Source organism: Acidovorax sp. LjRoot38, from assembly GCF_964252975.1.
In the GTDB taxonomy this organism is placed as follows: Bacteria; Pseudomonadota; Gammaproteobacteria; order Burkholderiales; family Burkholderiaceae_C; genus Acidovorax; species Acidovorax facilis.
This window is the reverse complement of the sequence record NZ_CAXUPT020000022.1, coordinates 1-50,996: the sequence shown is the minus strand read 5'-3', so window position 1 is coordinate 50,996 and position 50,996 is coordinate 1. Positions and strand designations below refer to the sequence as shown.

47 protein-coding genes and 1 pseudogene are annotated in these 50,996 nt (G+C 64.3%); 20 read left to right on the top strand and 28 right to left on the bottom strand.

The window, feature by feature from the left end; translation table 11 throughout:
* Positions 1 to 33 precede the first annotated feature (33 nt).
* Together aceA and ACSQ22_RS24865 are read right to left on the bottom strand one after the other, a co-directional pair.
* A complete protein-coding gene (aceA, locus tag ACSQ22_RS24870) occupies positions 34 to 1,365 on the bottom strand; it encodes an isocitrate lyase (RefSeq protein WP_055402695.1) in 1,332 nt (443 codons plus the stop codon).
* Positions 1,366 to 1,630: 265 nt separating this feature from the next.
* Positions 1,631 to 2,053, bottom strand: a complete 423-nt coding sequence (locus ACSQ22_RS24865; protein WP_436131828.1) for a gamma-glutamylcyclotransferase family protein — start codon at positions 2,051 to 2,053, stop codon at positions 1,631 to 1,633.
* A gap of 38 nt (positions 2,054 to 2,091) precedes the next feature.
* On the opposite strand from ACSQ22_RS24865, the gene ACSQ22_RS24860 reads away from it, so the two are divergent.
* Positions 2,092 to 3,054 (top strand): DMT family transporter, encoded by a 963-nt coding sequence (locus tag ACSQ22_RS24860; protein ID WP_436131827.1) that lies wholly within the window; start codon positions 2,092 to 2,094, stop codon positions 3,052 to 3,054.
* 20 nt (positions 3,055 to 3,074) lie between these two features.
* Here the strand turns inward: ACSQ22_RS24860 and rraA are convergent, their stop codons facing one another.
* Complete coding sequence (gene rraA / locus ACSQ22_RS24855; protein WP_436131826.1) at positions 3,075 to 3,590, bottom strand: ribonuclease E activity regulator RraA; 516 nt, start codon at positions 3,588 to 3,590, stop codon at positions 3,075 to 3,077.
* Between the two features lie 402 nt (positions 3,591 to 3,992).
* On the opposite strand from rraA, the gene ACSQ22_RS24850 reads away from it, so the two are divergent.
* The 9 genes from ACSQ22_RS24850 to hemP all read left to right on the top strand — a co-directional run bounded on the left by ACSQ22_RS24850 (position 3,993) and on the right by hemP (position 11,715).
* A complete protein-coding gene (locus tag ACSQ22_RS24850) occupies positions 3,993 to 4,313 on the top strand; it encodes an SWIB/MDM2 domain-containing protein (RefSeq protein WP_055402700.1) in 321 nt (106 codons plus the stop codon).
* Between the two features lie 348 nt (positions 4,314 to 4,661).
* The gene (locus ACSQ22_RS24845; RefSeq protein ID WP_436131830.1) at positions 4,662 to 6,785 is read left to right on the top strand and encodes a TonB-dependent receptor; all 2,124 of its coding nucleotides are present in this window, start codon (positions 4,662 to 4,664) and stop codon (positions 6,783 to 6,785) included.
* A 78-nt stretch (positions 6,786 to 6,863) separates the two neighbouring features.
* Positions 6,864 to 7,556, top strand: a complete 693-nt coding sequence (locus ACSQ22_RS24840; RefSeq protein WP_436131825.1) for a Fe2+-dependent dioxygenase — start codon at positions 6,864 to 6,866, stop codon at positions 7,554 to 7,556.
* 127 nt (positions 7,557 to 7,683) lie between these two features.
* Positions 7,684 to 8,829, top strand: a complete 1,146-nt coding sequence (locus tag ACSQ22_RS24835) for an alpha-hydroxy acid oxidase (RefSeq protein ID WP_436131824.1) — start codon at positions 7,684 to 7,686, stop codon at positions 8,827 to 8,829.
* A gap of 162 nt (positions 8,830 to 8,991) precedes the next feature.
* Positions 8,992 to 9,264, top strand: coding sequence for a (2Fe-2S)-binding protein (locus ACSQ22_RS24830; protein WP_055402706.1), 273 nt, complete (start codon positions 8,992 to 8,994; stop codon positions 9,262 to 9,264).
* Positions 9,265 to 9,362: 98 nt separating this feature from the next.
* On the top strand, positions 9,363 to 10,052 hold the full coding sequence (locus ACSQ22_RS24825; RefSeq protein ID WP_436131823.1) for an energy transducer TonB: 690 nt from the start codon (positions 9,363 to 9,365) through the stop codon (positions 10,050 to 10,052).
* A gap of 39 nt (positions 10,053 to 10,091) precedes the next feature.
* Positions 10,092 to 10,811 (top strand): MotA/TolQ/ExbB proton channel family protein, encoded by a 720-nt coding sequence (locus ACSQ22_RS24820; protein WP_055398135.1) that lies wholly within the window; start codon positions 10,092 to 10,094, stop codon positions 10,809 to 10,811.
* Positions 10,812 to 10,814: 3 nt separating this feature from the next.
* The gene (locus ACSQ22_RS24815; RefSeq protein ID WP_055398136.1) at positions 10,815 to 11,225 is read left to right on the top strand and encodes an ExbD/TolR family protein; all 411 of its coding nucleotides are present in this window, start codon (positions 10,815 to 10,817) and stop codon (positions 11,223 to 11,225) included.
* A 268-nt stretch (positions 11,226 to 11,493) separates the two neighbouring features.
* Complete coding sequence (gene hemP / locus ACSQ22_RS24810) at positions 11,494 to 11,715, top strand: hemin uptake protein HemP (RefSeq protein ID WP_055398137.1); 222 nt, start codon at positions 11,494 to 11,496, stop codon at positions 11,713 to 11,715.
* A 290-nt stretch (positions 11,716 to 12,005) separates the two neighbouring features.
* Here hemP and ACSQ22_RS24805 read toward each other — a convergent pair whose 3' ends face one another.
* Positions 12,006 to 12,413, bottom strand: a complete 408-nt coding sequence (locus tag ACSQ22_RS24805) for a GlcG/HbpS family heme-binding protein (protein ID WP_121420472.1) — start codon at positions 12,411 to 12,413, stop codon at positions 12,006 to 12,008.
* Between the two features lie 251 nt (positions 12,414 to 12,664).
* Between ACSQ22_RS24805 and ACSQ22_RS24800 the strand changes: the two genes are divergently transcribed.
* Complete coding sequence (locus tag ACSQ22_RS24800) at positions 12,665 to 13,360, top strand: Bax inhibitor-1/YccA family protein (RefSeq protein WP_055398139.1); 696 nt, start codon at positions 12,665 to 12,667, stop codon at positions 13,358 to 13,360.
* Positions 13,361 to 13,477: 117 nt separating this feature from the next.
* Positions 13,478 to 13,852 (top strand): hypothetical protein, encoded by a 375-nt coding sequence (locus ACSQ22_RS24795; protein ID WP_055398140.1) that lies wholly within the window; start codon positions 13,478 to 13,480, stop codon positions 13,850 to 13,852.
* 61 nt (positions 13,853 to 13,913) lie between these two features.
* Here the strand turns inward: ACSQ22_RS24795 and rlmD are convergent, their stop codons facing one another.
* From rlmD to ACSQ22_RS24780, 3 genes are all read right to left on the bottom strand, one after another.
* The gene (rlmD, locus tag ACSQ22_RS24790; RefSeq protein WP_121420473.1) at positions 13,914 to 15,377 is read right to left on the bottom strand and encodes a 23S rRNA (uracil(1939)-C(5))-methyltransferase RlmD; all 1,464 of its coding nucleotides are present in this window, start codon (positions 15,375 to 15,377) and stop codon (positions 13,914 to 13,916) included.
* Between the two features lie 55 nt (positions 15,378 to 15,432).
* On the bottom strand, positions 15,433 to 15,744 hold the full coding sequence (locus tag ACSQ22_RS24785; protein WP_228897911.1) for a hypothetical protein: 312 nt from the start codon (positions 15,742 to 15,744) through the stop codon (positions 15,433 to 15,435).
* Positions 15,745 to 15,853: 109 nt separating this feature from the next.
* On the bottom strand, positions 15,854 to 16,327 hold the full coding sequence (locus tag ACSQ22_RS24780; RefSeq protein ID WP_436131822.1) for an Lrp/AsnC ligand binding domain-containing protein: 474 nt from the start codon (positions 16,325 to 16,327) through the stop codon (positions 15,854 to 15,856).
* Positions 16,328 to 16,465: 138 nt separating this feature from the next.
* Here ACSQ22_RS24780 and putA point away from each other — a divergent pair, with 138 nt between their 5' ends.
* Positions 16,466 to 20,212 carry a trifunctional transcriptional regulator/proline dehydrogenase/L-glutamate gamma-semialdehyde dehydrogenase gene (putA, locus tag ACSQ22_RS24775; RefSeq protein WP_436131821.1) on the top strand — a complete coding sequence of 1,249 codons (3,747 nt, stop codon included), beginning with the start codon at positions 16,466 to 16,468 and terminating at the stop codon, positions 20,210 to 20,212.
* Between the two features lie 100 nt (positions 20,213 to 20,312).
* Here the strand turns inward: putA and ACSQ22_RS24770 are convergent, their stop codons facing one another.
* The gene (locus ACSQ22_RS24770; RefSeq protein WP_436131820.1) at positions 20,313 to 21,383 is read right to left on the bottom strand and encodes a DUF6352 family protein; all 1,071 of its coding nucleotides are present in this window, start codon (positions 21,381 to 21,383) and stop codon (positions 20,313 to 20,315) included.
* A 401-nt stretch (positions 21,384 to 21,784) separates the two neighbouring features.
* On the opposite strand from ACSQ22_RS24770, the gene ACSQ22_RS24765 reads away from it, so the two are divergent.
* Positions 21,785 to 22,687, top strand: a complete 903-nt coding sequence (locus tag ACSQ22_RS24765; RefSeq protein ID WP_436131819.1) for a hypothetical protein — start codon at positions 21,785 to 21,787, stop codon at positions 22,685 to 22,687.
* Positions 22,688 to 22,752: 65 nt separating this feature from the next.
* Here ACSQ22_RS24765 and ACSQ22_RS24760 read toward each other — a convergent pair whose 3' ends face one another.
* The 5 genes from ACSQ22_RS24760 to guaB form a co-directional block, all read right to left on the bottom strand.
* A complete protein-coding gene (locus ACSQ22_RS24760) occupies positions 22,753 to 23,754 on the bottom strand; it encodes an acyltransferase (protein ID WP_436131818.1) in 1,002 nt (333 codons plus the stop codon).
* 32 nt (positions 23,755 to 23,786) lie between these two features.
* On the bottom strand, positions 23,787 to 25,406 hold the full coding sequence (gene guaA / locus ACSQ22_RS24755; protein ID WP_436131817.1) for a glutamine-hydrolyzing GMP synthase: 1,620 nt from the start codon (positions 25,404 to 25,406) through the stop codon (positions 23,787 to 23,789).
* Between the two features lie 12 nt (positions 25,407 to 25,418).
* Positions 25,419 to 25,853: a type II toxin-antitoxin system VapC family toxin gene (locus ACSQ22_RS24750; protein ID WP_055398149.1), complete on the bottom strand. Its 435-nt coding sequence runs from the start codon at positions 25,851 to 25,853 to the stop codon at positions 25,419 to 25,421.
* Positions 25,850 to 26,107: a type II toxin-antitoxin system Phd/YefM family antitoxin gene (locus tag ACSQ22_RS24745; RefSeq protein WP_142145376.1), complete on the bottom strand. Its 258-nt coding sequence runs from the start codon at positions 26,105 to 26,107 to the stop codon at positions 25,850 to 25,852. Before ACSQ22_RS24745 ends, ACSQ22_RS24750 begins: the two co-directional genes overlap by 4 nt.
* Positions 26,108 to 26,376: 269 nt before the next feature.
* Positions 26,377 to 27,852, bottom strand: coding sequence for an IMP dehydrogenase (gene guaB, locus ACSQ22_RS24740; RefSeq protein WP_055398151.1), 1,476 nt, complete (start codon positions 27,850 to 27,852; stop codon positions 26,377 to 26,379).
* 108 nt (positions 27,853 to 27,960) lie between these two features.
* Between guaB and ACSQ22_RS24735 the strand changes: the two genes are divergently transcribed.
* On the top strand, positions 27,961 to 28,500 hold the full coding sequence (locus ACSQ22_RS24735) for a DUF4124 domain-containing protein (RefSeq protein WP_306553589.1): 540 nt from the start codon (positions 27,961 to 27,963) through the stop codon (positions 28,498 to 28,500).
* A 21-nt stretch (positions 28,501 to 28,521) separates the two neighbouring features.
* Here the strand turns inward: ACSQ22_RS24735 and ACSQ22_RS24730 are convergent, their stop codons facing one another.
* Positions 28,522 to 28,881, bottom strand: a complete 360-nt coding sequence (locus ACSQ22_RS24730) for an RnfH family protein (protein ID WP_055398152.1) — start codon at positions 28,879 to 28,881, stop codon at positions 28,522 to 28,524.
* The gene (locus ACSQ22_RS24725) at positions 28,874 to 29,314 is read right to left on the bottom strand and encodes a type II toxin-antitoxin system RatA family toxin (RefSeq protein ID WP_121420481.1); all 441 of its coding nucleotides are present in this window, start codon (positions 29,312 to 29,314) and stop codon (positions 28,874 to 28,876) included. Before ACSQ22_RS24725 ends, ACSQ22_RS24730 begins: the two co-directional genes overlap by 8 nt.
* Positions 29,315 to 29,432: 118 nt before the next feature.
* On the opposite strand from ACSQ22_RS24725, the gene smpB reads away from it, so the two are divergent.
* The 4 genes from smpB (at position 29,433) to ACSQ22_RS24705 (ending at position 31,929) form a co-directional block, all read left to right on the top strand.
* Complete coding sequence (gene smpB / locus ACSQ22_RS24720; RefSeq protein WP_055398252.1) at positions 29,433 to 29,906, top strand: SsrA-binding protein SmpB; 474 nt, start codon at positions 29,433 to 29,435, stop codon at positions 29,904 to 29,906.
* 145 nt (positions 29,907 to 30,051) lie between these two features.
* On the top strand, positions 30,052 to 30,423 hold the full coding sequence (locus tag ACSQ22_RS24715) for a COG4315 family predicted lipoprotein (protein ID WP_436131816.1): 372 nt from the start codon (positions 30,052 to 30,054) through the stop codon (positions 30,421 to 30,423).
* Between the two features lie 33 nt (positions 30,424 to 30,456).
* Positions 30,457 to 31,002, top strand: a complete 546-nt coding sequence (locus ACSQ22_RS24710; RefSeq protein ID WP_055398154.1) for an RNA polymerase sigma factor — start codon at positions 30,457 to 30,459, stop codon at positions 31,000 to 31,002.
* 9 nt (positions 31,003 to 31,011) lie between these two features.
* Positions 31,012 to 31,929 (top strand): anti-sigma factor family protein, encoded by a 918-nt coding sequence (locus ACSQ22_RS24705; protein WP_436131815.1) that lies wholly within the window; start codon positions 31,012 to 31,014, stop codon positions 31,927 to 31,929.
* A 51-nt stretch (positions 31,930 to 31,980) separates the two neighbouring features.
* Here ACSQ22_RS24705 and ACSQ22_RS24700 read toward each other — a convergent pair whose 3' ends face one another.
* The 12 genes from ACSQ22_RS24700 to ACSQ22_RS24645 all read right to left on the bottom strand — a co-directional run bounded on the left by ACSQ22_RS24700 (position 31,981) and on the right by ACSQ22_RS24645 (position 48,673).
* Entirely contained in the window at positions 31,981 to 33,075 is a 1,095-nt protein-coding gene (locus tag ACSQ22_RS24700) for an enoyl-CoA hydratase/isomerase family protein (protein ID WP_436131814.1), read from the bottom strand.
* Positions 33,072 to 33,947 carry a DMT family transporter gene (locus ACSQ22_RS24695; RefSeq protein ID WP_121506028.1) on the bottom strand — a complete coding sequence of 292 codons (876 nt, stop codon included), beginning with the start codon at positions 33,945 to 33,947 and terminating at the stop codon, positions 33,072 to 33,074. The genes ACSQ22_RS24700 and ACSQ22_RS24695 overlap by 4 nt, the downstream gene beginning before the upstream one ends.
* A gap of 91 nt (positions 33,948 to 34,038) precedes the next feature.
* Positions 34,039 to 35,865 (bottom strand): translational GTPase TypA, encoded by a 1,827-nt coding sequence (gene typA, locus ACSQ22_RS24690; RefSeq protein WP_055398157.1) that lies wholly within the window; start codon positions 35,863 to 35,865, stop codon positions 34,039 to 34,041.
* Positions 35,862 to 36,854, bottom strand: a complete 993-nt coding sequence (truB, locus tag ACSQ22_RS24685) for a tRNA pseudouridine(55) synthase TruB (RefSeq protein ID WP_218300145.1) — start codon at positions 36,852 to 36,854, stop codon at positions 35,862 to 35,864. The genes typA and truB overlap by 4 nt, the downstream gene beginning before the upstream one ends.
* Before the next feature lie 3 nt (positions 36,855 to 36,857).
* On the bottom strand, positions 36,858 to 37,229 hold the full coding sequence (gene rbfA, locus ACSQ22_RS24680; protein WP_010458038.1) for a 30S ribosome-binding factor RbfA: 372 nt from the start codon (positions 37,227 to 37,229) through the stop codon (positions 36,858 to 36,860).
* An 18-nt stretch (positions 37,230 to 37,247) separates the two neighbouring features.
* Positions 37,248 to 40,121, bottom strand: a complete 2,874-nt coding sequence (gene infB / locus ACSQ22_RS24675) for a translation initiation factor IF-2 (RefSeq protein ID WP_121506026.1) — start codon at positions 40,119 to 40,121, stop codon at positions 37,248 to 37,250.
* Positions 40,122 to 40,145: 24 nt separating this feature from the next.
* On the bottom strand, positions 40,146 to 41,630 hold the full coding sequence (nusA, locus tag ACSQ22_RS24670; RefSeq protein WP_436131813.1) for a transcription termination factor NusA: 1,485 nt from the start codon (positions 41,628 to 41,630) through the stop codon (positions 40,146 to 40,148).
* 79 nt (positions 41,631 to 41,709) lie between these two features.
* On the bottom strand, positions 41,710 to 42,306 hold the full coding sequence (gene rimP, locus ACSQ22_RS24665) for a ribosome maturation factor RimP (protein WP_436131812.1): 597 nt from the start codon (positions 42,304 to 42,306) through the stop codon (positions 41,710 to 41,712).
* Between the two features lie 276 nt (positions 42,307 to 42,582).
* A complete protein-coding gene (locus ACSQ22_RS24660) occupies positions 42,583 to 45,957 on the bottom strand; it encodes an SNF2-related protein (RefSeq protein ID WP_436131829.1) in 3,375 nt (1,124 codons plus the stop codon).
* A 170-nt stretch (positions 45,958 to 46,127) separates the two neighbouring features.
* Complete coding sequence (locus tag ACSQ22_RS24655; protein ID WP_436131811.1) at positions 46,128 to 46,526, bottom strand: thioredoxin family protein; 399 nt, start codon at positions 46,524 to 46,526, stop codon at positions 46,128 to 46,130.
* A 57-nt stretch (positions 46,527 to 46,583) separates the two neighbouring features.
* On the bottom strand, positions 46,584 to 47,864 hold the full coding sequence (locus tag ACSQ22_RS24650; protein WP_436131810.1) for a c-type cytochrome: 1,281 nt from the start codon (positions 47,862 to 47,864) through the stop codon (positions 46,584 to 46,586).
* 14 nt (positions 47,865 to 47,878) lie between these two features.
* Complete coding sequence (locus ACSQ22_RS24645) at positions 47,879 to 48,673, bottom strand: c-type cytochrome (RefSeq protein WP_436131809.1); 795 nt, start codon at positions 48,671 to 48,673, stop codon at positions 47,879 to 47,881.
* A 166-nt stretch (positions 48,674 to 48,839) separates the two neighbouring features.
* On the opposite strand from ACSQ22_RS24645, the gene ACSQ22_RS24640 reads away from it, so the two are divergent.
* Positions 48,840 to 50,327 carry a PLP-dependent aminotransferase family protein gene (locus ACSQ22_RS24640; protein WP_436131808.1) on the top strand — a complete coding sequence of 496 codons (1,488 nt, stop codon included), beginning with the start codon at positions 48,840 to 48,842 and terminating at the stop codon, positions 50,325 to 50,327.
* Between the two features lie 189 nt (positions 50,328 to 50,516).
* On the opposite strand, the pseudogene ACSQ22_RS24635 reads toward ACSQ22_RS24640, so the two are convergent.
* Positions 50,517 to 50,996 (bottom strand): annotated as a pseudogene (locus ACSQ22_RS24635) (methyl-accepting chemotaxis protein); the annotation flags it as partial.

Here is a 50,996-nt window from a genome sequence, read left to right as displayed (position 1 = left end):
TGTATCCCCATCCCCCGTACGGGGGATTTCAGATCAGTGGAACTGCTCTTCTTCGGTCGAACCCGTCAGGGCTTTCACGCTGGACGAGCCGCCCTGGATCACCGTGGTCACGTCGTCGAAGTAGCCTGCGCCCACTTCCTGCTGGTGCGACACGAAGGTGTAGCCCTTTTCGCGTGCCGCGAATTCAGGTTCCTGCACCATCTCGGTGTAGTGCTTCATGCCTTCGCCCTGGGCGTATGCATGGGCGAACTGGAAGGTGTTGAACCAGTTGATGTGGATGCCGGCCAACGTGATGAACTGGTACTTGTAGCCCAGAGCCGACAGGTCTTCCTGGAACGAAGCGATCTGCTTGTCGTTGAGGTTCTTCTTCCAGTTGAAGGATGGCGAGCAGTTGTACGACAGCAGCTTGCCAGGGCAGGCAGCGTGCACGGCTTGCGCGAATTCACGTGCGAAGCCGATGTCTGGCACGCCGGTTTCGCACCACACCAGATCGGCGTAGGGGGCGTAGGCCACGCCGCGGCTGATGGCTTGTTCCAGGCCGTTCTTGACGCGGTAGAAGCCCTCTTGCGTACGCTCGCCGGTCAGGAAGGGCTTGTCGTTGGCGTCGTGGTCGGACGTGATCAGGTTGGCTGCTTCAGCGTCGGTGCGGGCCAGAACGATGGTGGACACGCCCATCACGTCGGCCGCGAAACGTGCGGAGATCAGCTTTTCGCAGGCTTCTTGCGTAGGCACCAGCACCTTGCCACCCATGTGGCCGCACTTCTTCACGGCAGCCAGTTGGTCTTCGAAGTGAACGCCAGCAGCGCCGCTTTGAATCATGTTCTTCATCAGTTCGAAAGCGTTCAGCACGCCGCCGAAACCGGCTTCTGCATCGGCCACGATAGGCAGGAAGTAGTCGATGAATTCCTTGTCGCCGGGGTTGATGCCACGGCCCCACTGGATTTCGTCAGCACGCTTGAAGGTGTTGTTGATGCGGCGAACCATGGTGGGCACCGAGTCGTAGGCATACAGCGACTGGTCGGGGTACATGGTTTCGCTGGTGTTGCCATCAGCGGCCACTTGCCAACCCGACAGGTACACGGCTTCGAGGCCTGCCTTGGCTTGCTGCATAGCCTGGCCGGCAGAGATGGCGCCGAAGGCGTTCACGTAGCCCTTCTTGGCGCCGCCGTTGATCTTGTCCCACAGCTTTTCAGCGCCGCGCTTGGCCAGCGTGTGCTCAATGGGCAACGAGCCGCGCAGACGCACCACGTCGGCAGCGCTGTAACCGCGCTTCACACCCTTCCAGCGGGGGTTGGTCGCCCAGTCTTTTTCCAGGGCGGCAATTTGCTGTTCGCGGCTCAGTTGTTCGTTGAGGGATTGGGGCATGAGATCACTCCAGAGGTTGGTTGAAAACGCCGGGCTGCTTGTGCCGCCCTTGGAGACAACTTTAAGTCTTCTATAAGACTTGCGCAAGCTCTTATGTCTTATAGAAGAGATAAATTTTCTCTTTGAAAAACAACAACTTAACCACAGCATTTCTCAATACAGAAATTGATTTCTCATATCGAGAAAAAATGCGGCAATGCAACATCTATCGCATTCCACATTGAGGAATCAAAATTCCGCATTGCAAAAAAACATAGACCAGTATTCACAACGCGGCCAAAGGCGGCGCTTGCAGCCAGTCCCCCCCGGCAATCCGGGGTGCAGAGACCACATACCGGGGATTGATCTCATAGACCAGGCAAGGCACGCCCTGCCCGCCCACATCAACCACGATCTCGCGCTTCACGTACTCGTCACTGGGGGTGGCCCCCAGGTCCTCAATCTCGTCCAGAATGGCCTCCAGCGCTGGCTCGATGGCATACACCTCGCCGTGCACCACCCCCAGGGGCCCGCCCAACGCCATGCCGGGATAGGCCCCCAGGTGGTAGAGCACCCCAGGCACCTGGGCGGCCCCCATGAATCTTGGCGCCGGGCGAAGGCGGGTGATGTCATTGGATCCGCCGCGCCGCAAGGTGCCATAGACAAAGACGTGGCGTGCAGGGCTGGCGGGCGCGGTTTCGTCGGGCATGATGCGCACCTCCTTTTCGTTGAGCGATCACCAGTCTAGTGAACACCACTCCCAGCCGCCCCTTCGCCTACCTGTGCCTGGCCCTCAGCATGGCGCTGGTGGGCAGCTACGTGGCGCTGTCCAAACCGCTGGCCGCCGTGCTGCCGGTTTTTCTGCTCGCATGGATGCGTTTTGGCATTGGTGGCGTAGCCATGTTGCATTGGCTCCGCAAACCTGTGGATGAGCCGCCCCTCGCCCCACAAACCCGGCGGCTGTTGTTTCTACAGTCGTTTCTGGGCAATTTCCTGTTCACCATCTGCATGATCTATGGCGTGAGCCTCACCGATGCGGTCACGGCCGGAGTGACCCTGGCCGCGATTCCCGCCGCGGTGGCGGTGATGGGCTGGCTCTTTTTGCGCGAACGCGTGGCGCCACGCACCTGGGCCGCCGTGGTTTGTGCCGTGGCGGGTATTGCCTTGTTTTCGCTATCAAAACAAGAGCATTCAGCGCATATTGGACAAGCGCCAGGCACCCAAAATACTCAAAACCTTGCATGGTTGGGGCCCTTGCTGCTGCTGGGCGCGGTGGTGTGCGAAGCTGCTTACACGGTGATCGGCAAGAAGCTCACCAGCAGTCTGGGCCCCAAGCGCATCACCTCGCTCATCAACCTGTGGGGCTTTGTGCTGTCCACGCCGTTCGGGCTGTACGCCGCCTGGCATTTTGACTTTGCCGCCGTAGGCTGGGGCACCTGGACGCTGCTGGTGTTCTACGCGCTGGCCGCCTGCGTGTGGACGGTGTGGCTCTGGATGACCGGGCTCAAGGCCGTGCCGGCTGCTCAGGGCGGCGTCTTTTCGGTCATGTTGCCAGTGAGCGCGGCCCTGGTCGGCGTGCTGGTGCTGGGCGAATCACTGACCGGCTGGCAATGGGCGGCATTTGCCATCGCGCTGGCCAGCATGCTGCTGGCCACCCTGCCCTCACGCACAGCGCTGCGTGTCGGCCGACGCGACAATCAAGCAGGCTGACGGCAGCCCGACCGCGATCGCTACGCAGCCAAGGGCTGTGTGCTGACCACGATGCCATCCGCATCGGCATACAGCCAGTCGCCCGGCCACACCCAGACCCCCTGGATCTGCACGGCCACATCGCGCTGCCCCTCGCCACGGCGCTCGGTGGGCAATGGCATCAACCCCAGCGCACGAAGGCCGACGGCTGCCGCGTTCAGTTCGGCCACGTCACGCACGCAGCCATCCACCACCAGGCCGGCCCAGCCATTGCGCGCAGCGGCAGCCGCCAGATTGCCACCCACCAGAGCGCGGCGCAGCGATCCACCCCCATCCACCACCAGCACGCGGCCCTCACCCGGTGACTCCACAGCAGCCTTGACCTGCGTGTTGTCCTCATGGCACTTGACGGTGCTTACGGGGCCCGCAAACGCGGCCACACCGCCAAAACTCTGGAAAACGGGGGGCAAAACGCGGAAAGACCCGCTCATATCACCCTTGTGCTCGTCGCAAAAATCACAGGTGCTGAAGGGGGTGGAGGAAGGTGCAGCAGTCATGTTTCGAAAGCCTTTCAGGCGGAATGAACAACAGGGAAAGCGGCTAGGAGGCTGCGCGGCAGAAGGAACATCGGCTGCAACGTGCGATAAACCGGTCTCGCGCGTTTCGCTTCGATACCTTCTGCCGCGAAGCCTCCTGGCGCCGGGCCACGCAGGTTGCCCCGCATTGTCATACAGCCCCAGGGGCAGGCCCTCAAACGCGGCCCGCGCAGGCCGCTTTGTCAAGGCAGGAGCGCAGCGTGGGCAACTTATTGGCCTGCACGCGGCACCACGGCTACAAATCGAGGCAAAAAAAGCCGTTTCTCCCTTGGAAACGCGTTTTTTTCCCAGTAGCATCAGCCTGCCAGTGGGAAAGCCTAGTTTTCGCTGGTGAAAATTTACTTCCAACAAGGAAAACCCAACATGGCAACTGCAAAAAAAGCTCCGGCAAAAACAGCCCCCGCAGCCAAGACGGCTGCTGCCCCCGCCAAGAAGCGCACCCCCAACGCTGCTTTCATGAAAGCGCTCACGCCCAGCCCCGCGCTGGCCGCCGTGGTGGGCTCGGCACCGCTGCCACGCACGGAGATCATCAGCAAGCTGTGGGTCTACATCAAGGCCAACAACCTGCAGGACGCCACCAACAAGCGCAACATCAACGCCGATGCCAAGCTCAAGGAGCTGTTCGGCAAGCCCCAGGTCTCGATGTTTGAGCTGGCTGGCCTGATTGGCAAGCACGTCAAATAATCCCCGTACCTGGTGCACCAAAGAAGCCGGCTCAGCCGGCTTTTTTTCGCCTGTACTCCGGCAGACTGTGGTGCATTAACATCAATGCAAATGAGAATGACCCGCATTTGATGTAACATAATGAAGCAAGTCGAAGCACAGCCATGTTGACCTAGCCACTGCCTCTCGCCTGCGCCTGGCGCCCCGCGCGCCATCAGCACATCCCCACCGACGGAGGCCATCTTGGCAAAACCACGCGCTCAGCGCCGCAGCTCCGTGCTGCGCCCACAACAATCTTCTCCTTCCTTCGTGTCCACCACACCGCGCGGCCTGTCGTCCGACAAGGCCCTGCTCCCGCTGGGCGCACTCATGTTGGCTGCCTCTGTGGGCGCCATGGCACAGACCGGCACCCAGGAAACCACCCTGTCCACCGTGACGGTGAAAGAAGCCGCCGAAGTGCAAGGCAAAGACACCTTGCTGCTCAAGAAGACCACGGTCGGCAAGGGCAAGCAGGACATCAAGGACATTCCGCAGTCGGTGACGGTGTTCACCGAAAAGCAGATGAACGACCGCAACATGGACGACTTCCGCGAGGTGCTGCGCAACACTGCGGGCGTGACCTTCCAGTCGGGCGAGACGGGTGAAGAAGACGTGCGCCTGCGCGGTTTCTCCCTGGGCCAAGCGGGCGACATCTATGTGGACGGCATGAAGGATGCGCCGCTGATCGAACGCGACACCTTCAACCTCGACCGCGTCGAAGTGCTCAAGGGCTCGGCATCCATGCTGTTTGGCAAGGGCTCGACTGGCGGCGTGGTCAACCAGGTCAACAAGGCCCCGTTGCTGATCGACCAGCACGAAGCCTCGTACACCTACGGCACCGGCCAATACCACCGTGCCACGGGCGACTTCAACTTCAAGACCGGCGAGAACGCGGCCCTCCGCCTGAACGCCATGGTGCAGGAGTTCGACAACTACGGCGCCAAACAGGACAAGCGCGGCATTGCGCCCACGTTCGCCTGGGGCATCGGCACGCGCGATGAGTTCTCCATCGGCCTGTACTACCTCGAATCCAAGGGCCGCCCGCTGTACAACCACCCTTGGCGCGTGGTGGACGGCAAGATCAACACGCCGCTGGAAGCCCGCAACTACTATGGCCTGGCCAGCGACCACAACAACACCTCGGCACAGCATGTCACGCTGGGCCATATCCACCGCTTTGACAACAACGGCGAGCTGAACACGCGCCTGCGCTACGGCACCTACGAGCGCGACCTGCTGGCCAGCACCATCGGCTTCCAGAACAGCGCCATCACGCTCGACCAGATCAACGGCAACACCGTGCTGACCCGTGGCTCCAAGGGCCGCCTGGGCGAGAGCGACGTGCTGCAGGTGCAAAGCGACTACAGCAACACCTTCAACTGGGGCGGCAAGAAGCACGCCGTGCTGGCGGGCGTCGATTACTTCGACGACGATGCCAAGCGCAACCAGAACTACCCCAACACCACCACCCGCCCCACCACCACCGTCGGCTCGCCCAACGATGGCGCCTGGGTGGCCGATGGCCGCGCGCCCGTGCAGTGGAACACCTTCAAGTCGCGCAACCTGGGCCTGTACTTCCAGGACACGATGGCGCTGAACGACACCCTGAAGCTGGTGGGTGGCCTGCGTTATGACAACTTCAAGGCCTCCTACAAGAACGCCACCGGCGCACTGAGCAACTCGCGCTCCGACAGCCTGGTCAGCCCCCGCGTGGGCCTGCTGTTCCAGCCCAGCGAGCTGGTCTCGTACTACGCGTCGTTCGGCACTTCGTACAACACCTCGGGCGACACCTACCAGTTCGGCAACCCCGGCGCCAACACGGCCCGCACCGCCAACACCGACCCCGAAAAGAGCCGCAATTTCGAGATCGGCAGCAAGTTCGAGCTGTTCGAGCGCCGCGCGCTGCTGGGTGTGGCCGTGTTCCGCAGCGAGAAGTACAACGAGCGCAACACCGACCCCGACACCGCTGCCCAGCAAGAGCTGCTGTCCGGCAAGCGCCACGCCACCGGCATGGAATTCAACCTGGCTGGCCGTCTTACGCCCCAGTGGGAAGTGTTCGCCAACCACACCTGGATTCCTTCGGCCAAGATCGACCGCAGCAACGTGGCACTGGCCGCCAACGGTGGTGGCGCGCAGGTGCAGGGCGACCGCCCCGGCCTCACGCCCAAGCACAGCGGCAGCGTGTGGAGCACCTACGCCGTCACTTCCAAGCTGCGCGTGGGCGCAGGCCTGACCTACCGCAGCAAGCAGAACCCCGAGGGTTCGCGTGCGGTGTACGCCAGCGGCTTTGCCGTGATGGACGCCATGGCCGAGTACGCGTTTGACGACAAGACCACGCTCAAGCTGAACGTGAGCAACCTGTTCGACCGCACCTACGCCGACGGCCTGTACCGTGGCTTCTACACGCCGGGCGCACCCCGCGCCGTGCAGGTGTCCATCAAGACGCGCTTCTGACATTCGATGCGCTGATGCGCTGATGTTCTGACGAAACGACGCCGCCCCTTCACTGGGGCGGCGTCACAATCGGCCTCCATGTTTCTGCACATCCCCCACGTTCTCACCGCCGAAGAAGTCGCCTTCTTCCGGCAACAGCTCTGGGCCCCCGACACCCCCTGGGTGGATGGTGCCCGCAGCGCAGGCGGCCAGGCCGTGCACCAGAAGAACAACCGGCAACTGGCCCAGGGCAGCGAGCTGTCGGCCCAGCTGCAGGGCCTGGTCAAGGCAGCGCTGCACCGCAACGCACTGTTTTTCTCGGCCGCCCTGCCACGCCGCATCTACAACCCGCTGTTCAACCACTACGGCGGTGGCGCCAACGCCTACGGCAACCATGTCGATAGCGCCGTCATGCACTCCAAGGCTGACAACGGCTGGGTGCGCAGCGACCTGTCGTGCACGCTGTTCCTCACCCCGCCCGACGAATACGACGGCGGCGAACTCGTGGCCACCGAAGCCTGGGGCGAAAAACGCATCAAGCTCCCAGCGGGCGACATGGTTTTGTACCCCAGCAGCACCGTGCACCAGGTGTCGCCCGTCACACACGGGCAGCGCATCAGCAGCTTCTTCTGGGTCGAAAGCATGGTGCGCGGGCTGGAGCAGCGGCAGCTGCTGTTCGACATGGACATGTCGCTGCTGCGGCTGCGCCAGAGCGTGGGCGAGACGGACCCGGCGGTCATTGCGCTCTCGGGCACGTACCACAACCTGCTGCGCATGTGGGCCGACGTGTGACCCGCCTCTCCTGGCATCCAGGCTCCACGCCCCCTTCGCGCCGTGGCCCCTGCCTTGCCAGATTTACTCCTATTTCAATAGCACCTCGCGCATACTGAACGCGCGCAAGGTGCTTTTTTTTATTGGTATGACTGACACCCCCGCCCGCCACAGACTGCCGCCCGAGATCGCCAACCTGGCCGACCATGAACTGCTGGCGCGCCAGCAGCTGGACGACAACGCCTGGGCCTACTTCAGCGGGGGTGCGGGCGACGAGATCACGCTGCGCGCCAACCGCAGCGCCTGGGACACTCTGCCCCTGTGGCCCCGCGTGCTGCGGCCGCTGGCGAGCGGCCATACCCGGGTGCAGCTGCTGGGGCGCACGCTGGCCCACCCCATCCTGCTGGCACCGGTCGCCTTCCAGCGCCTGGCCCACCCCGATGGCGAACTGGCCATGGCCTACGCAGCGGCCGCACTGGGCGCGGGTGTGGTGCTCAGCACCCAGGCCAGCGTGTCGCTCGAAGCCGTTGCCGGCGCGGTGCAGCCCGACCCGGGGCGCGGCCCGCTGTGGTTCCAGCTCTACCTGCAGCACGACCGGGGCTTTACGCAGGCGCTGGTGCAGCGGGCCGAGGCGGCGGGCTACGAAGCCCTGGTGCTCACGGTGGATGCCCCCACCAGCGGCGTGCGCGACCGCGAGCGGCGCGCAGGCTTCCGGCTGCCACCCGGCGTGGGCCCGGTCAACCTGGCGGGCCTGCCCCCGCCACCACAACCCGACCTGCGCCCCGGCCAGAGCGCGCTGTTTGACGGGCTGCTGTACCAGGCGCCCACCTGGGACGACGTGGCCTGGCTGCAGTCCATCACCCGCCTGCCCGTGCTGCTCAAGGGCGTGCTGCACCCAGCCGACGCACGCCAGGCCGTGGCAGCGGGTGCGGCGGGCCTGATCGTCTCCAACCACGGTGGCCGCACGCTGGACACCGCGCCCGCCACCGCCACCGCCCTGCCCCGCGTGGTGCAGGCCGTGGCCGACGCAGTGCCGGTGCTGGTGGACGGCGGCATCCGGCGCGGCACCGATGTGCTCAAGGCCATGGCGCTGGGCGCATCTGCCGTGCTGGTGGGGCGCCCCGCCGTGTGGGGCCTGGCCAATGCGGGGGCCACAGGCGTAGCCCATGTGCTGCGCCTGCTGCGCGACGAGTTGGAAGTTGCCATGGCGCTCACCGGCTGCGCCACGCTGACCGACGCCACGCCTGCGCTGCTGGATGTCGGAGAAGACGCAGCCCTTCGCCCCAACCGGTGAGGGCCGCCGCCGTGGCCGCTGGCGAATAGCCTTGGGCCGGTGAGAAGTGTTGATGGCGATCAACGCCCTTCCCCCTGACGGCAGGAATGATTTATTGCAAATGCGATAGATTCGTATTTATAATAAGATCACCTTCAACAGCCAGCCACACTGCCTGCCGCCATGATCGTCTGTGTTTGCCGCCGGATTTCCGACCGTGAGATTGCCCGCCACGCACGTGCAGGCATGAGCTTTGACGAAATCCAGTTCGAACTGGGCGTGGCCACCCAATGCGGGTGCTGCGAAAGCTGCGCCCGGGATGTGGTGGCGCAGTGCAGTGCATCGAGTCCGGTGGCCGCCCTGCACAATGAGGCAGCGCCGAAAACGATCCAGCTTGCCAGCTCCATCCTGGAAAGCAAGTCATGGAACTCCTCTCTACACTCGCAGGCAGCCTGATCCTCGTCGCAGGCTCGGCCTGGTGGATCTTTCGCAAATAATCGAGGTCTTTTAGGGCGCTAGCGCTTGATTTACAAGCGCTAGCTGCTATCATTTTTATGTCTCACCCAGATCGATTTGCCACCCCCGGGGGCCTCAGCCGCAATACCGTGATCGTGGGCTCCGTCGTCGCACTGCATGTTGCGGGCCTCTGGGCCCTGCAATCGGGCCTGCTGCGCAAGGCAGCCGAAGTCATCGTGCCAGCAGAACTGCTGACCGAGTTCATCGCGCCCCCCGCTCCGCCCAAGGTCACCCCCCAGCCGCCAGCGCCACCCCCACCGCCCAAGCCCGCCCCCAAGGTGGCTCCGCGCCCCGCACCCATGCCGGTGGCCATTGCCGACCCCACCCCGGCGCCCAACGCCCCCACGGGCATCACCACACCCCAGCCACCTGCGCCGCCCATTGAGGCGCCCGTGGCCCCGCCAGCGCCTGCGCCAGCCCCCCCGGCTCCGCCCGCACCGCCCAAGATCGAGCTGCCGTCGAGCGACGCCGCTTACCTGAACAACCCCAAGCCCAGCTACCCCGCCATCAGCAAACGCATGGGCGAACAGGGCAAGGTGGTGCTGCGCGTACTGATCGGCATCGACGGCACCCCGCAGAAGGTGGAAATCAACAAGTCCAGCGGCTTCGACCGCCTGGACCGGCAGGCCCAGGAGGCCGTCATGCGCTGGCGCTTCGTGCCCGGCAAACGCAACGGCGTGCCCGAGACCATGTGGAACCTGGTCCCTGTCAATTTCGTTCTCGAATAACCGCATTCACCACCAATCATCGCTTTAGGGAGTTTTCTCATGGAATCGCAATTCGGCATCGCCAACGTCTGGATCCAGGGTGACTTTGTCACCCGCGCCGTCGCCATCCTGCTGCTGGCCATGTCGCTGGCCTCGTGGATCGTCATCCTCATCAAGGCGCTGGACATCATCAAGTTCAAGAAACACGCCCGCGCCGCACAGGATTTCTGGCACAGCGAAGACTTTGCCGCCGGCCTGACCAAGCTGGGCGCCGACCCCACCAACCCCTTCCGCCACCTGGCGCTGGAAGGCCGCGAAGCCACCGCCCACCACCGCAACACCAAGGCCCACCTGCACGACAGCCTGGACGTGAGCGACTGGGTCACCCGCTGCCTGCGCAACTGCATTGACGAGTTCACTGCACGCCTGCAATCGGGCCTGGCCATCCTGGCCTCGGTGGGTTCCACCGCCCCGTTCATCGGCCTGTTCGGCACCGTCTGGGGCATCTACCACGCGCTGCTGGCCATTGGCACCTCGGGCCAGTCCACCATCGACAAGGTGGCCGGCCCCATCGGCGAGGCGCTGATCATGACCGCCCTGGGCCTGGCCGTGGCCATCCCCGCCGTGCTGGGCTATAACGCGCTGGTGCGTGGCAACAAGTCCATCCTGGGCGGCCTCAACAGCTTTGCGCACGACCTGCATGCCTACTTTGTGACCGGCGCCCGCGTGAATGCGCCCGGCGAGCAAGGCAAGGTCCTGCCCATGAAGAAAGGTGGCTAAGCCATGGCCTTCGGAACCCAAGACGATGCCGATGACGTGATGAACGAGATCAACATGACGCCCCTCGTGGACGTCATGCTGGTGCTGCTCATCATCTTCATCATCACCGTGCCGGTGATGAAACACTCGGTGAACGTGGACCTGCCCCGCGCTACCAACCAGCCCGAGAACATCAAGCCCGAGACCGTGCGCCTGTCGGTGTCGGCCGATGGCAAGTACTTCTGGAACGAGTTCGAGGTCACGGAGGAAGAACTCTTCCCCCGCCTGCAGACCGAGGCCGCCAAGGAACCCCAGCCCGACCTGCACATCCGGGGCGACAAGAACGTGCGCTACGAGTTCGTGGCCCAGGCCATGGCCGCAGCGCAGCGGGCCGGCGTGCGCAAGATTGGGTTCGTGACCGAGCCCCAGTCCTGAGTGGGTCGGGCTTTACAGGCGCAGTGAATCCATTTCGCCCGAATCAGCACCGCCTGCAGGTCACCTTCAAGAACGTTTTTACGCCTGTGCCCGGTGCAGCGACGCTGCCCGGGCACAGGCGTTGAAGGCCCTCAGAACCTGTTCAAAGTCTTTTCAGGGTCGCACAGGCCATAAAAAACAACAAAAAGAAACACCAAACCCGCTTGACTCGTAATTGCGAATCGTTATCATTAACAAAACGCACTGCAACGCAACAGGAATACTCTTCATGCAAGCCACACTGACCGCCGCCTCGCTCTTGCGTACTGCCCCTTCAGACCTGCCCGTGCCACGCACGGATCGCGACACGCCCCACCCTGCCGACGCAGTGGCTGGCGCCGTGGACAGCAGTGCCCTGCTTCAGGGTCAGAAAGCGGTAGCGATCAGCCACAACGGCTCGGTATATCGCCTGCAGGCCACCAAGCTGGGCAAGCTCATCCTCACCAAGTAATTGCACCAGGAACCAAGTTTCATCGTGGGGCGACTCCCGGGCTTGCAACAAGCTCGAAAGGGTCGTTTTTGCCAGCCAACGGGTTCGCCCGCGTAGCCAGGCTTTTTTTCTCCCCAGCTCTCCTCGCCCCAGGATTCATCGAACCCCATAAAAAAACCGGCCAGTGGCCGGTTTTTTTATGGGAGATGCTGGTCTGCCCTGAAGGTTTAAAGCTTTTTTGGTTGCTAGCGCTTGATGGAAAAGCGCCAGCAGCTATTATTTTTAAAGCAATCTCCAGCAACCCGCGGGTATCAAAGCCCCAGCGCTGCAATCCCGGCGCGGGCAATCTGCGCATCTTCCGTGGACTTCACACCGCTCACGCCCACGGCGCCCAGGCACTGGCCGTCCTTGAGGATCGGCACGCCGCCTTCGAGCAGGCCGTCGATCGTGGGGGCGCTCAGGAAGGATGTGCGGCCACCGTTGATCACGTCCTCGTACACCTTGCTCTCACGACGGCCCAATGCGGCCGTGCGCGCTTTGGACGGGGCGATGTGGGACGACACCGCTGCGGCGCCATCCAGGCGCTGCAGCCACAGCAGATGGCCGCCGTCATCGACGATGGCGATGGTCACTGCCCAGTTGTTCTTGAGGGCTTCGGCTTCGGCCGCTGCGGCGACGGCCTTGACGTCGGCCAGTTCGAGTTCGTGTTTGGTTTTCATGGTGCGATCCGAGAAATGGAAAAGTAGAGAAATAGAGAGATGAAATGGAGGCTGTGCGGGCTGCCAACGGGCCAGCCCGGCACAAGAAGCGGCAAGCATAGCGGCATCCCAACCGCCCTTCACCCCCAACCAGGGTGAAAGAACCCTTACCAAAAGTAGGTGACCGGATGCGGGTATTGCAGGGCCAAAAACCATCACCACCTAAAATTTGTCATGTCTGCGTTGTGCAGGCCAACAAGGAGAGACACAAGATGAATGACCAAGTCACCACCCTGGGCCACTCTGCGGGCTATGGCATCTCGCAGGAAGAGCGCCACAAGGTGCTTCGCAATACTTACTGGCTGCTCGCACTGAGCATGATCCCCACGGTGCTCGGCGCCTGGGTGGGCGTTGCCACAGGCATCACCCAGTCGCTGCGCGGCGGCGTGGGCCTGATCGTGTTCCTGGGCGGCGCGTTCGCTTTCATGTTCGCGATCGAAAAGACCAAGCGCTCGGCCGCTGGCGTGCCTGTGCTGCTCGCCTTCACGTTCTTCATGGGCCTCATGCTCTCGCGCCTGATCGGCATGGTGCTGGGCTTCAAGAACGGTACCGACCTCATCATGACGGCGTTTGCCGGCACCGCAGGCGTGTTCTTCGTGATGGCCAGCCTGGCCAGCGTGATCAAGCGCGATCTGTCGGGCATGGGCAAGTGGCTGATGGTGGGCGCTCTGGTGCTCATGGTCGGCGCTGTCATCAACGTGTTCGTGGGCTCCTCGGTCGGCATGATGGCGATCTCGGTGGCGGCCATCGGCATCTTCAGCGCCTACATGCTGTATGACTTGAAGCAGATCCTGGACGGCGGCGAAACCAACTACATCAGCGCTACCCTGGCTCTGTATCTGGACATCTTCAACGTGTTCCAGAGCCTGCTGGCCCTGCTGGGCATCATGGGCGGGGAGCGCGAGTAACCCGCGCACCTGCAAGCAGGTGATTTCCCTCAAAGGCTCCTTCGGGAGCCTTTTTTCTTGCGGCTTTGCACAGCCCGGGGCTCAATAGCGCGCACGGCGTGCCGATAATGCAAGTACATGTATCGCAAACCTTCCTCCACCGCACTACGGCTGCTGGCTCTTTCCAGCATCCTGCTGCTGACTGCCTGCGACAAGATTCCCGGCCTGGGCCCGGATCCGCGCGTCGCCCAGCGCGAGGAGGAAGCCAAGGCCATCGGCGGCGCCTGCCGCCACGCGCTGCGGGGCCTGGAAGACTGCTACACCTTGAACCCCAAGGCCCCCAAGGCCTCGGTGTTTGCCGGGTGGAAGGACATGGACGCCTACATGCGCGAAAACAAGATCGAAGGCGCACCGTCAGTGCTCGGCAAGGTCGAGAAACCCGAGCGCACCGAACGATCCAGCGACATCGAAACCGAGCCACGCGACCCGGCTGCCAGCCGCAATCGCAGCTAGCCCGTCCCGCAATCGACACCTGAGGAGGCAGGCAGCGCCGTCATCGGCCTCCCCCCTTCGCTCAGTCGCGCTCGAACACCGCCATGCTCTCAACGTGTGCCGTGTGCGGGAACATGTTCACCATGCCCGCCGCCGTGCACCGGTAGCCTGCCAGGTGCACGAGCAGCCCGGCGTCGCGCGCCAGTGTGGCGGGGTTGCAGCTCACGTAGACGATGCGCTTCGGCGGGGCCCAGCCCTCCGCCCCTGTTGGCAGCGGGCCCGCGCCTTCGGCGCCGATGCGCGCCTGCTCGATGTCGGCAAGGGCCTTGGCCAGGGCAAACGCCCCTTCGCGGGGTGGGTCCACCAGCCATTTGTCGGCAGATCCGTCGGCCACCAGCATTTCCGGGGTCATTTCGAACAGGTTGCGCGCTACAAAATCAGTAGCTGCTAGCGCTTTATGGTCAGGCGCCACGGCCTGATTCAATGCATAGTTTTCGCGCGAACGGGCCACCAGGGCCTCGCTGCCTTCGATGCCCAGCACCTCGCGCGCCTGTGTGGCCAGTGGGAGCGTGAAATTGCCCAAACCGCAAAACCAGTCGATCACGCGTTCGTGCGGCTGCACATCCAGCAGGCGCAGCGCACGCGACACCAGCACGCGGTTGATGTGCGGGTTCACCTGGGTGAAGTCGGTGGGCTTGAACGGCATGGTGATGCCAAAGTCCGGCAGCGCATATGACAGCAGCTCGCCCCCTTCGTCCAGCAGCTTCACCGTGTCGGGCCCCTTGGGCTGCAGCCACCATTGCACGTGGTGTTCGGCCGCAAAGGCGCGCAACCGGGCGAGGTCATCCGCACTCAGCGGCTCCAGGTGCCGCAGCACCAACGCGGTTACGGTGTCGCCGCAGGCCAGTTCGATCTGGGGGCAGGTGTCGCGCGCATCCATGCCGGCAATCAGCGCGCGCAAGGGCATCAGCATGGCGTCCACATGGGGGGGCAGCACGGGGCACTGCTGCATGTCGGCCACATAGCGGCTCTTGCGCTCATGGAAACCGATCAGCACCTGGCCCTTCTTGATCACATGGCGCACCGACAAACGGGCGCGGTAGCGATAACCCCAGGACGGGCCTTCGATGGGCCGCAGCATGGTCTGGGCCTTGACCTTGCCCAGGTGCCAGAGGTTGTCTTCGAGCACGCGCTGCTTGACGGCAACCTGGGCGCCCACGTGCAGGTGCTGCATCTTGCAGCCACCGCAGGCACCGGCGTGCAGGCCAAAGTGCTGGCAGCCGGGGCGCACACGCTGCGACGATTCGCGGTGAATCGCCACCAGGCTGGCCTGCTCCCAGTTGTTCTTCTTACGGTGGGTGTTGGCGGTGACCAGCTCGAACGGCAGGGCACCGTCGATGAAGATCACCTTGCCGTCGGGCTTGCGGGCAACGCCCTGGGCATCCAGGTCCATGGACTGCACTTGCAGCCAGCCTTCGGGCAAGTCGCTCTGGGAATCCTGCGCGGTGGGTTCAAACGAGGGGGATAGTTCTTTCGGTTCGCTCATCCCCCGATTGTCTCAGGCCCGGGACAGCCCCCGCACGGGCCGCTGAACCGGGCGCTCAGCTGCGGTCTGCGCGGGCGGGACGACCGCCCATGCCCATGGAACCCGTAGCCCCTTGAGCAGACGCCAGGGGAAGCTTGTTGATGGGGAGGTCGCAGTTGTGGTTGTCAGGCGAGAACACCAGTGTGGAGCCCGGGGCAACCTGTGGCAGGGTCTGGTGGATCTGGTAGGACAGGTCCACCGGTGGCTGGGGGGCGCGGTACACGATGTCCTGGTCGGGGCCGTAAACCACGTAGCACGAGGCTGCAGCCGACTGGCTGAAAAAGGCCGCCGCCAGCAGGGCAGCAGCAGCGTATGGAAAGCGGATCATGGTTCTTCTCCTCAATCTGACAGGTCTGCCGGGCATTATGCGGGCTTTGGCAGGCAACGCCAATGTGGCCGCTGGAGGCTGCGGCGCGGCAGCACGAACCCCGTGGCATTCACCGCAGATGCAGATGGTTGGTGTGCTTGACCTCTTCCATCACCGCATAGGTCCGCGTCTCGCGCACGCCGGGCAGTTGCCACAGCACGTTGCCCGCAAACACGCGGTAGGCATTCATGTCGGCAGATCGCGTCTTGAGCAGGTAGTCGAACCCGCCCGCCACCATGTGGCATTCCATGATTTCGGGGTGCACCTGCACGGCGGCCTTGAACTGGTCGAACACATTGGGCGTGGTGCGGTCCAGCAGCACCTCCACAAACACCAGCATGCCCGCGCCCAGCTTCAGGGGGTTCAGGCGCGCCTCGTAGCCGAGGATGAAGCCATCCCGCATGAGGCGCTGCACGCGCGCCAGCACGGCCGTGGGCGACAGAGCCACCGCCTCGGCCAGCTTGAGGTTGGCAATGCGGCCGTCTTCCTGCAGGATTGACAGGATCTTGCGGTCAATCCGGTCGAGATCGGGTTCTGCTTGCATCTTGATTAGCGATTAATTCGGTGTAGAAGCCAATTTTCGACCATTTATTCACCACCAACCCAAGGATCATCGCCAATAACGCGCCCCACCAACACTTTCCCCGTGTTGGGCCCCGCCAAACCCCTGAAAGACTCCGTCATGACGCAGCCCTCCGCCCCGTTTGCAGACTTCGCGCCCCGCACGCCGCTCTCCAACCCGCTGCGCGCAGCCATCACCGCCGCTACCCGCCGCCCCGAGCCCGAAGCACTGGCCCCACTCCTGGCCCAGGCCCGCCTGCCTGCTGATCAAGCAGCGTCGGCCCAGCAACTGGCCCTGCGCATTGCCAAGGCACTGCGCGAACGCAAGGCCAGCGCCGGGCGCGCGGGCATCGTGCAGGGGCTGCTGCAGGAGTTTTCGCTGTCGTCGCAAGAAGGCGTGGCGCTGATGTGCCTGGCCGAGGCGCTGCTGCGCATCCCCGACAAGGCCACACGCGACGCGCTCATCCGCGACAAGATCAGCCACGGCCAGTGGGATGCCCACCTGGGCAAGAGCCCTTCGTTGTTCGTCAACGCCGCCACCTGGGGCCTGCTCATCACCGGCAAGCTGGTGGCCACGCACAGCGAAGGCAGCCTGGGGAACTCGCTCAGCCGCCTGATCGGCAAGGGCGGCGAGCCGCTGATCCGCAAAGGCGTGGACATGGCGATGCGCATGATGGGCGAGCAGTTTGTGACCGGCGAGACCATCGACGAAGCGCTGCGCAACGCCCGCACGATGGAGGCCGAGGGCTTTCGCTATTCGTACGACATGCTGGGTGAGGCCGCGCTGACCGGCGAAGACGCCCAGCGCTATTACGCGTCGTATGAGCAAGCCATCCATGCGATTGGCAAGGCCTCTGCTGGGCGCGGCATCTATGAAGGGCCGGGCATCTCCATCAAGCTCTCGGCCCTGCACCCGCGCTACAGCCGCGCCCAGTTTGGCAGGGTCATGGACGAGCTGTATCCGCTGGTGTTGCGCCTCACGGCCCTTGCCAAGCAGTACGACATTGGCCTGAACATCGACGCCGAAGAAACCGACCGGCTGGAGCTGTCGCTGGACCTGCTGGAACGCCTGTGCCACGAGCCCACGCTGGCGGGCTGGAACGGCATTGGCTTTGTCATCCAGGCCTACCAAAAGCGCTGCCCGTTCGTCATCGACTATGTGGTGGACTTGGCGCGCCGCACCCAGCGCCGACTGATGGTGCGCCTGGTCAAGGGCGCGTACTGGGACAGCGAAATCAAGCGCGCCCAGGTTGATGGGCTGGAGGACTACCCCGTCTACACCCGCAAGGTGCACACCGACATTTCTTACATCGCCTGCGCACGCAAGCTGCTGGCCGCGCCCGAAGCCGTGTACCCCCAGTTCGCCACCCACAACGCCGAGACGGTGGCCACCATCTACCAACTGGCGGGCAGCAACTACTACGCCGGGCAGTACGAGTTCCAGTGCCTGCACGGCATGGGCGAGCCGCTGTATGAGCAGGTGGTGGGGGCCATCACCGCCGGTAAATTGGGCCGCCCGTGCCGCATCTACGCCCCAGTGGGCACGCACGAAACCCTGCTGGCCTACCTGGTTCGCCGCCTGCTGGAAAACGGCGCCAACACCTCGTTTGTGAACCGCATTGCTGACGAAACGATTGCACTGAATGAGTTGGTACGCAGCCCCGTGCAGGTCGTAGACCAGCAAGCTGCGGCAGAAGGCACTGCGGGCTTGCCCCACCCCCGCATTGCCACGCCCCAGGGCCTGTATGGCGCGCATCGCACCAACTCGCGCGGGCTGGATCTGTCGAACGAAAACACGCTGACCGAGCTGGCCACCACCCTGCAAGCCACGGCAAGCCACGCCTGGACGGCAGCGCCCCTGCTGGCTACTGACTTGCCCGCAGGCCCCACCCAGCCCGTGCGCAACCCCGCCGACCACAGCGATGTGGTGGGCCAGGTGCAAGAAGCCACAACAGCCGACGTAGACCAGGCTCTGGCCCACGCCCAGGCAGCAGCAGCCCCCTGGGCCGCCACACCACCCGCCGAGCGTGCTGCCGCGCTGCTGCGCACCGCCGACCTGCTCGAAGCCCGCATGCAGCCCCTGCTGGGCCTGCTGATGCGCGAAGCGGGCAAAAGCGCCAGCAACGCCGTGGCCGAGGTGCGCGAGGCCGTGGACTTCCTGCGCTACTACGCGGCCCAGGCGCAAAGCACCTTCGACAACACCACCCATATCCCGCTCGGCCCCGTGGCCTGCATCAGCCCCTGGAACTTCCCGCTCGCCATCTTCATGGGCCAGGTGGCGGCCGCGCTGGCCGCTGGCAACCCCGTGCTGGCCAAGCCGGCAGAGCAAACCCCGCTGATCGCCGCCGAGGCCGTGCGCCTGCTGTGGCAAGCCGGTGTGCCCCGTGCGGCGGTGCAACTGCTGCCCGGCCAGGGCGAAACCGTGGGCGCGCGCCTGATCGGTGACGCCCGCGTGATGGGCGTTATGTTCACTGGCTCCACCGAAGTGGCGCGCATACTGCAACGCACCGTGGCCGGGCGGCTGGACGCTGCAGGCCGTCCCATCCCGCTGATTGCCGAAACCGGCGGGCAGAACGCGATGATCGTGGACTCGTCCGCCTTGGTCGAGCAGGTGGTGGGCGATGCGGTGTCGTCCGCCTTTGACAGCGCAGGACAGCGCTGCTCGGCGCTGCGCGTGTTGTGCGTGCAGGAAGATGCCGCGGACCGCGTGGTGGAGATGCTGCAAGGTGCCATGGGTGAACTGCGCGTGGGCAACCCTGGCGAGCTGCGCGTGGACGTGGGCCCGGTGATCGACGCCGAAGCACAAGCGGGCATCGCCCAGCACATCGAGAAATTCAAGGCCAAGGGCCATCGGGTGTTCCAGCACCCGAACCATGTGTCGGCCGCCAGCGTACAAGGCACCTTCGTTCCCCCCACATTGATCGAACTGAACCACATCGGCGAGCTGCAACGCGAAGTCTTCGGCCCCGTGCTGCACCTGGTGCGCTACGCCCGCAACGACCTGGACCAGTTGCTCGACCAGATCAACGCCACCGGCTACGGCCTGACGCAAGGCGTGCACACCCGCATCGACGAAACCATTGCCCGTGTGGTGAACCGGGCCCACGCTGGCAACGTGTACGTCAACCGCAACATGGTCGGTGCCGTGGTGGGCGTGCAGCCGTTTGGCGGCGAGGGCCTGTCGGGCACGGGGCCCAAGGCAGGCGGGCCGCTGTACCTGCTGCGCCTGGTGTCGCAGCGCCCGGCCGATGCGCTGGCGCGCACCTTTGCCGACGCCGACCGCACTACGCCGCCCGAGGAGGCAGTGCGCGAGCGCCTGCTGGCGCCTCTGGCCACCTTGCAGCAATGGGCGCAGCTCCAGGGCAATGCAGCCCTGGCCAACACCTGCCAACAGTTTGCCCAGCAAACCCAAAGCGGCACCGCCCGCACCCTGCCCGGCCCCACGGGCGAGCGCAATGTTTACACCCTGGCCCCACGTGGCCGCGTGCTGTGCCTGGCGCGAAGTGTGGATGACCTGCTGGTACAGACTGCGGCCGTGCTCGCCAGCGGTGGCACGGCTCTGTGGCCCACCGCACAGGCCAACCTGCGCACGCCATTGCCCACGCTGGTGCAGGCGCAGATCCAGCTGCAGGACAACACACTGAACGACGGCACGCTGGAGCTGGATGCCGTGCTGCACCACGGCGACGCCCCCTCGCTGCAGGCCGTGTGCACCGCCCTCGCCCGCCGCGCGGGGCCTATCGTGGGTGTGACGGCACTGCAGCCCGGTGCCACGGACATCCCGCTGGAGCGCCTGCTGATCGAGCGCGCGCTGAGCGTGAACACAGCCGCAGCGGGCGGCAACGCGAGCCTGATGACAATTGGATGAGGGCCCAGCATCGGGCCATCATCCAACCTGGAGAAATTTGAATAAAATTGGCTGCTAGCGCTTATTCATCAAGCGCTATTAGCTATTAATTTAATAGCACTCAAGATACCGATGCCAGCGGCAGATTGAGCAACAGGTTCTGCGGCTTGATGCGCACCACGCCCTCGGCGTTGGTCGCCAGCCCCAGGTACACCGGCTTGCCCGCCACATCGGCACGCATCTCGGCCGGGTTGGCAAAGGTCAGCGTGAACAGGCTCACCAGCCGCGCCATGCGCTCGCCATCCACCGGCCGATCCTGATACAGGTCGTTAAGGATGGCGGTGGACTCCACATCCAGCCCCACATGCCAGCGCCACGCGCTGTCGGTGACCTGGTGCACAGGCTCGATCTGCACTTGCACGCCCAGCAAGTGGCCGACCCAGCGCTCCAGCACCCGCGCCAGCGCCTTCAGGCCAGAACGGGCGCGGGTCATCTTGAAGGTCAGGCCATGGCTCAGGTCCTGCGTCAGCTCATGGGTCAGGTCGAGCAGAAAGTGGTGGCGGTCACTCTCCCGCCAATATTGCGCCGCATTGTCGGCCGACAGCACCTTGACCTGCGCCGTGGGCTGCAGTGCACCGCTTTGCAGCAGCAAGCGGCCCACCTCGCCCAGGCCCGCGGTCTCGTTGAGCATGTCGAGCGTCGCCCGGTCGCCTGCCAGCATTTGCCCGTCTTGCAAGGTAATGCGCTGCGACCGAAACAGCATTTCGGCAGCGCGTGCTTCGAAGGCGTCGTTGCAGTTGTCGAGCAGGTTGCGCAGCAGGGCCTGCACCACGGCGTCAATGAACACGGCGGGCACGTTCACCACCCCACTGCGCATGAGCTGCAAGTAGTACGCCTCCAGCGTGCCGGCGGCCAGCAGGCCATCGCGAAAACGCAGGAACACGGTGTAGTTTTCACGGGCGTCGTCGTCCTGCACCGCTGCCAGTTCGGCCGACAAAACCACCCGTGCAGGCGATAACGCCAGAGATTCGTGCAGGGCGATCTCGGCGGCGCAGGACTCTGGCACCAGCGCCAGTTCAGGCCGGGCAAGCAGCCACTGCAGGTATTCATCGGAAGGCACCAGCCAGCCGCGCGCATCCCGGGCCAGCGCCTGAAAGCCACATCCGGGCCAGAAATCAGCAGCTGGCGTCATGCGAAGGACCTCTGCCCCAGGAAGAAGAACGTTGTGGCGGCGCGGTGGGAAGCGTCAAGGGTCGGACCATGGAAGACGGGAGGTGAATGCTGGGGTGAATGTGGGTGGGCAACAAGTGGCTTCACGGGAAGTTGCGACGCGGCGTTGACACAGTCCGTGAGTGTAGTTGTCGCACTCCTCACGCCTTACGCTGTGTGCGAACGCCTCTCGCTACCCATACCGCCCCATGGGCGCAAAGGGGGCCCCCTCCTCTCGAAAAGCACCGTTTTTCCGCTGCTTACCCCGGGATTGGCCTGATCGAATTCAGGGACTATCAAGGCAACGTCCACAGAACCCCCATCGGCCCGGTGATCCACCCGATGCCACACCATGGACTGCCAGATCACCCGAGGAGTCGCAACATGCTCGATATTTCACAAGCCACCAACATGCTGACGTCCCTGGGCGTCTCCAGTTCCATGGCGGCCAAGGCGGCAGAGCGCACGGCCCAGAACCACGCGGGCGCGGACCCTGTCACCTTTCTCAAAGAATTGCAGACCACGCTGGAACAACTGTCTGCCGAGGCTGCACAGGGAAAAGCGACTGGCACCAGCACCGCAGGGGCCACCACGGTGGCCGCACAAACCAAACCCTACCAATCCACCGCCGCCCTCTACAGCACCAAAGGTGCGGTGGACACCGGGACCACCGAGGCCGCAGTCAAGGCGCCCTTCAGCAACCTGGAAGAATTCCGCGCCTGGGAGCGTGGCCTGGGCGATACGTTTGCCGAAGACTACGAAGTGCCGGACTATGTGCGGATGACAGCGATGTCTTTGAGCGGAGGCGACCAGGAGGTGGTTGGCCGCTACATGTTCTTCAAGAACCACCCCGAGTTTGCGGCGGACTACGAAGCCATTCGCAGCGGCAAACTGTCGCAATTCCCAACGGATGGCTCGACGCTCGTCAAAAGCGACCTGACCGCAATGCCGTCGGAGACCGCCTCGTTCTACAAGAAGAACCCCGACATGCTGCTGGCGGCCGAAGGCTTCAACATGGACCCGACACTCGCCAAGATGCGCACGGACGGGACCGTCGCAACGCCTGAGGGCGTGAATCCCTCTGAATGGCTGATGAGCAATAAATGGACGGCTGATGGGGTAGTCCCCCAAGACAACCGCTTGGTTCTGGCCCAAGCGCCCTACATCGGTCTGGACGGCAAAGGTGCCGACACCTACCGGCTGACCACCTACGACTCGGCCACAAACAGCATCATCAACTTCGACGGAACCGCCTACGATCCGGTCACCGGTGAAGCCAGGGCCTGACCGCGGCCTGGCCTGGGGTTTGCCGTCTTCCCAGGGCGGGGAAGACGTGGTCCGGCATGGTCTTCCTAAATGAGTCGTTTCAACCAGGGGGTACGGTGGAACACCAGCGCCACCACCAGCGCGCCACCAAACACCAGAGCGGCCACAAGCGGCACCGTGAGCAGCGGCGCGTGGTCCTCAGGCTTGAAACCGTATTCCCTGAACGATTCCAGCAAAATCGGGTGCACCAGATAGACGCCCAGCGTTAACGGAGCAACCCTCTGAACGCACTGCGCCCATCCCCCCGCCAAGGTGCATTGTTTGAGCATCAGCATCAAGCTGATCGACATGGGGATGACGGAAAAGCTCAGGTAGCCATAGAAATACAGTCCCCTGTCCAGCCCCTGCGCGCGGCCCAGCCAGTAGCAGCCCACGGCGGTGACCGCCACAGCCAAGCCAAAGACCGCCATCAACACAGCCAGGGGGATTTTCCTGTCACTGGTCTGGATCAGGTAGCCACAGAGGAAATACGGCAGATACGGCAGAAACCAGTTGATGAAAAGGCCCGCCCCATCGCCAGAAAAGACGCGGGAAAACTCGTTCACGCCAGACAGCACAAACATCAAGGCCACAAGCCACCACAGATCGCGCCGGCTTGTGTTGCGCACCAGCGTCCTCAGGAAGGGAACGAACAGGTACAGGCACAGGATCATGTACAGGAACCACAGGTGGTAGTGAGGCCACCCTCTGGCAACGCTGTGCAAGACATCCATCGCGCGCAGCTCGGCCAGGGCACCCCGGTGGTTCCAAAGAATGTAGACAGCACTCCAGAAGGCAATTGGCAGCAGGACCCGTGCCGCCCGCTTGCGGTAGAACTCGGCCACGCCCTCGGTCTTGCGCGGGTCGAGCAACAACGCGCCGCTCACCATCACGAACACCGGCACGCACCAGCGCACGAGGGCGTCGTACAGATTGCCGTACCACCAACCAGGGGAACCCAACGCCGCCAGAGTGACCACGCTGCCGACCACGTGCAGGACCACCACGGCCATGATGGAGACGACCCTCGCTACATCAAGCCAGATCATTGTTTCTAGGTCTTTGGCGTGACAGTGCTTGTTTATTCCCACTCGATCGTCGCTGGCGGCTTGCTGCTCACGTCGTACGTTACGCGGTTGATGCCGCGGACTTCGTTAATGATGCGGCCCGACACCTTCTTGAGCAGGGCGTAGGGCAGCTCAGCCCAGTCGGCGGTCATGAAGTCACTGGTCTGCACGGCGCGCAGCGCCACCACGTAGTCATACGTGCGGCCATCACCCATCACGCCCACGCTCTTGACGGGCAGGAAGACGGTGAAGGCCTGGCTGGTGAGGTCATACCAGGTCTTGCCAGTGGCTTCGTCGACATGGTTGCGCAGCTCTTCGATGAAGATCGCGTCGGCACGGCGCAGCAGGTCGGCGTATTCCTTCTTCACTTCGCCCAGGATGCGCACGCCCAGGCCGGGGCCGGGGAAGGGGTGGCGGTAGACCATTTCGGGCGGTAGGCCCAGGGCCACGCCGAGTTCGCGCACTTCGTCCTTGAACAAATCGCGCAGGGGCTCCAGCAGCTTCAGACCCAACTGCTCGGGCAGGCCGCCCACGTTGTGGTGGCTCTTGATAGTGACGGCCTTCTTGCTCTTGGCCCCGCCGCTCTCGATCACATCGGGGTAAATCGTGCCCTGCGCCAGGAAGGTGGCACCCTTGTGGCCCCCGTCGCCCGCCTTCAGTTTCGCGGCTTCCGCCTTGAACACGTCCACGAACAGGCCGCCGATGATCTTGCGCTTGGCTTCGGGGTCGCTCACGCCCGCCAGCTTGCCCAGGAACAGGTCGCTCGCATCCACGCGGATCACTTTGGCGTGCAGCTTGCCGACGAACATGTCCATGACCATGTCGCCTTCGTTCAGGCGCAGCAGGCCGTGATCGACGAAGACGCAGGTCAGCTGGTCGCCAATGGCGCGGTGGATGAGCGCGGCGGCCACGGACGAATCCACACCGCCCGAGAGACCCAGGATCACTTCTTCATCACCCACCTGCTGGCGGATCTGCTCCACAGCTTCGGCGATGTGGTCACGCATCACCCAGTCGGGACGGGTGCCGCAAATGCCGAGCACGAAACGGTCCAGCAACGCCCTGCCCTGCACGGTGTGCGTGACTTCGGGGTGGAACTGCACGGCGTAGAAGCGACGGCTTTCATCGGCCATGCCGGCGATGGGGCAGCTGTCGGTGCTGGCCATGAGCTTGAAGCCCGGGGGCAGCTCGGTGACCTTGTCGCCGTGGCTCATCCACACGTTGAGCATGCCGTGGCCTTCAGGCGTGGTGAAGTCGGCGATGTCCTTGAGCAGTGCGGTGTGGCCGCGCGCGCGCACGGCAGCAAAGCCGAACTCGCGCTTGTGGCCCATTTCAACCTTGCCACCCAGCTGCTGCGCCATGGTCTGCATGCCGTAGCAGATGCCCAAGACGGGCAAACCCAGATCGAACACCGCTTGCGGCGCGCGGTCGGTGGTGTCTTCGGTCACGCTGGCGTGGCTGCCCGACAGGATGATGCCCTTGAGCGAACCGTCCTTGGCATAGTCGCGCACCCATTCGTCAGTCACATCGCAAGGGTGCACTTCGCAGTACACATTGGCCTCGCGCACGCGGCGGGCGATGAGCTGGGTGACTTGCGAGCCGAAATCGAGGATGAGGATTTTCTGGTGTTGCATGGTGGTGGTCCGTCAGAGACGGGAGAGGTCGAGAAGTGGGACACCGCTGCGCCGTGCGGCAGCGGCCTGTTGGGGATCAAAGGTGGCCAAGGGCAAGCGCAGCGAGCGGGCGAGCCACAGATAGGCCGCATCAAAGGTGGGCAGGCCGGTCTCCAGTGCCACGTCGAGCACGGCCTTGTGCTGGGCAGGGGCCAATTCATGGAGCTCCACCCGGTGGCGGATGGCTTCGAGTACGCCCCATAGGCCTTCGACAGATGTGGCGGGGATGCGCCCGCTGTTCACGCCACTGGCCAGGATGTTGTGGCACTCCCAGTGCCAGAGGTTGGGCGCCTGGGGCTCCACCTCATCGCGGCGGATAAGGGTGTAAAGACGGCGGGTATGTTCGCTAGCACTGTCAGGCAGCAGCCAGGCGGCGGTGACCGAGGCATCCAGCACGAAGGCGGTCATGCGTTACTCCGACCTGTGCGACGCAGGCTATCCACCGTCGATGAACCTGCGGGTTGAATGCTGGCATGAAGCGCATCCATCTGGCCCAACTCGCGCGCAATCTGCTCGTCAGAAATCACTGGGCGCCGACGCACGGGAAGCATGCGCACCACCTCTTTGCCATGGCGCGTAATGCGCACTTCCTCGCCCTGCTCGACCAGTTCGATCAAGGCAGAGAACCTGCTTTTCGCTTCGTAGATGCCAACGGACTGCATAAATAAAAAAGTCTGGCCTGAATGGTGAATTCAGATCAGACTATATCAGTCTGACCAGATTTTTTCAATCAAGCCAGACTCGGTATCTCCCAAGGTGGATCAGACCCAGACCCTGCTAACGCCCGCGATCCAGGCTAGGGCAGCCGTGCAAGGGCCGCCTAGCTGCGCAGCGGCGCTTCGCTTGCGTGCACTGGCTGCGTCTCCCTTCCCGAATGGCGCAGCCATTCGAGAGAAGGGGGAAGGCGCGAAGCGACTCAGGGGGTTGTCCCTTAATCAGCGCGGTAGTTCGGCGCTTCCTTGGTGATCTGCACATCGTGCACATGGCTTTCGCGGATACCAGCCGTGGTGATCTCGACGAACTCGGCCTTGTTGTTCATCTCTTCGATCGTGGCGCAACCGCAGTAGCCCATGGAGGCACGCACGCCGCCAGCCATCTGGTAGACGATGGAAACCATGGAGCCCTTGTAGGGCACGCGGCCTTCGATGCCTTCAGGCACGAGCTTGTCAGCGTTGGGGTTGCCGGTGCTCGATTCCTGGAAGTAGCGGTCGGCACTGCCCTGCTGCATGGCGCCAATGGAGCCCATGCCACGGTAGCTCTTGTAGCTGCGGCCCTGGAACAGGATGACTTCTCCGGGCGCTTCTTCGGTGCCTGCAAACATGCCGCCCATCATCACCGTGCCGGCGCCAGCGGCCAGGGCCTTGGCGATGTCGCCGCTGTAGCGGATACCGCCGTCGGCAATCAGCGGCACGCCTGTGCCCTTGAGGGCCGTGGCGACGTTGTCGATGGCCATGATCTGGGGCACGCCCACACCGGCCACGATGCGGGTGGTGCAGATGGAACCAGGGCCGATACCGACCTTGACGGCATCCGCGCCCGCCTCGACCAGCGCCAGGGCCGCCGCGCCGGTCGCGATGTTGCCGCCGATCACGTCGATCTGCGGGTAGTTCTGCTTGACCCAGCGCACGCGGTCGATCACGCCCTTGCTGTGGCCGTGGGCCGTGTCCACCACGATGGCGTCCACACCGGCCTTGACCAGGGCTTCGACGCGTTCTTCGGTGCCCTCGCCCACGCCCACGGCAGCGCCCACACGCAGGCGACCTGCGGCGTCGCGGGCAGCGTTGGGGAAGCTGGTTTGTTTGGTGATGTCCTTCACCGTGATCAGGCCCTTGAGCTCAAAGGCGTCGTTCACGACCAGGATGCGTTCGAGCTTGTGCTTGTTGAGCAGCGCCTTGGCTTCGGCCGGCGTGGTGCCTTCTTTTTCATTGACCGTGATGAGCTTCTCGCGCGGGGTCATGATCTGGTGGACCTTGACGTCGTAACGGGTCTCGAAGCGCAGGTCGCGGCCGGTGACGATACCCACCACCTTGCCGCCGTCGCACACGGGAAAGCCTGAGATGCCCAGTTGTTCGGACAGCTGGAGCACCTGCAGCACCGTGTGCTCGGGGGTGATGACCACCGGATCACGCAGCACGCCGGACTCGTAGCGCTTGACCTTGGCCACATGAGCAGCCTGCTCCTGCGCCGTGAGGTTCTTGTGCACGATGCCGATGCCGCCCTCCTGGGCAATGGCAATGGCCAGACGCGCCTCGGTCACGGTGTCCATGGCGGCGGACACGAGCGGCAGGTTCAGTTGGATATTGCGGGAGAGTTTCGTCGCGAGGGACGTGTCCTTGGGCAGGACCTGGGAGTACGCTGGCACCAGCAACACATCGTCGAAGGTGAGCGCTTTTCCAAGAAGGCGCATGAGAAAGCTCCAAAAGACGGATTGTACCCGCGCCGCGTGTGGTGAAAACGCGCCCGCCCGTCTTCAACGCACTGGCGGGGGGTGAGTCACATGGATAAACTTGTCCGCATGAAAATGCATAAGCTTCTCCTGCTGGCCGTGGCCTGCACCTGGGCCATGGGCGCGGCGGCGCAATGGCAGTGGATCGACAAGGATGGCCGCAAGGTCTTCAGCGACCGCCCTCCACCCCAAGATACCCCGGAAAAGAACATCCTGAAGCAGCCCGGTGGCGGGGTTCCGCGTTCAGCACCCGCTCCAGTGGCAGCCGCGCCAGCGGAAGGAACCCCTGCGGCCACAACCACCGCTGCCGCCTCGGCCACCAAGCCTGCCGCCAGCGCGCCGGGTACCGGCAAAGACAAAGCCCTGGAAGAGAAAAAAGCCCAGGCAGAAGCGGCGGAAGCGGCCAAGAAAAAAGCAGACGAAGAAAAGCTAGCCAAGGCCAAGGCAGACAACTGCACGCGCGCGCGCCAGGCCAAGGCAGCATTTGACTCGGGCAAACCCATCACCCAGTCCAACGCCCAGGGCGAGCGCATCTTCCTCGACGAAGCTGGCCGGGCGGCGGAATCCAAACGCATCGACGGCATCATTGCCGCCGACTGCAAGCGCTAACCCGAGCCCCCCAAGGCGACCTCAGTAGCCCGACTTACCCCCGGGCCGCTGGCGTGCAAAAAGCCCCGTGGTCCGCGCGCCCTGCCGTGCAAAACGTTCACGGCGGGCCACCTTGGGGTCCACTTTCAGTGGGCGGTAGACCTCCACACGGTCCAGATGTCTGATTGCGGCGTCAGGCAACACTGCACGCCCCCAGATGCCCAGGGTCGGCCGGTCTGCACTGCCCTGCGGCCCCAGTGCGCCATCCGCCCCACACGCCCGCAACGCATCAGCCACGGTGGCACCTTCGGGCAGTTGAAGTACCCATTCCTGCGTTTTGCGAGGAGCAATACAGACCACCACCGTGACCTGCACAGTGCTCCCCGGCACCCGCTCAGCCATACACCTGCTCCGCACGCTTCACAAAGGCATCGACCATGCTGCCAGCGATGCGGTCAAACACCGGGCCTACGAGCGCCGCGAGCGTGGCACTGTCAAAACCGTAGTTCAGCAGCAATTCCACCTTGCATGCGCGCTGCGAACCGTCGCCCACCGGGTGGAAGTGCCAGTCGCCATCCAGGCGGGAGAACGGCCCTTTGATGAGATGCATCTGCACGCGCCGACCTGCCTCGTGGGTATTGCGCGTCACAAAGGTCTGGCGGATGCCGCTGAACGCAATGCCCACTTCGGCGGTCATGCCGTCCTCGGTCTGCTCCAGCACGCCCGCGTGATCGCACCATGGCAGAAACTGGGGGTAGTGTTCCACCCCGGTGACCAGAGCAAACATTTCTTCGGGGCTGTACCAAATGAGGACGGACTTGTGAACGGTTTTCATGCAGACTGTGCCTGGCATCGGTGTGCGCCAAGCGGAGGAAATTAGAATCGCTGCCAGCGACACCCACACATTGTAGGGAGGCCTTTTAACTCCCGGTTTGTGCCGCATCTACCTCTTCATGGCCAAAAAACCCGATCCTACGTCCCGCATTGCCGACAACAAGAAAGCGGCTTACAACTATTTCTTCGAGGAACGCCATGAGGCGGGCATGGTGCTGCACGGCTGGGAGGTCAAGGCCCTGCGCGAGGGCAAGGTGCAGCTGACCGATGGCTACGTGCTGATCCGCGATGGCGAGCTGTATCTGCTCGGCTGCCTGATCCATGCGCTCAAGACCGCCTCCACCCACGTCAACCCCGAATCAGCGCGCACCAAGAAACTGCTGCTCAAGAAAGACGACATCAAGCGCCTGATCGGCAAGGTCGAGCAAAAGGGCTACACGCTGGTGCCGCTCAATCTGCACTGGAAAAACGGCTTTGTGAAATGCGAAATTGCCCTGGCCAAGGGCAAGGCTGAGCATGACAAGCGCGACACCATCAAGGACCGCGAAGGCAAGCGCGAGGTGGAGCGCGCCATGAAAAGTCGCAGCCGCTGAGGCATGCGTGCGATGCGGTCTGCGCTCACCCAGCCCAGCCTTTGAGATTTTTTTGTGACGCCGTGGAATAAACCGCTGCGCCCATGTGTTTGTCCCGGTGCAAGGCAGCATTCGCCTCCGCCTGCACCACACCCTGGAGAAACCCATGAAAAAACTGATCTCGATGGCCGCCTTCGTCGCAGCAGCCGCACTGGCCGGCTGCGCCACCATGAACGACTCGCCCGTAAAGACCATGGACGGCGTACTGGTCGGAGCGGGCGGCATGACGCTGTACACGTTCGACCGCGACGCGGCAGCCAGTGGCAAGTCGGTGTGCAACGGCCCCTGCGCCACCAACTGGCCACCACTCATGGCCAGCAAGGCACCCGGTGGCGACTACAGCGTCATCACCCGTGACGATGGCAAGACCCAACTGGCCTACAAAGGCAAGCCGCTCTACTACTGGATCAAGGACACCAAGCCCGGCGACAAAACCGGCGACGGGGTGAACCAGGTCTGGCGCACCGCACGGCCCTGAGAACCCTTCAACGCCGCACAGGCCCCACACGGCATGAACCGCACCCAGGTCATCGAACAACTGCCCGGCCTGCGCCGGTACGCGCGGGTGCTCACAGGCGATGCCTGGGCGGCCGATGATCTGGTGCAGGACACGCTGGAACGTGCCTGCAGCAAGTGGTTGCTGTGGCGCACGGGCAGCGACCTGCGCGCGTGGTTGTTCACTCTGATGCACAACCTGTACCTCAACCAACGCCGTGCGCTGCCCGCGCTGGCGCAGGTGGACATCGACGACATTCACGACCAGTTGCCGGGTGCCCGCGCTCCCTCGGATGACGCCCTGGATCTGGAGCGCTGTCTGCAGCGCCTGCCCGCCGACCAGCGGGCCGTGCTTCTGCTGGTGGCCATGGAGGACATGAGCTACGAGGACACCGCGCGCATTCTGGGCATTCCGGCAGGCACTGTGATGTCACGCCTGTCCCGCGCCCGCACGCGCCTGCGCGCGCTGATGGACCGAGAGCCCGCGCCCAGCCCTATACCGGCTGCCCACGCAGACGCACCCGCAGCAGGCGCTGTGCCTGTGCTGCGTCGCCTCAAATAAAAAAGAGCCATGACCCGCCCCCCCACCATGGACCCGATCCACCCTGCCCCCCACCCACGCGCTGGCGAAAGCAGCACCTGGCACGCCCTCGTGGACGGCCAATTGCCGCCCGCACAGGCGCAGGCGCTGCGCGAGCAATTGCAGGATGATCAGGAAGCGCAGGCCACACTGGCGCACTGGCAGGCACAGCGAGAGCAGCTACACGCCCTGCACCAGGACCTGCTCCACGCCCCCGTGCCCGATACGTTGATGGCCGCAGCATTGCGGGCCACGGACCGCCGGGAGCAGCAGGCGCAGTGGTGGCGTTGGGGTGGCATGGCCGCCTCCGTGTTGCTGGCCTTTGTGCTGGGGTGGACGGGACGCGGCCAGTGGCCCGCCGTGGCACCCGGCAAAACGCTGGCGACGGGCAACGGCACCACGCTGCTGGCTGCCGAACCGGCACAACGCTTCGCCCAGCAAGCCGCAGTCGCCCACGCGGTGTACCAGCCCGAAGTCCGCCACCCCGTGGAAGTTACAGCCGCCCAGCAAGACCACCTGGTGCAATGGCTGTCCAAGCGGCTGGACCGCCCGCTCAAGGTCCCCGCGCTGGGCGCGCAGGGTTATGAGCTGGTGGGTGGCCGCTTGCTGCCTGGCGACACCGGGGTGCGCGCGCAGTTCATGTACCAGAACAGCGCAGGCCAGCGCATCACGCTGTACCTGGGCGCCTTGGCTGCGGCATCCACCAGCCCTGGCCCTGCCAGCGACAACACGCCCCGTCCAAAGCCACCGACCACCGCAAGCGCGACCGCATTCCAGTTCACGCAAGATGGCCCGGTGCCAGGCTTTTACTGGACGGACGCGGGCTTTGGCTACGCCTTGAGCGGACAGCTGTCCCGCACCGAGCTGCTGAGCTTGGCGACAGCGGCGTACCAACAGCTGAACCCCTGACGCGCCGCCAGGGACTCTCCGGGTGGACTGCCCGGCTACAACCGTCGCCGATCAGGACAAATGGGCCAGCGGGTGGGCGTGTGCAGGCCAGGGGCTGGTGAAGAACTGCGCCACCATATCGGGCGTCACGTCCTCGATGCGGCCAGGGTTCCATTGGGGCGCATGGTCCTTGTCCACGGCCAGGGCTCGGATGCCCTCCACCGTTTCGCTCTGGCCGGGGCGCAGGAAGAAGCAGTGGCGCACCATGTCGCGCTCCATGCGCAGGTCGTCGGCCAAGCCCATGTCCCGTGCGCGGCGGATTTGTTCCAGCACCACGTGCAACATGAGGGGCGAGCGCTTGCGCAGCGTGGCCGCCGTGGCGCGTGCCCAGTCACTGTCGGCCGCTTCAAGCGCCGCCACGATCTCGCCCACGCTGCCCAACGAAAAATATTGGTCAATTTGGCCCCTAGCGCTTTTCTGCAAAGCGCTAGCAGCTACAAATTTAGAAGCAACATAGTCTTTGACGGCAGCACCGCTGGCAAAGCTCTGGGTGCCCAGCGCCTCCCACACGGCCGCTTGCTGGTCAGCAGGCAGACAACCGTCTGCCAACCGGTTTTCGATGGCATCACCGGCGCCAATGGTGTCGCCGGTGAGCGCCAGCCATTCGCCCACACGACCGGGACACCGGCTCAGAAAATAGCCCCCCCCCACATCCGGGAACAGGCCAATGGCCGTCTCCGGCATGGCCATCTTCGTGCGCTCGGTCACCACGCGCAGGGCGGCGCCCTGGCTGATGCCCATGCCGCCACCCATCACGATGCCGTCCATGAAGGCGATGTAGGGCTTGGCGTAGTTGTGGATCAGGTGGTTGAGCGCGTACTCCTCGGTGAAGAAGTCCTCGATCAGCGGGTTGCCCTGGCTGCCCGCCTGGTGCAAAAAGCGGATGTCTCCACCGGCGCAGAAGGCACCAAACGGGCCTTCCTTGTTGCTGCCACGGATGGCCACGGCCAGCACCCGCGCATCGTTTTGCCATGCCAGCAAGATGCCCATGAGGTCACGCACCATGCCCAGCGAGAGGGCATTGAGCGCACGCGGGCGGTTCAACGTGATGAAGCCCACCGGGCCTCGCACTTCACTCAACACATCAGGCAATACCGTCTCCGTCATTTTTGTTCCTTCCAACCCAATAGTTCATTAAAAACCAGCGCACCGATCACGAGCACGCCTCCCGTCAGCACCGCCGGAGCAGGCTTTTCGCCTGCGCCCAGCCAGGCCAGCAAAATTCCAAAGATGACTTCGAGCAAGCCGAGCAACGCCATCTCTGGCGCCTTGAGCACCCGGCCGCAGCGCACGGCCAGCACACAAGGGATGGCCAATTGCACCACGCCCAACAGCGCCAGCAGGGCCAGGTCATGCCCTGAAGCCTGAAAAGGCAGCGCCAGCGGCAACGTAGCCACCACCGAGATCACCGCGCCGACCAGCACCGCAGGCACCAGGTCCACCGCATGGCCGTGGCGCTGCGAATGCTGCACCACCGTCCAGTTGATGGCGGCTGCCACCGGCACACACAGCGCCACCAGCGTACCTGCCAGGGGCAGGCCCGCCATCTGCGAACCATACATCCACCCAATGCCCAGCCCAGCCACGGCAATCGCGGCCCAGGTGCGCGGGGCGATGTGGTGGCCGATAAAAATGCGCGCGAACAACGCCGTGAGCAGCGGCCCCACGGCCATCGTGACCAGCACATTGGCCACCGGCATGAGCACCAGCGCCACCATGAATGCCGTGAACATCACGCTCCAGCACACGCCAGAGATCCACAGCGCACGGCCGCTGTGGCGCATGGAGGCGAACACCGCCCTGCCCTGCAGCGCAGGCAGGATGACCAGCAGCGACAGCAGCGTGAAGAAGCTGCGCCAGAAGGTCACCTCAAAGCTCGCCGCATGCTCCAGGTGGCGCGTGACCACACCGGCAATGGACCACATGAGGGTCACGGCCACCATCAGCGCCACGGCACGGGAATGTGTCAATTTCAACAGAGGCTCCAGGATTCAGACGGCAAAAAGGCCACTGCGTCGCAGTGGCCCCTTTTTGAACGTGCTCTGAGCGCTTCTCTGAACGCTCCGCCGATCAGGACCGTGCAGCGCGCTTGCGCTCGTTCTCGGTCAGGTGGCGCTTGCGCAAGCGCACAGACTTGGGCGTGATTTCGACCAGTTCATCGTCCTCGATGAATTCCACGCCGTATTCCAGCGTCAGGTCGATCGGGGGCGTGATCTTGATCGCGTCTTCCTTGCCAGAGACACGGAAGTTGGTCAGCTGCTTGGTGCGCGTGGCGTTCACGATCAGGTCGTTGTCGCGACTGTGAATGCCCACGATCATGCCTTCGTACACGGGGTCGTTCGCCTTCACGAACATGCGGCCACGGTCGTCCAGCTTGCCCAGGGCGTAGGTGAAGATTTCACCATCGTCCATGGAGATCAGCACACCGTTCTTGCGGCCACCGATGTCGCCCTTGTGCGGCTCGTAGCTGTCGAAGATGTTGGAGATCAGGCCCGAACCACGCGTCAGGTTCAGGAATTCGTTGGTGAAACCGATCAGGCCACGTGCGGGGATACGGTATTCGAGGCGTACGCGGCCACGGCCGTCGGACTCCATGTTCACCAATTCGCCCTTGCGCTCGCCCAAGGCCTGCATCACGCCGCCCTGGTGGCCTTCTTCGATGTCCACCGTCACCAGCTCGATAGGCTCGTGCTTCACGCCGTCGATGTCCTTGAACACCACGCGGGGCTTGGACACCGCCAGCTCGTAGCCTTCACGGCGCATGTTTTCCAAGAGGATGGTCAGGTGCAGTTCACCCCGGCCCATCACTTCGAAGATACCTTCTTCATCGGTCTCAGACACGCGCAGGGCCACGTTGTGCTGCAGCTCCTTTTGCAGACGGTCCCAGATCTGGCGGCTGGTCACGAACTTGCCTTCGCGGCCGGCCAGGGGCGAGGTGTTTACGCAGAAGTTCATGGTCAGCGTGGGCTCGTCCACCTTCAGCATGGGCAGCGGCGACGGGTTGGCGGGGTCGGTCACGGTCACGCCGATGCCGATGTCTTCGATGCCGTTGATCAGCACGATGTCGCCAGGGCCCGCCAGCGGCGTCTGCATGCGATCAAGGCCCTGGAAGGTCAGCACCTGGTTGACACGGCCCTTGACGGACTTGCCATCGGGGCCTTCCATGACGAGCACATCCTGGCCGGGCTTGATGGTGCCCTGGCTGATGCGGCCCACGCCGATGCGGCCCACAAAGGTGGAGAAGTCCAGCGCCGAAATCTGCAGTTGCAGCGGAGCGGCTGGGTCGCCCGTGTTCGGTGGAACGTGCGAGAGGATCGTGTCGAACAGGGCCGACATGTCGGGACCCCACTGCTCACCAGGTGCGCCTTCTTCCAGCGACGACCAGCCGTTGATGCCCGAGGCGTACACCACGGGGAAGTCGAGTTGTTCGTCGGTGGCACCGAGCTTGTCGAACAGGTCGAACGCGGCGTTCACCACCTTGTCGGGGTTGGCACCGGGCTTGTCCACCTTGTTCACCACCAGGATGGGGCGCAGGCCCAAAGCCAGGGCCTTCTTGGTCACGAAACGCGTTTGGGGCATGGGGCCTTCTTGCGCGTCGATCAGCAGCACCACGCTGTCCACCATGGACAGCGCACGCTCCACTTCACCGCCGAAGTCCGCGTGGCCGGGGGTGTCCACGATGTTGATGTGCGTGCCCTTCCAGCTCACGGCGCAGTTCTTGGCCAGGATGGTAATGCCACGCTCTTTTTCAATCGCGTTGTTGTCCATCACGGTGTCAACGACCTTTTCGTGGTCGGCGAAGGTGCCGGACTGGCGCAGCAGCTGGTCGACCATGGTGGTTTTGCCGTGGTCAACGTGGGCAATGATCGCGATGTTGCGGATTTGTTTCGTCGTCATAGTTTTTCCAATGTGCCGCTGGCTTGAGGGTGCGGCATGCCTTCCAAAATTTGTTGAATTTCCAGCGGACTCAGGAGCCTGTCCGGCACCAGCTCCCCGCCCACGATGTGGCCCACCCCCAGCAGTGCCGGAGGATTCTCGCCGAACACCGCCACGGCACTGGCATCGGGCCAGGTGCCACGGCGACGCACGCCCGACAGGAATCGGGCTGCATTCTCGCCGTCCAGCGTGACACGCACGTGTTGTGCCAGCAGCGACTCGGGCGCCTCCAGGCTGGCCAGGCGCTCCGCCTCCGGCATGGCTTCCAGCTGGGCCAGCGTGACGCAGCGCTCCACACCGATTCCACCCGTGTCGATGCGGCGCAAGAAGGTCAGGTGCGCGCCGCAACCCAGCGCCGCCCCGATGTCTTCACCCAGCGTGCGGATGTAGGTGCCTTTGCTGCAAGTTACTATTATTTTGATAGCTACTTGCGCCTTATCTGTCTGCGTCAGGGTCAGTTTTAATGCATGAATGACGACATCGCGCGCTTCACGCTCTACCGTGACACCTGCTCGCGCGTACTCGTACAGCGCCTTGCCGTCTTTCTTGAGCGCACTGTGCATCGGCGGCACCTGGCGAATAGGGCCGGTGAACTGCTCTTGCACGGCCGCAAGACGCTCAGGGGTCAGCTGTGCCAAGTCCACATCACAGCGTTGCACCACATCGCCTTCAGCGTCGCCGGTGGTGGTGGTGGTGCCCAGCAGTGCAACGGCTTCGTAGGTCTTCGGCGCATCCAGCTGCAGCTGGCTGAACTTGGTGGCCGCGCCAAAACACAGCGGCAACACGCCGGTGGCCAATGGGTCCAGCGTGCCGGTATGGCCCGCCTTTTCGGCGCGCAAGAGCCATTTCGCCTTTTGCAAGGCATCGTTGCTCGAAAGGCCGAGCGGTTTGTCGAGCAGCAACACCCCATGCACAGGGCGCCGCTGCACCCTGGTGCGAGGCGCGTGCATGGACTACTCCTCTTTTGCGCGGGAAGAAACTGCCTTGGCGATCAAGGCGTTCATGTCGGCCGCACGCTCGGAGGTGCGGTCGAACACAAAGTGCAGCGTGGGCACCGTGTGGATGTGCAGGCGCTTGAACAAGCCGTTGCGCAGGAAACCCGCAGCCTGGTTGAGCGCCGCCTGTGTCTCCACAGGGTCGCCCGTCAACAGGCTGAAGAACACCTTGGCATGTGCGTAGTCTGGAGTCACCTCCACACCCTGCAGCGTCACCATGCCCACACGCGGATCTTTCAACTCGCGCGCGATCAGTTCCGTCAGATCGCGCTGGATCTGATCGGCGACCTTGAAGGCGCGGTTGGGGGTGGAAGATTTCTTCGCAGCCATGTCGTCGTCACCGATGCCTTACAGCGTCCGCGCGATTTCCTTGATGTCAAAGAATTCGAGGTGATCGCCTTCCTTGATGTCGTTGTAGTTCTTGAGCTTGATACCGCACTCAAAGCCTTCCTTGACATCCTTGACATCGTCCTTGAGGCGCTTGATCGAATCGACTTCGCCGGTGTAGACCACCACGTTATCGCGCAGCAGGCGGAAGCGTGCGTTGCGATGGACCATGCCCGAAGTGATGTACGAACCGGCAATCGTGCCGATCTTGGTCGCAACGAACACCGTGCGGATCTCGGCGGTGCCGATGATCTCTTCGCGCTGCTCGGGGGCCAGCATGCCGGACATCGCCACACGCAGCTCGTCCACAGCGTCGTAAATGATGCTGTAGTAGTGCAGATCGACGCCATTGCCTTCGGCTAGCTTGCGCGCACCGGCATCGGCCCGCACGTTGAAGCCGATCACGATGGCCTTGGAGGCGATCGCCAGGTTGATGTCGGACTCGCTGATGGCGCCCACGGCGGCGTACACCAGCTGCACCTTGACTTCGTCGGTCGAGAGCTTGAGCAGCGACTGCGCCAGCGCTTCCTGCGAACCCTGTACATCGGCCTTGACGATGATGGGCAACATCTTCACTTCGCCCGCCGTCATGTCGGCAAACATGTTTTCCAGCTTGGCGGCCTGTTGCTTGGCCAGCTTGGTGTTGCGGAACTTGCCGGCACGGTAGGTCGCGATTTCGCGGGCACGGCGTTCGTCCGTGAGCACCATGAATTCGTCGCCGGCCTGCGGCACTTCCGTCAGACCCTGGATTTCCACCGGGATCGACGGGCCTGCCGTCTTGGCGACCTTGCCGTTTTCGTCCAGCATGGCGCGCACGCGGCCATAGGTCTGGCCAGCCAGCACAATGTCGCCCACCTTGAGCGTGCCGGACTGAACCAGCACCGTGGCCACAGGGCCGCGGCCCTTGTCGAGCTGGGCTTCGATCACCAGACCCTTGGCCAGTGAATCGACCGGTGCCTTGAGTTCCAGCACTTCGGCCTGCAGCAGCACTTGCTCCAGCAGCGTGTCGATGCCCATGCCGGTCTTGGAAGACACAGGCACGAACGGCGAATCGCCACCGTACTCTTCAGGCACCACCTCTTCGACCACCAGCTCCTGCTTGACACGGTCGGGGTTGGCATCGGGCTTGTCGGCCTTGGTGATCGCCACCACGATAGGAACACCAGCCGCCTTGGCGTGCTTGATGGCTTCCTTGGTCTGGGGCATGACACCGTCATCGGCCGCCACCACCAGGATCACGATGTCCGTGGCCTGGGCACCACGGGCACGCATGGCCGTGAAGGCCTCGTGGCCCGGGGTGTCAAGGAACGACACCATGCCGCGTGGTGTTTCCACGTGGTAGGCACCGATGTGCTGCGTGATGCCACCGGCTTCACCCGCAGCCACCTTGGCGCGGCGAATGTAATCGAGCAGCGAGGTCTTGCCATGGTCCACGTGACCCATGACGGTCACCACAGGAGCACGTGGCAACAATTCCACGTTCTGCTGGGTCGTATCGTCGTCGGTAAAGGCTTCTGGATCGTCCAGCGCTGCCACCACCGCCTTGTGGCCCAGTTCTTCCACCACGATCATGGCGGTGTCCTGGTCCAGCGGCTGGTTGATGGTGACCATCTGGCCCATCTTCATCAGTGCCTTGATCACTTCAGACGCCTTGATCGACATCTTGTGTGCCAGCTCTGCCACCGTGATGGTTTCGGGCACATGCACTTCAATGATGCGCGCCTCGACCGGTGCAGACTGCTGGTGATCGTCGCGATGGTCGCGGCTGTCGCCACGGCGGCCACGCGGGCCACCACGCCAGTTGTTGCGACCGACACCGCCGCTGCTGTCGCCACGGGTCTTGATTTCTTTTTTCTTGGCGGTGTCGTTGGCCCAGCTGGAGGACAGCTTGGCCGACTTCACTTCCTTGCCAGCGCCTGGCGCACCTGCGCCTGCCCCGGCAGTGGCGGGAGCGCCTGCGCGCGCCACACCGGTGCCGACAGCCGGCTTGTGCAGGGTGCCCTTCTTGGCATCCCCCACGGCAGCGGGCTTGGCCACTGGCTTGGGTTCTTCTGGCTTCTTGGCCACCATGACCGCCTTCTTGGGCGTTGCCATCATGGACCGGATCGCAGCAGCTTCCGCTTCGGCCTTGCGGCGACGGGCGTCCAGGTCAGCAGCGCGCGCTGTTTCCTCGTCGGCACGTGCCTTGGATTCAGCGGCAGCCTTTTCGCGGGCTTCAGTTTGGGCTGCATTGCGTGCAGCGGCTTCGGCCGCTTGCTCGCGGGTGGCCTCCTGCTTGACAGCAGAGGCTTGTGCCTTCTTCTCGGCTTCCTGGGCGGCATAGGCGGCAGCGCGCTCTTCAGCTTCACGCTCACGCTTTTCGCGCGCTTCACGCTCGGCACGCTTTTCGGCCAGCTCCGTCTCCTGGCGGCGGATCAGCTCGGCCTGGCGGCGAGCTTCTTCCTCGCGGCGGGACAGTTCCAGGTCTTCGCTGGAAACAGCGGCCTCTTCCGCAGCGGCGGGCGCATGGGATTCGGCAGATGCCTCGGCACCTTCGTCGCGCTGGATGAACGTGCGCTTCTTGCGCACTTCCACCTGGATCGTGCGGGCCTTGCCCGTGGCATCCGCCTGCTTGATCTCGCTGGTGGACTTCTTCACCAGCGTGATCTTCTTGCGGTCGGCCGAAGCCGTGCCGTGGCTGGCCTGCAAATAAGCAAGCAGCTTTTGCTTGTCCGACTCGGTCAACGCGTCGGAAGGGGCGGCCTTGCCCACGCCCGCAGCTTTGAGCTGGTCGAGCAGGGTTTCAGGCGATTTTTTGAGTTCGGTTGCAAACTCGGCGACAGTATTACTGGACATATGTGGTTCGTGCCTCCCTGACCTTTACTCTTGCCCCGCGAACCAGTGTTCGCGCGCCTTCATGATCAAGGCTTTGGCATCTTCTTCAGACTGTCCGGTCAGGTCGGTCAGTTCATCAATGGCCAGATCGGCCAGGTCGTCACGTGTGTGCACACCGCCTTCAGCCAACTTGGCAATCAGCTCGGGGGTGAGGCCTTCGAGGTCGCGCAGGTCCTGGGAGACCTCTTCCACGCTTTCCTCACGGGCGATTTCCATCGTGAGCAGCGCATCCTTGGCACGGGCACGCAACTCGTTGACGGTGTCTTCGTCGAAGCTTTCGATCTCCAGCATTTCCTGCAGCGGCACATAGGCCACTTCTTCGAGGCTGTTGAAGCCTTCGGAGATCAGGATGTCGGCGATTTCCTCGTCCACATCGAGCTTTTCCATGAACAGCTTGCGGGCCGTGTCGGTCTCGTTGGCCTGCTTTTGCGCGCTTTCGGCGGCGTCCATGATGTTGATCTTCCAGCCAGTCAGATCGGACGCCAGACGCACGTTCTGACCACCACGGCCAATGGCGATGGCGAGATTTTCCTCGTCCACGACCACGTCCATGGCGTGTTTTTCTTCATCGACCACGATGGAGGACACGTTGGCCGGGGCCAGGGCGCCGATCACAAACTGTGCAGGGTCTTCGGACCACAGCACGATGTCCACGCGTTCGCCAGCGAGTTCGTTGGTCACCGCATTGACGCGGGTGCCACGCACACCGACGCAGGTGCCAATGGGGTCCACGCGCTTGTCGTGGCTCAGCACGGCGATCTTGGCGCGCGAGCCGGGGTCACGGGCGCAGGACTTGATTTCCAGCAGGCCTTGTTCGATCTCAGGCACTTCGTTGCGGAAGAGTTCGATCATGAACTCGGGGGCCGAGCGCGACAGGATGATGGGAGCGCCGCGCAGCGCCAGGTCCACTTCCATGATCATGGCACGCACACGGTCGCCACTGCGCAGGTTTTCCTTCGGGATCATCTCGCCACGGCGCAGACGTCCTTCCACACGGCCGGATTCGACAATGATGTCGCCCTTGTCCATGCGCTTGACGGTGCCGGTAAAGATTTTCTCGCCGCGCGACATGAAGTCGTTGAGCAGCATTTCGCGCTCGGCGTCGCGGATCTTCTGCAGGATGACCTGCTTGGCAGCCATGGCGCCGATGCGGCCGATGGGCACGGACTCGACACCTTCTTCGATGTACTCGCCCACTTCGATGTCCGGAATGCGGTCCTTCGCATCCATCAGCAGCTCTTCGGCCTCGGGGTTTTGCAGGCCGGCATCATCGGGCACCACCAGCCAGCGACGGAAAGTCTCATAGTTGCCGCTGTCGCGATCTACGGACACGCGAATGTCCACCTCGCCCTGGTACAGCTTCTTGGTAGCCTGGGCCAGGGCCGACTCCACGGCGCCCAAGACCACATCACGCTCCACGTTCTTTTCGCGCGAAATGGCCTCAACCAACATCAACAATTCGCGATTCATGCGACGACTCTCCTATTTCAATCACCCGAAGGCGGAGGCTGCGCGCGGCTGCCACCCACCCCAATTTTTCAGCATCCACTCAGGCGGGTGCCGCCCCAGCCTTGCCTGCACGCCCCTTGAAATCCACGATGGGCGCCAGGCGCACATCCCGAACCTCGTCCAAGGTAAAGCCCAGCGCCTGCAATGGGGCGGGCACACGTTTCTTGCTGACCCTTTGACCTGGCTTGACCGGCGGCTCGTCACTCCAGACGATCTGCCACCCCCCAGCCTCGGCGCGCTCCAGCGTGCCGCGAAATTTCTTGCGGGTGGCATTCACCTGCCCCGCCGCCGCCGCAACGCCGATGGGCGCCTTCAGGGTGACGTCGATGACCGAACCCTCGAAGCGGACAAAGTCTTGCTCATGGCGCAGGGGGCGATCGATGCCGGGGGACGACACTTCGAGGCGCTTGTACTCGACGCCATCGACCTCCAGCGCAAACTGCAGCTGGCGCGTGACCTTCTCGCAATCCTCGACGGTCACGAACTGCTCAACCACGGGCTGGGGCGCATCAGCGGCCGGCTGCACCCAGGGCAAGTCGATGGTGACGCGCAGCAAACCGCCAGCGGAGCGTTCGATCTCCACCAGGTCATACCCCAGGCCCGTCACAATTTGTTCAACGACTTGCTGCAATGCCACGTGTTCAGTTCAATCCCGGAAAAACAAAAAACCCGATAACCCCCGGAGACTCTTCCCCGACAGCTTCGAGCTCCAAAAGCGTTCGACCAAAAAAAACGGGCGGTTGGTACCCGCCCGTTTGGTCGTGAGAGTCGTATTGTAGCGCGCAAAGTGTTGATTTGCAAAGGCGCGGACGGGCAAAACTGTTGTCAACGCGCCCAGGCCAGTGTGCATGCGGCCTGCCGGACGATGTGGTGCCAAAACGGCACCTGGCGCTTATCCAATCGGCGCGAGCAGCTATGACTGTGATAGCGGCAGCAGCAGCTCGGCCAGATCGCCCTCGGTGAACAGCGGCTCCTTGCGTGCAGCGGAGTCGCTGTACAGACTGCCGGCCAGCTGCGCCTTGCGCTCCTGCAGCGCCAAAATTCGCTCTTCAATCGTGCCCTGCGCCACCAGTTTGATCACCCATACGCTCTGTGTCTGTCCAATGCGGTGGGCGCGGTCGGTGGCCTGGTTTTCCACCGCCGGGTTCCACCAGGGGTCGTAGTGAATCACCGTGTCGGCCTGCGGCAGGTTCAGCCCCACCCCGCCCGCCTTCAGGCTGACCAGGAACAGCGGCACCTGCCCGCTGGTGAACTGTTCGATGATCGCGTCGCGCTTCTGGCTCTGCCCCGTGAGCTTGACCCAGGGCAGGTTGCGTTTTTTCAGCTCGGCCTCGATCAGCGTGAGCATGCTGGTGAACTGCGAGAACAGCAAAATGCGCCGCCCTTCGGCCAGCATCTCGGGCAGCAGCGCCATCAGCTGGTCCAGCTTGGCCGATGTCTTGACCTTCTTGGCAGCATCCAGCGGCACGAGTTGCGGGTGGCAGCACACCTGGCGCAGCTTGAGCAGCGCATCAAGGATGGTGATCTGCGACTTCGCCAGCCCCTTGGTCTGCAGGGCTTCGCGCACGGTTTTTTCCATACCCAGGCGGATGGTTTCGTACAGATCGGCCTGCGTGCCGGTCAGCTCCACGGGCATCACCGAGTCGACCTTGGGCGGCAGCTCGCCCGCCACCAGGGCCTTGGTCCTGCGCAGCATGAAGGGCGTGATGCGCGCGCGCAGCTGCGCCATGCGCGCGCCGTCGCCCTGCTTTTCGATGGGCGTGCGAAACACCTCCTTGAAGCGTGTTTGACTGCCCAGAAAACCTGGCATCAAAAAGTGAAACAGGCTCCAGATCTCGCCCAGGTGGTTTTCCATGGGCGTGCCCGACAGGCACAGCCGGTGGCGCGCCTGCAGCTGGCTGACCACCTGCGCGGCATGCGTGCTGGCGTTCTTGATGTTCTGCGCTTCATCCAGCACCACCAGGTGCCACTGGTGCGCCAACCAGCGCTCGCGGTCGCGCTGCAGCAGCGAATACGGGGCGATGACCAGGTCATGCTCGGTGACTGTATCTGCCATGCCGTGTCGGCCGGCGCCATGCAGCACCAGACAACGTAGCCCAGGGCAAAAGCGGGCCGCCTCGCGCTGCCAGTTGCCCATGAGGCTCACGGGTGCGATGACCAGCGCAGGTGCGGTCAGCCGCCCCGCGTCTTTTTCGACCTGGATGTGTGCCAGGGTCTGCAGCGTCTTGCCCAGGCCCATGTCGTCGGCCAGCACACCGGCCAGTCCGTGGGCACTCAGAAACTGCAGCCAGTTCAGCCCCTGCTGCTGGTACGGCCGCAAGGTGGCCTGTACGCTGGCGGGCAAAGGCACCTCCGGCAAGGCGCCGACGCCCTGCAACTGGGCCACCATGGCGCGCAAGGCATCGGCGCCCTGCCACACCGCGCCCTCGCCCAACGCGGCGCTGGTGCGCAGCGCGTCCATGCGCGAGAGCTTGAGGCTGTCGCCGCTGAAGTCGTGCGCGCGGTCGCCCACCAGGTCCAGCAAGGCGGCCATCCAGGGGCGCAGCGCGTCGGTCGGCACCCGCACAAAACCCGATGTACCCACACCCCGCAGGTAAGCAAACGGCGGCAGCTGCGGCTGTCCAGTGACGGGGTCGGGCGGCTGCTGGGCGGCAGCGGCGATCAGCAGGGGCAGCAACGGCAGGATGTTGTGGCGCACGCCGTTGATTTCCATGCCCAGCGACAGCGCAAACCAGGGCGATGTGGCCTCATCTTCGCCACTGGGTTGCAGTGACACGTCCAGCGTGTCGGCATGGGTGATCCAGCCGTCCAGCGCCGCGTCCTGCGTAAGCACAAAACCGGCCTCGCGCAACACAGAAAACCCGTTGTCAAACCAGTGCATCCAGTCGTCCTGCGATTCCTCGCCGGGGATGCCGAACAGGCCATCGTCGGTGGCCAGCAGGCCCAGGTCCATCAGGCGTTCAATGGCATCCAGCTCGGCCGCCGCGTCGCGCTGCAGCAGCACCTGACTGCCGTCGGCGCCAGTCACCAGCACACTCAGGTCCTGCCCGGCCCACCAGCCCACATGGCCCTGGTAGTCAAAGCGCAACTGGGCGCTGATGAGGCCCAGGCCCGGCACATCGGCTTCGGGCACGGGCGCCAGGTGCAGGCGCGCCACGGGCCTGACGCCCTGCACGCGTGTGAGAGGGCTGAGCACCGGCGGCAGCGGTAGCATGCCCCCAAGGCGGCTCGCCACCTCGGCATGGTGTTTTTGCAGCGCGGCGGCGGCGAGCGGAGGCGCCTGCAGCAACAGTTCCAGTTGTTCGGGGCTCAACCCCTCGGCCGACACGGGGCCGCACAGGCCCTGGGCGACATCGAGGTACAGGGGCGGGTGGTTAGCACACAGCGTGGCGCTGGGGCTGGGCAGGCGGGCCTGCAAGGTCCAGGCGTTGTCGCCACCGTCGCCACCACCGGACGCGACTTTTTCTTTCCAGGCCCAGGCAATGGGCTGCGGATCGCCCCAGCGCAGCGGCACGCCCACCGTGGAGCCGCCTGCATCCACAAACAGACGCCCCGTGGCAGCCGCCTGCTGCAGTGCCAGCAGGCCTACAGCTCCCTCCAGCACACCCGTCGGCGCGCCGCTGTAGGCCGAGTAGTAGCCCACGCTGCGCGGCATGGCACGCAGCAGTTGCAGCAGCTGGCGGTCTGCATCCGTGGCGCGGTCATACACCGCCTGGCCGGGTCCAGGTTGGGTCCGGACGGCCTTGGGCATGGCCCAGCCGCCGGTGAGCTTGGGGTAGGACACCACGGCCTCGATCTGCAGCTGTGGCGCGCCATTGCGCAGGCGCCCGATGGTGGAGAGCAGGTAGAGGTAACACTCCGGCCGGTCTGCCTGTGCGCCAGCCAGTGGCAGCGCGGCGTTGTCTGCCGCCAGATCCCAGTCGTTCAGCCAACGCACCAGGCGGGCCTCGGCCTCTGCGCGGGCCTGGGCGGCAACGCGCTCCTGCATAGCCTGCAGCGCTTGCGCGGCCTGCGCTGTAGGGGGCGAACGGGGGGCAGGCTCTGCGCCTGGGCGCATGTCCAGTGCCTTCAGCGTCAGGGCTACGGCGTGTTTGCAGTCTTCGCCCACCGGGCAGGTGCATTCGCCCGTCCAGGAGCGGACCTGGCCGTTGGGCGCCAGCACCAGCTCTACCGACAGCGCGTACGGCTCGGGTTGGGTGCCCTGCACTTCGCCGCCGATGCGCCAGACGCCTTTGCCTTCCTCTTCAACGTCGATGCGGACGACGGCGGACTGCCGGAAAAGTCCCATACCGCGCGACCATGCGCCTTGGTCGCAGTGTGCCTGCAGCGAGCTGATGGAAAAGGACGGAGCAGCGGGGGAAGACACAAATAGAAGCGGAAAATGGCCCTAGCGCTTTACTATCAAGCGCTAGCAGCTACTAAAAAATGAGCAATGAGTGAGTATCCAGAACGCGGCGTTTACTGGCTGCGCGCGGCGCGCACACGCTCAAAAACGCCCTGGGCCTCGCTGCCCGCCCCTGCGCTGCCAGGGGCGGCCTGTAGGCTGGCCAGCAGCCGGGCCAGCACGGGCGCCTGGGGCAGCAGCGGTCCCAGGAACAGCGCGCGCTGGCCGTCGGCAATCAGCAGGGTTGGAAAGGTTTCCACGTCCAGGTCGCCAGCCAGATCGGACTCGTCTTCGATGTCCACCCATTCAAAACGCACCTCCGGATGCGCGCGGGCCAATTCGTCGAACAGGGGGCGGTAGATGCCACAGGTTCCACACCACGCTGCGCACAGGCACACGGCCCACCAGCCACCGGGCGTGGCGGCCGCAGGGCTTGGGGGGGGGGACGGGGGCAATGCGGCGGGGCTGGACATCAAACGGGCTCCTGGGGCTGGCGTGGCGGGAGCGCTGTGAAGACAGCAGGCCCCGCGCTACAAACCGCGTCGTTCGCGGGCGCGGTAAACCTCGATGGTACCCACACCCGGCGCCTGGTTGCCCCAGCTGTTGCGCACAAAGGTCGTCACCGCCGCCACGTCCTCGTCGGACAGAAACTGCTGGAACGGTGGCATGCCATGCGGGCGCGGGTTGCCCGCCGTGGCAGGCAGGTAGCCACCCTGCAGCACCACGCGCACCAGGTTGGTCGGGTCGCTCAGCGTGATGGCGCGGTTGCCCGCCAGCGCCGGGAAGGCGCCGGGTTCGCCCTGGCCTTTGTCGCCATGGCACTGGGCGCAGTGTTGTTCGTACACCTTGCTGCCGCGTGCCATGGCACTGGCTGGCGGGGCGGCTACGGTGGCAGGCACCTTGCGATCCTGCTGCGGCAGGCCCTGCAGGTACACGGCCATGGCGCGCGCATCGGCGTCGCTCAGGTACTGGGTGCTGCGGAACACCACTTCGGCCATGGGGCCCAGCGCCGAGCCGTGCGGGGCCACGCCGGTTTTCAGCAAGGCCACCACGTCTTCGGTTTTCCATTCTTTGACACCCGCCTCATGCGCAGCATTGAGCGCAGGGGCATACCAGTTCTGCACCGGGATCAGCCCGCCGGTAAAGGCCTTGGCGTCGGTGGTGGCGCCCAATGCGTTGCGCGGCGTGTGGCAGGCGGTGCAATGGCCCAGGCCGTTGACCAGGTAAGCGCCCCGGTTGTATTCAGCCGACTGCGTGGGTTCGGGTTGAGGCGCCCCGGGCGTGAAGAACAGCGCCCGCCAAACACCCAGCGCCGCCTGCGTGTTGTACGGAAAACGCAGCGCGTGGTCGCGGTTGGCTTCAGCGGCGGCGGGCAGGCTGTGCAGGTAGGCAAAGATGGCGTCCGAATCCTCGCGCGTCACCTGTGTGTAGTTGGGGTACGGAAAGGCCGGATACAACAGCCGCCCGTCCTTGCTGCGGCCGTGGTGCATGGCGCGCCAGAACTCGGCCGAGGTCCAGCTGCCAATGCCATGTGCCTTGTCGGGCGTGAGGTTGGAGCTGTGCACCACGCCAAACGGCGTCTCGATGCCGCGCCCGCCGGCAAACGGCGCACCGCCCTGCGTGGTGTGGCAGGCCATGCAGTTGCCCACGCGGGCCAGGTACTCGCCGCGCTGAATCAATTCAGGTGTGCTCTGCAGCGTCTCGCCAGCGGGCAGAGGCTCTTCGCCGCGCAAGTTCAGGCTGATCAGCAGTGCTGCCGCAATGCCCAACGCGGCCAGAATGGAAGAGATCGTCCAGAGGATGCGTTTCATCGGTGCATCCCTTCTCAACGTGCAGCCGCAGCGGCCACGGGCACTTCGGCCACACCACCGCAGCGCGCGGGCATCGCAGCAGGCAAGGTGCGGGCGGGCTTGCCCCCCGCCGCCACGGGCTGGGCGGCCAACCAGGCCGAGACAGCACTCACATCGTCGGGCGTGAGCTGGCGGGCAATGTCGGCCATGCAGTCGGGCAGATGCGCCCGGCGCTGGCCGGTCTTCCAGGCACCCAGCTGGCTGTTGAGGTAGTCGCGCGGCAGGCCTAGCAGGCCGGGTATGGACGGGGTCACACCCGTCATGGCTGCGCCATGGCAGGCCACGCAGGCGGGGATATTGCGGGCCCCATCGCCCCCTTGCACCAGCTTGCGGCCTTGCTCCAGCACAGCGGCGGGCGCTTGGGGTGCGGGCGGCGGAGGGTAAGGCAAGTCCAGCGCTGCAAAGTGCTCGGCCATCTCGCGCAGATAGTCGTCGGTCAGGTGTTCAATCAGGTAAGTCATCTGCGGGTAGCTGCGCCGCCCGTCCCGAAAGTTGAGCAGTTGGTTGGCCAGGTAGCCCGCCGGTTTGCCCGCAATGCGCGGAAAGTACCCATCTGGCGTGGCCCGGCCCTCTTTGCCGTGGCACGCGGTACAGGCCAGCACGCGCGAGGACATGGACGACACGGGCACCGTGGCCGCAGGGGTAGCAGGGGGCGTGCTGGCGGGCACCGTCTGGGCCGCAGCGCCAGCCGTCAACGCCAGCGCCACCAGGGCAGCCGCGCCGGGTGCGGAAAAAACAGGGCGCAGCAAGCCGCGCAGGCAATCGATCATGGGGATTTTTCCGTGGGGAAACGGTCGGCGGGCACCTACAAGCCGTGCGCTCGGGGCATGCACCAACACAAGCCGACACTCTACGCCCAGCGGCAAAAACAGTACAGATTCAGTTTCCTGTTAAAAATACAGATCAGTTTGACAAGCAGCCAGCCCCACCACCCCAATGAAACGCTACGAACGCCACGCTGACACCATCGCGCAGCTCATCCACAGCGGCGCGCTGCGCCCTGGCGACCGCGTGCCTTCGGTGCGCGAGGCCAGCCGCACGCGGGGCATCAGCCCGTCCACCGTGTTCGAGGCGTATTACCTGCTGGAGGCACAGGGCCTCATCCACGCCCTCCCGCGCTCGGGCTACTACGTGAGCGCCCGGCTGCCCAGCACGGCCGAGGCCCGCCCCGCCGAGCCCCTGCCCTCGCAGCCCGCCGCCACCTCCACCGGCGTGGCGATCAGCGACCTGGTGTTCGAGGTGCTGGGCCTGGCCCGTGACCGCGATCTGGTACCGCTGGGCTCGGCCTTCCCGGGGTTGGAGCTGTTTCCGCTGGACCGCCTAGCGCGGTGCCTGGCCAGCGGCATGCGCAAGCTCGACCCGTGGAACATCGTGCAAAGCCTGCCACCGGGTGACGAGCGCCTGCGCCAGCAGATCGCGCTGCGCTACGGCCTGCACGGCAGCGCGGTGGATGTGGAAGAAATCATCATCACCAACGGCGCGATGGAGGCGCTCAACCTCTGCCTGGAGGCCGTCACCCAGCCCGGCGATGTGGTGGTGGTCGAATCGCCCACCTTCTATGCCGCCCTGCAGGCGCTGGAGCGGCTGAACCTGCAGGCGCTGGAGATCGCCACCCACCCACGCGACGGCATCGACCTGGCTGCGCTGGCCGAGGCGCTGCAGCGCCAGCCGGCCCACCAACCGGTCAAGGCCTGCTGGCTCATGCCCAGCTTTCAAAACCCGCTGGGCAGCCTGATGCCGGAGGACAAAAAACGCGAACTCGTGGCACTGCTCGCCCGTCACCAGATCCCGCTGATCGAGGACGACGTGTATGGCGAACTGCACTTCGGCCCCCAGCGCCCGCCCCCGGCCAAGGCGTTTGATGCCGAAGGGCTGGTGATGCACTGCAGCTCGTTCAGCAAGAGCCTGGCGCCCGGCTACCGCGTGGGCTGGGTGGCGGCGGGCCGCTTTGCCACGGCGGTGCAGCGGCTAAAGCTGATGACCACACTATCAGCCGCCACACCATCGCAGCAGGCGCTGTCTGAATACCTGCCCCAGGGCGGCTACGACCGGCACCTGCGCGCGCTGCGCCGCAGCCTGGAACAGCAGCAGGCGATTGCGCTGGCGGCGGTGGCCCAGCACTTCCCGCGGGGCACGCGCGTGTCGCGGCCCGAGGGGGGTTACTTTTTGTGGGCAGAGCTTCCGCAGGAGGTCGATGCACTGGCGCTGCATCGTCAGGCACTCGCGCAGGGCATCAGCCTGGCGCCCGGGCAGATTTTTTCGGCCGACCGGCGTTTTGCGCACTGCGTGCGCATCAACTACGGGCACCCGGCACATGACCGCCTGCAACCCGCCCTGGAATGCGTGGGCCGTCTGGCCACTGTGCTGGCTGCCGAGGGTGCGCGCACACCCCTTGGTGCGTGCACCAACAGCTCAAATTTATAGAGCGGCCACTGCAGCACAACCTGTCCGGCACAGACACGGCTCTGAGCCAGGCCGCCAACAAAAAAGCACGCTGAGGATGCCCCTCAGCGTGCTTTACTTTTGATAGCTACCCGCGCTTTATGGGCAAGCGCCAGGGCCTGTTTTTATCCATATCCCTCGTCGCTATCCCTCAGGCGGGGGCATGCCCGCTCAGAAGCTCTCCCATTCGTCGTCGTTGCCGCCCTTGGCTGCGGCTGCAGGCGCTGGCGCGCTGGCAACCGGGGGGCGGGTGCTGGCTGCAGGGGCGGCTGCAGGGGCGGCCGCGCTGGCCTTGGGCGCTGCCAGGCTGGCCTGGGGTTTGGCGGGCTTTGCGCTGCCGATCTTGCTGGCGCCTTTGGTCGCGCCTGCACTGCGTTGGGGGGTGAATGCAGGGGCAGCGATGGGCGCTCGGGGTGCCGGTGCTGGCGCGCTGCGCATGGCGTTGGCGTCGAGCTTGAACACGGCCACGGCGTTGACCAGTTCGCCGGCCTGGGCGTTCAGGGCGCTGGCAGCAGCCGCCATTTCTTCCACCAACGCTGCGTTTTGCTGCGTGGCCTGGTCCATCTGCGTGACGGCTTCTCCCACCTGGCCCACTCCTGCGCTTTGTTCGCTGCTGGCGGCGCTGATCTCTCCCATGATGTCCGTCACTCT

Coding starts and splice junctions, on each gene's coding strand:
- nusA (WP_436131813.1), bottom strand. CDS start 41,630: ATGAATCGCGAATTGTTGATGTTGGTTGAGGCCATTTCGCGCGAAAAG.
- ACSQ22_RS24835 (WP_436131824.1), top strand. CDS start 7,684: ATGACTGACACCCCCGCCCGCCACAGACTGCCGCCCGAGATCGCCAAC.
- ACSQ22_RS24640 (WP_436131808.1), top strand. CDS start 48,840: ATGAAACGCTACGAACGCCACGCTGACACCATCGCGCAGCTCATCCAC.
- rlmD (WP_121420473.1), bottom strand. CDS start 15,377: ATGAGCGAACCGAAAGAACTATCCCCCTCGTTTGAACCCACCGCGCAG.
- ACSQ22_RS24800 (WP_055398139.1), top strand. CDS start 12,665: ATGAATGACCAAGTCACCACCCTGGGCCACTCTGCGGGCTATGGCATC.
- ACSQ22_RS24750 (WP_055398149.1), bottom strand. CDS start 25,853: ATGACCGCCTTCGTGCTGGATGCCTCGGTCACCGCCGCCTGGCTGCTG.
- ACSQ22_RS24780 (WP_436131822.1), bottom strand. CDS start 16,327: ATGCAAGCAGAACCCGATCTCGACCGGATTGACCGCAAGATCCTGTCA.
- ACSQ22_RS24655 (WP_436131811.1), bottom strand. CDS start 46,526: ATGTCCAGCCCCGCCGCATTGCCCCCGTCCCCCCCCCCAAGCCCTGCG.
- ACSQ22_RS24660 (WP_436131829.1), bottom strand. CDS start 45,957: ATGGGACTTTTCCGGCAGTCCGCCGTCGTCCGCATCGACGTTGAAGAG.
- putA (WP_436131821.1), top strand. CDS start 16,466: ATGACGCAGCCCTCCGCCCCGTTTGCAGACTTCGCGCCCCGCACGCCG.
- ACSQ22_RS24805 (WP_121420472.1), bottom strand. CDS start 12,413: ATGAAAACCAAACACGAACTCGAACTGGCCGACGTCAAGGCCGTCGCC.
- truB (WP_218300145.1), bottom strand. CDS start 36,854: ATGCACGCGCCTCGCACCAGGGTGCAGCGGCGCCCTGTGCATGGGGTG.
- ACSQ22_RS24725 (WP_121420481.1), bottom strand. CDS start 29,314: ATGAAAACCGTTCACAAGTCCGTCCTCATTTGGTACAGCCCCGAAGAA.
- ACSQ22_RS24760 (WP_436131818.1), bottom strand. CDS start 23,754: ATGATCTGGCTTGATGTAGCGAGGGTCGTCTCCATCATGGCCGTGGTG.
- ACSQ22_RS24850 (WP_055402700.1), top strand. CDS start 3,993: ATGGCAACTGCAAAAAAAGCTCCGGCAAAAACAGCCCCCGCAGCCAAG.
- smpB (WP_055398252.1), top strand. CDS start 29,433: ATGGCCAAAAAACCCGATCCTACGTCCCGCATTGCCGACAACAAGAAA.
- ACSQ22_RS24840 (WP_436131825.1), top strand. CDS start 6,864: ATGTTTCTGCACATCCCCCACGTTCTCACCGCCGAAGAAGTCGCCTTC.
- ACSQ22_RS24815 (WP_055398136.1), top strand. CDS start 10,815: ATGGCCTTCGGAACCCAAGACGATGCCGATGACGTGATGAACGAGATC.
- ACSQ22_RS24650 (WP_436131810.1), bottom strand. CDS start 47,864: ATGAAACGCATCCTCTGGACGATCTCTTCCATTCTGGCCGCGTTGGGC.
- rbfA (WP_010458038.1), bottom strand. CDS start 37,229: ATGGCTGCGAAGAAATCTTCCACCCCCAACCGCGCCTTCAAGGTCGCC.
- ACSQ22_RS24745 (WP_142145376.1), bottom strand. CDS start 26,107: ATGCAGTCCGTTGGCATCTACGAAGCGAAAAGCAGGTTCTCTGCCTTG.
- ACSQ22_RS24785 (WP_228897911.1), bottom strand. CDS start 15,744: ATGATCCGCTTTCCATACGCTGCTGCTGCCCTGCTGGCGGCGGCCTTT.
- ACSQ22_RS24730 (WP_055398152.1), bottom strand. CDS start 28,881: ATGGCTGAGCGGGTGCCGGGGAGCACTGTGCAGGTCACGGTGGTGGTC.
- ACSQ22_RS24765 (WP_436131819.1), top strand. CDS start 21,785: ATGCTCGATATTTCACAAGCCACCAACATGCTGACGTCCCTGGGCGTC.
- ACSQ22_RS24700 (WP_436131814.1), bottom strand. CDS start 33,075: ATGACGGAGACGGTATTGCCTGATGTGTTGAGTGAAGTGCGAGGCCCG.
- guaB (WP_055398151.1), bottom strand. CDS start 27,852: ATGCGCCTTCTTGGAAAAGCGCTCACCTTCGACGATGTGTTGCTGGTG.
- ACSQ22_RS24645 (WP_436131809.1), bottom strand. CDS start 48,673: ATGATCGATTGCCTGCGCGGCTTGCTGCGCCCTGTTTTTTCCGCACCC.
- ACSQ22_RS24735 (WP_306553589.1), top strand. CDS start 27,961: ATGAAAATGCATAAGCTTCTCCTGCTGGCCGTGGCCTGCACCTGGGCC.
- aceA (WP_055402695.1), bottom strand. CDS start 1,365: ATGCCCCAATCCCTCAACGAACAACTGAGCCGCGAACAGCAAATTGCC.
- ACSQ22_RS24770 (WP_436131820.1), bottom strand. CDS start 21,383: ATGACGCCAGCTGCTGATTTCTGGCCCGGATGTGGCTTTCAGGCGCTG.
- typA (WP_055398157.1), bottom strand. CDS start 35,865: ATGACGACGAAACAAATCCGCAACATCGCGATCATTGCCCACGTTGAC.
- ACSQ22_RS24845 (WP_436131830.1), top strand. CDS start 4,662: ATGTTGGCTGCCTCTGTGGGCGCCATGGCACAGACCGGCACCCAGGAA.
- ACSQ22_RS24705 (WP_436131815.1), top strand. CDS start 31,012: ATGACCCGCCCCCCCACCATGGACCCGATCCACCCTGCCCCCCACCCA.
- infB (WP_121506026.1), bottom strand. CDS start 40,121: ATGTCCAGTAATACTGTCGCCGAGTTTGCAACCGAACTCAAAAAATCG.
- guaA (WP_436131817.1), bottom strand. CDS start 25,406: ATGCAACACCAGAAAATCCTCATCCTCGATTTCGGCTCGCAAGTCACC.
- ACSQ22_RS24825 (WP_436131823.1), top strand. CDS start 9,363: ATGTCTCACCCAGATCGATTTGCCACCCCCGGGGGCCTCAGCCGCAAT.
- ACSQ22_RS24715 (WP_436131816.1), top strand. CDS start 30,052: ATGAAAAAACTGATCTCGATGGCCGCCTTCGTCGCAGCAGCCGCACTG.
- ACSQ22_RS24795 (WP_055398140.1), top strand. CDS start 13,478: ATGTATCGCAAACCTTCCTCCACCGCACTACGGCTGCTGGCTCTTTCC.
- ACSQ22_RS24710 (WP_055398154.1), top strand. CDS start 30,457: ATGAACCGCACCCAGGTCATCGAACAACTGCCCGGCCTGCGCCGGTAC.
- ACSQ22_RS24830 (WP_055402706.1), top strand. CDS start 8,992: ATGATCGTCTGTGTTTGCCGCCGGATTTCCGACCGTGAGATTGCCCGC.
- ACSQ22_RS24865 (WP_436131828.1), bottom strand. CDS start 2,053: ATGCCCGACGAAACCGCGCCCGCCAGCCCTGCACGCCACGTCTTTGTC.
- hemP (WP_055398137.1), top strand. CDS start 11,494: ATGCAAGCCACACTGACCGCCGCCTCGCTCTTGCGTACTGCCCCTTCA.
- ACSQ22_RS24820 (WP_055398135.1), top strand. CDS start 10,092: ATGGAATCGCAATTCGGCATCGCCAACGTCTGGATCCAGGGTGACTTT.
- rraA (WP_436131826.1), bottom strand. CDS start 3,590: ATGACTGCTGCACCTTCCTCCACCCCCTTCAGCACCTGTGATTTTTGC.